The 57,671-nt window shown below is 43.5% G+C and carries 50 protein-coding genes (2 of these 50 cut by a window edge); 22 read left to right on the top strand and 28 right to left on the bottom strand.

The window, feature by feature from the left end; genetic code table 11:
- The 3 genes from VB073_RS10345 to pruA form a co-directional block, all read right to left on the bottom strand.
- On the bottom strand, positions 1 to 168 hold the beginning of the coding sequence (locus VB073_RS10345) for a hypothetical protein (RefSeq protein ID WP_323404092.1). 666 nt of this gene lie to the left of the window's left edge; 168 of the gene's 834 nt are visible here — the first part of the coding sequence; the start codon lies at positions 166 to 168; its stop codon lies off the left edge, out of view.
- A gap of 49 nt (positions 169 to 217) precedes the next feature.
- A complete protein-coding gene (locus VB073_RS10350; RefSeq protein ID WP_323404093.1) occupies positions 218 to 727 on the bottom strand; it encodes a GNAT family N-acetyltransferase in 510 nt (169 codons plus the stop codon).
- 279 nt (positions 728 to 1,006) lie between these two features.
- A complete protein-coding gene (gene pruA, locus VB073_RS10355; RefSeq protein ID WP_323404094.1) occupies positions 1,007 to 2,638 on the bottom strand; it encodes an L-glutamate gamma-semialdehyde dehydrogenase in 1,632 nt (543 codons plus the stop codon).
- A gap of 192 nt (positions 2,639 to 2,830) precedes the next feature.
- Here pruA and VB073_RS10360 point away from each other — a divergent pair, with 192 nt between their 5' ends.
- Entirely contained in the window at positions 2,831 to 4,012 is a 1,182-nt protein-coding gene (locus VB073_RS10360) for a proline dehydrogenase family protein (RefSeq protein ID WP_323404095.1), read from the top strand.
- A gap of 256 nt (positions 4,013 to 4,268) precedes the next feature.
- On the opposite strand, the gene VB073_RS10365 is transcribed toward VB073_RS10360, so the two are convergent.
- The 6 genes from VB073_RS10365 to VB073_RS10390 all read right to left on the bottom strand — a co-directional run bounded on the left by VB073_RS10365 (position 4,269) and on the right by VB073_RS10390 (position 11,865).
- Complete coding sequence (locus tag VB073_RS10365; RefSeq protein ID WP_323404096.1) at positions 4,269 to 5,318, bottom strand: 2-oxoacid:ferredoxin oxidoreductase subunit beta; 1,050 nt, start codon at positions 5,316 to 5,318, stop codon at positions 4,269 to 4,271.
- A 1-nt stretch (position 5,319) separates the two neighbouring features.
- A complete protein-coding gene (locus VB073_RS10370; RefSeq protein ID WP_323404097.1) occupies positions 5,320 to 7,185 on the bottom strand; it encodes a 2-oxoacid:acceptor oxidoreductase subunit alpha in 1,866 nt (621 codons plus the stop codon).
- Positions 7,186 to 7,319: 134 nt separating this feature from the next.
- A complete protein-coding gene (gene murA / locus VB073_RS10375) occupies positions 7,320 to 8,624 on the bottom strand; it encodes a UDP-N-acetylglucosamine 1-carboxyvinyltransferase (protein WP_323404098.1) in 1,305 nt (434 codons plus the stop codon).
- Positions 8,625 to 8,640: 16 nt separating this feature from the next.
- Entirely contained in the window at positions 8,641 to 9,639 is a 999-nt protein-coding gene (gene murB / locus VB073_RS10380) for a UDP-N-acetylmuramate dehydrogenase (protein WP_323404099.1), read from the bottom strand.
- Positions 9,640 to 9,820: 181 nt separating this feature from the next.
- The gene (locus tag VB073_RS10385; RefSeq protein ID WP_323404100.1) at positions 9,821 to 11,167 is read right to left on the bottom strand and encodes a retroviral-like aspartic protease family protein; all 1,347 of its coding nucleotides are present in this window, start codon (positions 11,165 to 11,167) and stop codon (positions 9,821 to 9,823) included.
- A gap of 110 nt (positions 11,168 to 11,277) precedes the next feature.
- The gene (locus tag VB073_RS10390) at positions 11,278 to 11,865 is read right to left on the bottom strand and encodes an RNA polymerase sigma factor (RefSeq protein WP_323404101.1); all 588 of its coding nucleotides are present in this window, start codon (positions 11,863 to 11,865) and stop codon (positions 11,278 to 11,280) included.
- Between the two features lie 124 nt (positions 11,866 to 11,989).
- Between VB073_RS10390 and VB073_RS10395 the strand changes: the two genes are divergently transcribed.
- From VB073_RS10395 to VB073_RS10410, 4 genes are all read left to right on the top strand, one after another.
- Positions 11,990 to 13,039, top strand: coding sequence for a FecR family protein (locus VB073_RS10395; protein ID WP_323404102.1), 1,050 nt, complete (start codon positions 11,990 to 11,992; stop codon positions 13,037 to 13,039).
- Positions 13,040 to 13,051: 12 nt separating this feature from the next.
- Positions 13,052 to 16,156, top strand: a complete 3,105-nt coding sequence (locus tag VB073_RS10400; protein ID WP_323404103.1) for a TonB-dependent receptor — start codon at positions 13,052 to 13,054, stop codon at positions 16,154 to 16,156.
- Between the two features lie 291 nt (positions 16,157 to 16,447).
- Entirely contained in the window at positions 16,448 to 17,188 is a 741-nt protein-coding gene (locus VB073_RS10405) for a glycosyltransferase family 2 protein (protein ID WP_323404104.1), read from the top strand.
- Positions 17,189 to 17,197: 9 nt separating this feature from the next.
- Positions 17,198 to 18,751: a hypothetical protein gene (locus VB073_RS10410; RefSeq protein ID WP_323404105.1), complete on the top strand. Its 1,554-nt coding sequence runs from the start codon at positions 17,198 to 17,200 to the stop codon at positions 18,749 to 18,751.
- A 39-nt stretch (positions 18,752 to 18,790) separates the two neighbouring features.
- Here the strand turns inward: VB073_RS10410 and VB073_RS10415 are convergent, their stop codons facing one another.
- Together VB073_RS10415 and VB073_RS10420 are read right to left on the bottom strand one after the other, a co-directional pair.
- A complete protein-coding gene (locus VB073_RS10415; RefSeq protein ID WP_323404106.1) occupies positions 18,791 to 19,447 on the bottom strand; it encodes a rhomboid family intramembrane serine protease in 657 nt (218 codons plus the stop codon).
- A 38-nt stretch (positions 19,448 to 19,485) separates the two neighbouring features.
- Positions 19,486 to 20,196, bottom strand: a complete 711-nt coding sequence (locus tag VB073_RS10420; protein ID WP_323404107.1) for an SAM-dependent methyltransferase — start codon at positions 20,194 to 20,196, stop codon at positions 19,486 to 19,488.
- A 151-nt stretch (positions 20,197 to 20,347) separates the two neighbouring features.
- Between VB073_RS10420 and VB073_RS10425 the strand changes: the two genes are divergently transcribed.
- Positions 20,348 to 21,877, top strand: a complete 1,530-nt coding sequence (locus tag VB073_RS10425; RefSeq protein ID WP_323404108.1) for a peptide MFS transporter — start codon at positions 20,348 to 20,350, stop codon at positions 21,875 to 21,877.
- A 16-nt stretch (positions 21,878 to 21,893) separates the two neighbouring features.
- On the opposite strand, the gene VB073_RS10430 is transcribed toward VB073_RS10425, so the two are convergent.
- The gene (locus VB073_RS10430) at positions 21,894 to 22,454 is read right to left on the bottom strand and encodes an NUDIX hydrolase (protein ID WP_323404109.1); all 561 of its coding nucleotides are present in this window, start codon (positions 22,452 to 22,454) and stop codon (positions 21,894 to 21,896) included.
- A gap of 130 nt (positions 22,455 to 22,584) precedes the next feature.
- The gene (locus VB073_RS10435; protein WP_323404110.1) at positions 22,585 to 23,415 is read right to left on the bottom strand and encodes a sugar phosphate isomerase/epimerase; all 831 of its coding nucleotides are present in this window, start codon (positions 23,413 to 23,415) and stop codon (positions 22,585 to 22,587) included.
- A gap of 367 nt (positions 23,416 to 23,782) precedes the next feature.
- On the opposite strand from VB073_RS10435, the gene VB073_RS10440 reads away from it, so the two are divergent.
- Positions 23,783 to 25,219: a methyltransferase RsmF C-terminal domain-like protein gene (locus VB073_RS10440; protein WP_323404111.1), complete on the top strand. Its 1,437-nt coding sequence runs from the start codon at positions 23,783 to 23,785 to the stop codon at positions 25,217 to 25,219.
- Between the two features lie 31 nt (positions 25,220 to 25,250).
- Entirely contained in the window at positions 25,251 to 26,381 is a 1,131-nt protein-coding gene (locus VB073_RS10445) for a sensor histidine kinase (protein ID WP_323404112.1), read from the top strand.
- A gap of 61 nt (positions 26,382 to 26,442) precedes the next feature.
- Here the strand turns inward: VB073_RS10445 and VB073_RS10450 are convergent, their stop codons facing one another.
- The 4 genes from VB073_RS10450 to VB073_RS10465 form a co-directional block, all read right to left on the bottom strand.
- Positions 26,443 to 27,210, bottom strand: coding sequence for a hypothetical protein (locus VB073_RS10450; RefSeq protein ID WP_323404113.1), 768 nt, complete (start codon positions 27,208 to 27,210; stop codon positions 26,443 to 26,445).
- Positions 27,211 to 27,564: 354 nt separating this feature from the next.
- Complete coding sequence (locus VB073_RS10455) at positions 27,565 to 28,218, bottom strand: murein L,D-transpeptidase catalytic domain family protein (protein WP_416349537.1); 654 nt, start codon at positions 28,216 to 28,218, stop codon at positions 27,565 to 27,567.
- Between the two features lie 100 nt (positions 28,219 to 28,318).
- Positions 28,319 to 29,350 (bottom strand): L,D-transpeptidase, encoded by a 1,032-nt coding sequence (locus tag VB073_RS10460; RefSeq protein WP_323404115.1) that lies wholly within the window; start codon positions 29,348 to 29,350, stop codon positions 28,319 to 28,321.
- Between the two features lie 154 nt (positions 29,351 to 29,504).
- A complete protein-coding gene (locus VB073_RS10465; protein ID WP_323404116.1) occupies positions 29,505 to 30,197 on the bottom strand; it encodes a B3/4 domain-containing protein in 693 nt (230 codons plus the stop codon).
- Positions 30,198 to 30,413: 216 nt separating this feature from the next.
- Here VB073_RS10465 and VB073_RS10470 point away from each other — a divergent pair, with 216 nt between their 5' ends.
- From VB073_RS10470 to rny, 3 genes are all read left to right on the top strand, one after another.
- Complete coding sequence (locus VB073_RS10470; protein WP_323404117.1) at positions 30,414 to 30,704, top strand: hypothetical protein; 291 nt, start codon at positions 30,414 to 30,416, stop codon at positions 30,702 to 30,704.
- Between the two features lie 21 nt (positions 30,705 to 30,725).
- A complete protein-coding gene (locus tag VB073_RS10475) occupies positions 30,726 to 31,028 on the top strand; it encodes a cell division protein ZapA (protein ID WP_323404118.1) in 303 nt (100 codons plus the stop codon).
- A gap of 173 nt (positions 31,029 to 31,201) precedes the next feature.
- Positions 31,202 to 32,731 carry a ribonuclease Y gene (rny, locus tag VB073_RS10480; protein ID WP_323404279.1) on the top strand — a complete coding sequence of 510 codons (1,530 nt, stop codon included), beginning with the start codon at positions 31,202 to 31,204 and terminating at the stop codon, positions 32,729 to 32,731.
- Between the two features lie 98 nt (positions 32,732 to 32,829).
- Here rny and VB073_RS10485 read toward each other — a convergent pair whose 3' ends face one another.
- The 3 genes from VB073_RS10485 to VB073_RS10495 form a co-directional block, all read right to left on the bottom strand.
- Entirely contained in the window at positions 32,830 to 34,167 is a 1,338-nt protein-coding gene (locus tag VB073_RS10485) for a glycoside hydrolase family 57 protein (RefSeq protein WP_323404119.1), read from the bottom strand.
- Positions 34,168 to 34,189: 22 nt separating this feature from the next.
- Positions 34,190 to 35,446 (bottom strand): glycosyltransferase family 4 protein, encoded by a 1,257-nt coding sequence (locus tag VB073_RS10490; protein WP_323404120.1) that lies wholly within the window; start codon positions 35,444 to 35,446, stop codon positions 34,190 to 34,192.
- Between the two features lie 142 nt (positions 35,447 to 35,588).
- Entirely contained in the window at positions 35,589 to 37,550 is a 1,962-nt protein-coding gene (locus VB073_RS10495) for a glycogen debranching enzyme N-terminal domain-containing protein (protein ID WP_323404121.1), read from the bottom strand.
- 192 nt (positions 37,551 to 37,742) lie between these two features.
- On the opposite strand from VB073_RS10495, the gene VB073_RS10500 reads away from it, so the two are divergent.
- Positions 37,743 to 38,408: a rhomboid family intramembrane serine protease gene (locus VB073_RS10500; RefSeq protein WP_323404122.1), complete on the top strand. Its 666-nt coding sequence runs from the start codon at positions 37,743 to 37,745 to the stop codon at positions 38,406 to 38,408.
- Between the two features lie 147 nt (positions 38,409 to 38,555).
- Here VB073_RS10500 and VB073_RS10505 read toward each other — a convergent pair whose 3' ends face one another.
- From VB073_RS10505 to VB073_RS10525, 5 genes are read right to left on the bottom strand one after another with little or no spacing between them, the layout of a single operon-like run.
- Positions 38,556 to 39,566: a GRP family sugar transporter gene (locus VB073_RS10505; protein WP_323404123.1), complete on the bottom strand. Its 1,011-nt coding sequence runs from the start codon at positions 39,564 to 39,566 to the stop codon at positions 38,556 to 38,558.
- Positions 39,567 to 39,582: 16 nt separating this feature from the next.
- A complete protein-coding gene (gene rbsK, locus VB073_RS10510) occupies positions 39,583 to 40,509 on the bottom strand; it encodes a ribokinase (RefSeq protein ID WP_323404124.1) in 927 nt (308 codons plus the stop codon).
- Between the two features lie 30 nt (positions 40,510 to 40,539).
- Positions 40,540 to 41,592 (bottom strand): hypothetical protein, encoded by a 1,053-nt coding sequence (locus VB073_RS10515; protein ID WP_323404125.1) that lies wholly within the window; start codon positions 41,590 to 41,592, stop codon positions 40,540 to 40,542.
- Between the two features lie 52 nt (positions 41,593 to 41,644).
- On the bottom strand, positions 41,645 to 42,688 hold the full coding sequence (locus VB073_RS10520) for a nucleoside hydrolase (protein ID WP_323404126.1): 1,044 nt from the start codon (positions 42,686 to 42,688) through the stop codon (positions 41,645 to 41,647).
- 38 nt (positions 42,689 to 42,726) lie between these two features.
- Positions 42,727 to 44,442, bottom strand: a complete 1,716-nt coding sequence (locus VB073_RS10525; protein WP_323404127.1) for an ADP-ribosylglycohydrolase family protein — start codon at positions 44,440 to 44,442, stop codon at positions 42,727 to 42,729.
- Positions 44,443 to 44,626: 184 nt separating this feature from the next.
- Here VB073_RS10525 and VB073_RS10530 point away from each other — a divergent pair, with 184 nt between their 5' ends.
- From VB073_RS10530 to VB073_RS10565, 8 genes are all read left to right on the top strand, one after another.
- Complete coding sequence (locus VB073_RS10530; protein ID WP_323404128.1) at positions 44,627 to 45,649, top strand: LacI family DNA-binding transcriptional regulator; 1,023 nt, start codon at positions 44,627 to 44,629, stop codon at positions 45,647 to 45,649.
- A gap of 163 nt (positions 45,650 to 45,812) precedes the next feature.
- Positions 45,813 to 46,712: a diaminopimelate dehydrogenase gene (locus tag VB073_RS10535; protein WP_323404129.1), complete on the top strand. Its 900-nt coding sequence runs from the start codon at positions 45,813 to 45,815 to the stop codon at positions 46,710 to 46,712.
- A gap of 173 nt (positions 46,713 to 46,885) precedes the next feature.
- Positions 46,886 to 47,377 carry a 3'-5' exonuclease gene (locus VB073_RS10540; RefSeq protein ID WP_323404130.1) on the top strand — a complete coding sequence of 164 codons (492 nt, stop codon included), beginning with the start codon at positions 46,886 to 46,888 and terminating at the stop codon, positions 47,375 to 47,377.
- Positions 47,378 to 47,611: 234 nt separating this feature from the next.
- Positions 47,612 to 48,502: a prolipoprotein diacylglyceryl transferase gene (gene lgt, locus VB073_RS10545; RefSeq protein ID WP_323404280.1), complete on the top strand. Its 891-nt coding sequence runs from the start codon at positions 47,612 to 47,614 to the stop codon at positions 48,500 to 48,502.
- Positions 48,503 to 48,620: 118 nt separating this feature from the next.
- Positions 48,621 to 49,853: an FprA family A-type flavoprotein gene (locus tag VB073_RS10550; protein WP_323404131.1), complete on the top strand. Its 1,233-nt coding sequence runs from the start codon at positions 48,621 to 48,623 to the stop codon at positions 49,851 to 49,853.
- A gap of 13 nt (positions 49,854 to 49,866) precedes the next feature.
- Positions 49,867 to 50,676 carry a glucosamine-6-phosphate deaminase gene (nagB, locus tag VB073_RS10555; protein ID WP_323404132.1) on the top strand — a complete coding sequence of 270 codons (810 nt, stop codon included), beginning with the start codon at positions 49,867 to 49,869 and terminating at the stop codon, positions 50,674 to 50,676.
- Positions 50,677 to 50,843: 167 nt separating this feature from the next.
- Positions 50,844 to 51,359, top strand: a complete 516-nt coding sequence (locus tag VB073_RS10560) for a TlpA disulfide reductase family protein (protein WP_323404281.1) — start codon at positions 50,844 to 50,846, stop codon at positions 51,357 to 51,359.
- Positions 51,360 to 51,369: 10 nt separating this feature from the next.
- Positions 51,370 to 51,975, top strand: a complete 606-nt coding sequence (locus VB073_RS10565; RefSeq protein ID WP_323404133.1) for a thioredoxin family protein — start codon at positions 51,370 to 51,372, stop codon at positions 51,973 to 51,975.
- Positions 51,976 to 52,084: 109 nt separating this feature from the next.
- On the opposite strand, the gene VB073_RS10570 is transcribed toward VB073_RS10565, so the two are convergent.
- Together VB073_RS10570 and VB073_RS10575 are read right to left on the bottom strand one after the other, a co-directional pair.
- Positions 52,085 to 52,663: a DUF4126 domain-containing protein gene (locus VB073_RS10570; protein ID WP_323404134.1), complete on the bottom strand. Its 579-nt coding sequence runs from the start codon at positions 52,661 to 52,663 to the stop codon at positions 52,085 to 52,087.
- A gap of 48 nt (positions 52,664 to 52,711) precedes the next feature.
- The gene (locus tag VB073_RS10575) at positions 52,712 to 53,047 is read right to left on the bottom strand and encodes a GNAT family N-acetyltransferase (RefSeq protein ID WP_323404135.1); all 336 of its coding nucleotides are present in this window, start codon (positions 53,045 to 53,047) and stop codon (positions 52,712 to 52,714) included.
- 380 nt (positions 53,048 to 53,427) lie between these two features.
- Here VB073_RS10575 and VB073_RS10580 point away from each other — a divergent pair, with 380 nt between their 5' ends.
- Both VB073_RS10580 and VB073_RS10585 read left to right on the top strand, forming a co-directional pair.
- Entirely contained in the window at positions 53,428 to 54,246 is an 819-nt protein-coding gene (locus tag VB073_RS10580; RefSeq protein ID WP_323404136.1) for an alpha/beta hydrolase family protein, read from the top strand.
- A gap of 26 nt (positions 54,247 to 54,272) precedes the next feature.
- Positions 54,273 to 56,132: a PQQ-binding-like beta-propeller repeat protein gene (locus VB073_RS10585; RefSeq protein WP_323404137.1), complete on the top strand. Its 1,860-nt coding sequence runs from the start codon at positions 54,273 to 54,275 to the stop codon at positions 56,130 to 56,132.
- A gap of 58 nt (positions 56,133 to 56,190) precedes the next feature.
- On the opposite strand, the gene VB073_RS10590 is transcribed toward VB073_RS10585, so the two are convergent.
- Positions 56,191 to 57,671 carry the 3' end of a UvrD-helicase domain-containing protein gene (locus VB073_RS10590; RefSeq protein WP_323404138.1) on the bottom strand. The gene runs 1,786 nt beyond the window's last position, so 1,481 of the gene's 3,267 nt are visible here — the last part of the coding sequence; its start codon lies beyond the right edge, outside the window; it ends in the stop codon at positions 56,191 to 56,193.

A 57,671-nucleotide genomic window follows, 5' to 3' on the forward strand; every position in this document is an offset into this window, starting at 1 on the left:
GGTATTATTTCCCTGGAGAGCGTTATGTGGCGTGGCTGCCGCATCTATCTGCTGCTCATTTTTTGTGTCACCTGGGATTCGGTCGTTATTATTACCAATCTTTTTATGTGTTCCATAACTGCAAGAGAGTAAAAATCCGGCAAGAATAAGATATAGTACTTTTTTCATTGTTTGTTATGTTTTTTGATACAATATTATAATTGAAGTTTAGAGGGTGTTATTCAATTCTTTTTCCTACAATTTTTAATGATCGTTCTTGCCCGTCAAGGATTGCAACATTGGGGAGTGTACCCCAATCTTCAAAGCCCAGATGCCGGAATAATTTCAGGCTGAGCTCATTGTGCGAAAAGATAAAACCAAGCAAGGTTTTAATCCCGAATTTCGGTGCATTGTTGATACAATGTTGAAGCACTTGTTTTCCTATCCCTTTTCCCCGTTGTGCCGGATCGAGGTATATACTTATCTCAGCCGTTGCTTCGTATGCCGGTCGTCCGTAAAATGACTGAAAACTTACCCAACCAATAATTTGATTTGAATGATCCTCAATAACCCAAAGAGGCCTTTGCTTCGGATTATGTTCATCAAACCATTTCTGCCTGCTTTCCACCGAAACTTCTTTGGTGTCCGCAGTAACTATCCTTGAAGATATGGTTGAGTTGTATATTTCAACAATTCGTGGCAGGTCTGAGATGTTGGCGTCTCTATATGTAATGTCTTTGGTTTGCATTGAATTGTTTTAGACTTATTTCATCTCTCATGTCTTTACTGTCAATTGTAGGATGCTTATTTGCAAAAAACATGCACCTCTTCTTTGATAATGGTTACACGTCAATTCAAGGTGGTAGCTTCAGTTCCCTACTTTAATCCGATTAGCGATTTATAATCAGACAAGGTCAGTGCCTTTAATGACTTCTTTACAGTTGTTTGTAGTACTTTCTTATCTCCTGATACTAAGGTATAAAATAAATCTATCCCGCCTTTTTCCGGCGGGATAGATTCTCATAAATTACTCTTCCAAGAAGTTAGGATACATATAATCTGTTGCCGGAACGAATGTTTCTTTGATACACTGCGGTGATACCCAACGTAGCAGGTTGAATACCGAGCCTGCCTTGTCGTTGGTACCCGAGCCACGTCCGCCGCCGAAGGGTTGCTGGTCGACGACCGCACCGGTGGGCTTGTCGTTGATATAGAAATTACCGGCGGTGTGTGTCAACCTTTCGGTCAAATTTTCGATGGTAGCTCTGTCGGCAGAGAAAATGGCGCCGGTTAGAGCGTAGTCGGTAGTGGTATCGAGGATATCCAATATCTTGTCGAGGTCTGCCGGATCATACAAATATACGGTGAGTATCGGGCCGAAGAGCTCCTCTTTCATCGTAATATAATCTGGCTTCTTGGCAAAAATGATAGTCGGTTTGATAAAATAACCTTCCGACTTGTCGTAAGTGCCACCAAAAACGATCTCGGCATCGGGTGATGCTTTGGCATCGTCGATTGCCTTTGCCAGTTTATCGAATGAATCTTCGTCGATCACAGCATTCACGAAATTGCTGAAATCCTCCACAATGCCAATTTTGATTTTAGCAAGATCTTCACCCACAAACGTCTTTACCTCTTCCCATAAAGTGGTAGGGATATAAGCACGGGATGCAGCCGAACATTTCTGACCCTGGTATTCGAAAGCACCACGGGTAAGTGCTGTCGCCACCTGTCTGGGATTGGCAGTTGCATCGGCAAAGACATAATCTTTTCCTCCCGTTTCACCCACGATGCGGGGGTAAGATTTATATTTCGACATATTGCCGGCAATTGTTTGCCACATTCCGTTGAATACGCCGGTGGATCCGGTAAAATGCAGGCCCGCAAATTCGCGGTGGTTGAAGATTACGTCGGCGGCGGCCCTTCCGTCGGCATAGACGAGATTGATTACGCCATCGGGTAGTCCGGCTTCCTGTAATACCTTCATGATAAGATGTGCGGAGTAGATCGCAGTTTTTGAAGGCTTCCAAACCACGCAATTTCCCATCAATGCCGGAGCGCCGGGCAGGTTTCCTGCAATAGAAGTGAAATTAAACGGTGTGAGTGCGAAAATGAATCCTTCGAGCGGACGCCATACCATCCGGTTCCAGATGCCCGGTGAAGAATTGGGTTGCATACGGTAAATAGTGTCCATATTCTTCACATTGTATCGGAAGAAATCGATTAATTCGCATACGGCATCTATTTCGGATTGGTAGGCATTCTTCGATTGGCCTATCATCGTGACGGCATTGAACTCGTAGCGATAGGGGCCTGCAATCAGTTCTGCGGCTTTCAGGAAGATAGCTGCACGGCTTTCCCAATGCATCGCTTCCCATGCAGGTTTCGCTTGTAATGCGGCATCGATGGCCATTTGTACATGTGTTTTGTCACCTTGATGGTAATGTCCCAGAAGATGGTGGTGATTGTGGGGAGGACGGACATCCTTCAGGTTGCCGGTACGCACCTCTTTTCCCCCAATAATCATCGGCAGGTCGAGACCTCCTTGGTTGAGTTCGGCCAGTTTCTGTTTCAACGCCGCTCTCTCGGGCGTTCCCGGAGCATAGCTCTTGACGGGTTCGTTCTTTATTTCGGGTAATTGAAAGACTCCTTTAGACATAAGTTAATCTGATTAATGAGTTTTTTTATTATTTGAATGAGACAAATTTACCAAAAAATGTTTGAAAAACTGCTTCATAGGGAAGTTTTCGTGAGAAAATTATTATTTTTTCGCAGATAAAAGAATGGAATCTTTTTGCTATTTTTGTAGAGCTTTTATTACTCTTATATAAAACACTCTTACAGAGAACGCATGCAATCAAAGGAAACACTGCCACTCAATTTTGAAAATACGGAAATCGCTTTTGGTGATCAATCCAATGCGAGTTTGAAACAAGCATATCAACTCTTCAGGGTTATGAATAGCCGCACGCTGGTGAATATAGGCAAAAATCTGGTTAACTTTTCATTTGCCGTTCATTTTCCAGTGGAAGGTATTATCCGCAATACTATTTACAAGCATTTCGTGGGAGGTATCTCTATTGAAGATTGTAGTAAGACGATTGACCGCCTTGCCCGGTGTAATGTCGATTCTATTCTCGATTATGCCCAGGAGGGAGAGGAGTCGGATGACGCTTTCGATGCTACCTGCAAAGAGGTAATACGTACCGTTGAGTTTGCCGGTAACCATAAGAACGTACCATTCAGCGTATTCAAGATCACCGGAATAGCACGTTTTGATCTGCTGGCTAAAGTGAGTGCCGAAGAGCCGCTGACCGATGAAGAGAAAAATGAATACCGTCGTGTGGAAGAGCGTGTGGATGCCATTTTTAAGAGAGGATATGAATTGGACGTACCTATATTGATAGACGCAGAAGAGACCTGGATTCAGCCTGTGCTCGATGAGATGGTGATGAATTTCATGGCCCTCTATAATAAAGAAAAAGCGATTGTGCAAAATACCTATCAGATGTATCGTCACGATAGTATCAACCGGATCAAACAACACCATCGTATGGCATTGGAGGGAGGATTTAAATTCGGATTGAAGATCGTTCGAGGGGCGTATATGGAGAAAGAACGCAACCGCGCTGCCGAACGGGGATACCCTTCGCCAATCCAACCCGATAAACCGGCCACCGACAGGGATTTTGATGATATTATCCGTTATTTCATCGAACATGTGGATAGTATCGACTTTATGGTCGCTACCCACAATGAAGAGAGTTCCCTGTTACTGGCCCGTCTGATTGATGAACATAATCTGCCGCGAAACCATAGGGGGATCTATTTTTCCCAGTTGTACGGCATGAGCGATCATATTACTTATAATTTAGCGAATCAGGGATATAATGTCGCAAAATATGTTCCTTACGGAGCAGTGAAGACAATGATGCCCTACCTGTTCCGTCGTGCGGAAGAGAATTCGTCGGTCAAAGGGCAAACTAGCCGCGAACTGAGGATGATCCGCACAGAAATTAAACGGAGAAAGTGATTCAATTGTTATTCGCACTTCGTACGTTGTTCAGTAGTTATTCATGCTTCGCATGTTATTCAGTAGTTATTCGTTCGCTTCGCTCACGTTATTCGATGGTTATTCACTCGCTACGCTTGCGTTATTAGTGCTTCGCACGTAATTCAATTGCGATTTACAACCAAACATCCACTAAAAATCCACCGCACAACAACTGAAAATCCACTGAATATCTAATTGAAAATCCACTGAATCACAACTGAGCATCAATCGAATTTTATTTCACTTCCCAGATATTGGGTGAGTTGAGCAGAAACTCGGTGAATGATCTTTTGGGTGTCCTCATCTGCACCTCTTCGATCTGCTTCTCATATTCTCTTTCGTAAGTGGGTTCTTTCACGCTACGAATCACACCTAGTGCAACGGGGAGAGCGTCGGCAGTGTCCATCAGTGCCAGCTTCATATGCAAGGTGTTATCTCTGGTGGTAGCATCATGTACAAGAATATCATCAAGTGTGTACCCATCTTCACCGATAGTTACAGCTTTGAGCTCCCATCCATCCATCACAATACCCCTGTTCTCCTCTTTACCAAAGATCATTTTCTCACCATGTTTGAGTACTATGGTATTATCGGCCTTCCAATTGCGGTCACTGATCCTGTCGTGGATACCGTCATTGAAAATCACACAGTTCTGTAATACTTCCACTATAGAAGTACCCTTATGTTTGGCAGCCTCTATCATCACATCCGTTTGGTTCTTGATGTCCACGTCGATGGCTCTTGCAATGAAAGTACCTCTTGCTCCGAAAGTTAATTCTGCCGGACGGAAAGGATCTTCCACTGTCCCGTAAGGTGATGATTTGGAGATGAATCCTCTGTCGGAGGTAGGAGAGTATTGACCTTTGGTAAGTCCGTATATCTTGTTGTTGAAGAGGAGGATATTGATATCCACATTCCGGCGGACAGTGTGGATAAAATGATTTCCCCCGATAGCGAGCGAATCGCCATCGCCGGTAGCTACCCATACACTCAGTTCGGGATTAGCTACTTTTACTCCTGTTGCGATTGCTGCCGCACGACCATGGATGCTGTGAAAACCGTAGGTGTTCATATAATAGGGCAGTCGTGACGAACAGCCGATTCCGGAAATAACTGCTATATTGTGAGGTTCGATATTTAACTCGGCCATTGCTTTCTGCAGGCTTGTTAAAATGGCATAATCGCCACAACCCGGGCACCAGCGAATAGCATTTTCACTTTTATAGTCTTTTGGCAGATGTTTCTGGTATTTTAAATCTTCTGCTTTTATTTCTATCACTTCCATATTACTTTTTCTCCATAATTTTCGTAAACTCTTCGACCAGCGTACTTACTTTGAATGGTTGGCCTTCCACCCTGTTGTATTTGTAGATATTATCCAGATCCTGGAATTTTCCACTCAGATAAGCGGCAAACTGTCCTTCGTTTTGTTCCGCTACGATCACTTTCTTGTATTTCTGTAGCAGTTTATGAGTGTTGCGGGGAAGGGGTGAGATATGCCTGAAATGAGTGTAAGCAACCCTTTTACCATTTGCATCGAGGCGTAATGATGCTTCCAGTAGATGGCCGTAGGTACCGCCCCATCCTACGATGAGCGTGTCGGCATTCTTATCACCGGTTACCTCCTGTTCAGGGATATAGTCGGCAATTTTTTCGATCTTTGCCTTACGGGTGTTCACCATTAGTTGGTGATTATCAGGGTTCGACGAGATGACACCGGTAAGCCGGTCTTTTTCCAATCCTCCGATACGGTGCATATAGCCCGGAGTACCCGGCACACCCCAATATCTGACGAGTGTATCTTCGTCGCGGAAATAGGGTCTCCATTCCTTTGCTTCCCCATTATATTTATTTTGTACGTAGGGCGGTTTGATGTCAGGATAATCCTTCATCTCGGGAATTCTCCATGCCGATGAACCGTTGGCGATATAACCGTCGGTTAGTAAGATGACAGGTGTCATATGCTCCAGGGCTATCTTTGATGCTTCGAAAGCGCTTTCAAAACAGTCGGTGGGCGATGCTGCCGCCATTACTACCAGCGGGCTTTCACCGTTACGTCCATAAAGAGCCTGATTGAGGTCACTTTGTTCGCTTTTAGTCGGCATTCCCGTAGAGGGACCACTCCGCTGTACGTCGATCACCACCAGTGGTAGTTCGGTCATCACAGCCAGTCCCAATGCTTCACTCTTGAGTGATAGTCCCGGTCCTGAGGTGGAGGTAGCTGCCAGGCGACCGGCAAAACTGGCTCCTATGGATGAGGCGATTCCTGCAATTTCATCTTCCATCTGGAGGGCTTTCACTCCGAAATCTTTTCTTTTGGAGAGTTCCTGTAAAATATCGGTCGCAGGGGTGATAGGATAGGACCCAAGAAAGAGCTCTACTCCGGCTTTTTCGGCTGCGGCAATCAATCCGTATGCCACAGCTGTGTTACCGTTGATATCGGTATAAAAACCTTTGGTCGATTCTATCGGGTCGATACGATAGGTAGAGGCCGTCATATCGGTATTGTTTCCGTAGTTATAACCGTCGGTGAGCGCTTTGATATTGGCTTTTACCAGTAAGGGTTTCTTTGAGAATTTCTGTTCGAGTAGCTTGTCTGCAATTTCCAGCGGCCGGTTGAAAAGCCAACATACAATACCCAATGCGAACATATTCTTACTACGGAGTATATCTTTATTCTCCAATCCCGAATCAGCCAGAGAGGCTTTTGTCAGGGTAGTGATATCTACGCCTATCGGTTGCACATAATCGAGATTGAGTTCGGCAAACGGATCCAGTGTCTGGAAGAGAGCCTTGTCGAGATCCCTCTTCTGGAATGAGTCGGTATCGAACAGAACAATAGATCCTTTTTTCAGGAATTGGGCATTTACCTTCAATGCTGCCGGATTCATGGCGACCAGTACGTCGGTCTTGTCCCCTGAATTGTACACATCTTTGGCACCGATCCGTACCTGGAATCCGGAAACACCATGTAATGAGCCTTGAGGCGCACGGATTTCAGCCGGAAAATCGGGGAATGTGGCAATCTCATTCCCGAAGATAGCCGATAGCGTGGAAAATATTGTTCCTGAGAGTTGCATTCCGTCCCCGGAATCACCTGAAAAACGAATGGTTACTTGTTTAATGTCGGTTACGACCAAATTCGATGGCATAATTTCTCCTTATAATATAAAATCGGATACAAAGTAATAAAAGAGTTATGGAATAAGCAAATATTTTCAAACTTTGGAAGAACCCCTTTTTGTCATATCAGACAAAAAGGGAAAGAATTATGGACAAAGGATGATTATCTTCGTTCGATACTGGCTCCCAAAGTATTTAATCTCTTGTCTATATCTTGATATCCCCTATCGATTTGATCGATATTATGGATGGTGCTTATTCCTTCGGCACTCATCGCTGCGATCAGTAGCGAGATACCTGCGCGTATATCGGGTGATGTCATTGTCATACCTCTAAGGCGGAAGCGGTTACCCATACCAATCACGGTCGCCCGGTGCGGGTCGCAGAGAATGATCTGCGCACCCATATCAATCAGCTTGTCGACGAAAAAGAGTCGGCTTTCAAACATCTTCTGGTGGATCAGTATGCATCCTTCGGCTTTGGTGGCGACCACCAGCAGCACGCTGAGGAGATCGGGTGTGAGTCCCGGCCACGGTGCATCGGCGATGGTGAGAATGGAGCCGTCGATAAATGATTCGATGGTGTAGTTATCCTGTTGCGGAATATAAAGATCATCCCCTCGTTGTTCCACAATGATCCCTAAGCGGCGGAAGCTTTCGGGGATAATGCCCAGATGGGTCACCGAAGTATCTTTGATTGTGATCTCCGAAGCGGTCATTGCTGCCATGCCTATGAAACTGCCGATCTCAATCATGTCGGGTAGTAAACGGTGACGACAGCCGGAGAGGGTGGTGACTCCGTTTACAATTAATCTGTTGGAGCCGATTCCTTCTATTCTTGCTCCCATTCTTACCAACATCCGGCTTAACTGTTCCACATAAGGTTCACAGGCAGCATTGTAAATGACGGTCTCTCCTTCGGCAAGGACGGCAGCCATCAACAGGTTGGCAGTACCGGTAACAGAGGCCTCGTCGAGAAGGATATACTGTCCCGTCAATTTTTGGGCAAAGAGTGTGAAGAGTTGCTTTTGCTCATTGAAGATCAGTTCGGCGCCCAGTTTCATGATCCCGTTGAAGTGGGTGTCTAACCGGCGACGGCCTATCTTGTCGCCTCCCGGCTTGGGAACGACCACTTCACCGAATCGTGCCAGAAGAGGTCCTACGATCATGATGGAACCCCGCATCGCGGCGCTCTTCTCCATGAAATCTTTCGACTGGGTGTAGGAGAGGTCAATCTTTTCCGCTTTGAACGAATAGCTTTGCCCGTCCAGCTTTTTCACCTCTACTCCCATATCGGCAAGCAGCGCGATGAGATTGTTTACATCCAGGATATCGGGCACATTCTCTATAATCAACTCCTCTTGCGTGAGTAGGGTGGCGCAAATAACCTGCAGGGCTTCGTTCTTGGCTCCCTGTGGTGTGATCTTCCCTTTCAGACTGCGTTTGCCTTCAATGATGAATGATGACATGTTGACCGTTTTTTAGTTAATAAATGCGTACTTCCGGTTCGAGCAATATGTCGAACTGTTTCTGTACCTCTTGTTGTACTTTATGCATAAAGTCGACTATCTCCTGTCCGTTCTCTGTGCCGTAGTTCACGATGATCAGCGAATGATGGGTATAGGTTCCTACCATCCCGTGCCGTTTTCCTTTGTAACCAGCCTTATCGATCAGGAAGGCGGCTGATGTTTTGAATTGTCCTTCTCCCGCATTATAGATCGGCACATCCGGTAATTTCTGTTGTAACTGATCTTTCTCTTCTTCCGTCAGGAACGGATTTTTGAAAAAGCTCCCCGCATTTGGCAATATCCTGTGATCGGGCAGTTTGCGGTTGCGGATACGGATAATCGCCTCCCGGACCTGGGTAAGGGTGGGAGTGGGAATTCCTTCCAACTCCCGGCTCAGATCGATATACTTCTCTTTGTATTGAAATGATTTTTCGAGCCTGAAAACGACTGAAGTGATTACATAATCGCCTGTTTGTTTGAAGATACTGTCGCGATAACCGAATTGGCATTCAGCGTTGGAGAACTCATGATAATCGCCTGTCTGAAGTGAAACCGTCTTGACTTTGGTAATCACATCCTTCGCTTCGGTGCCGTATGCGCCGATATTCTGCACCGGGCTTGCCCCGACCGAACTCGGGATCAGCGATAGGTTTTCGATACCGGCATAACCCTGTTCCACACAATAAGCCACGAATTGATCCCAGTCTTCGGCGGCTCCCGCTTCAATCTCCACGAATTGATCGGTCTCCCACAAGAGGTGCATACCCCGTATGGCAGGTTTGATGACCAATCCGTCGAACTCTTTGGTGAAAAACGAATTGAATCCACTCCCCAGTACCAGTTTCTTTTCATCCGGAAAAGCACGAACTATCTCCGAAAGTTCTTCTACCGATTGTGGTTCGCAGAATAGTTTCGCCAATGCTTTCGTGTGAAATGAGTTGTATGGTTGCAGTTGTACGTTATCCTTGACGGTCATTGTGAATGATAGTGTCCGATTTTCATACAAATATAACCTCAACTAAACGATTTTACCCAATCTTTGTTGAATAAATTTTCGACCGGATCGTACAAGATTAATAATTAATTAGTTAATAGTTTTGTTCATTCAAGCCATATTCTCTATTACTAATCGGACGCAAACACCCCCGTCTATCATGTCATTCAAAACTCATAAACATCTTATTCATATTGAGGATGATTTTCTTGCAACGATATACGAAATCCATTCCCAATAAACCCTCTATCAACGCATTATTGGTAGAAGAATCCGGATACACGGACACGTTCTCCATTGATGCTACCGAGTTCCCTATCTTTATCTGAAGAGAAGGTATCAGGTATTTTTCACCTTCTGTAAAGCCCAACCCGAACTCGGTATGGGATTCCTTTGCGTATTCCGATTTTATCTTTTCTTCCCACTTCGCATAATAAGGTTTCAGGAGTCGGGTAATATCGCTGCCTGTATCAATCTGTAGATGAACCGTTTCATTGTTTATTGAAGTTGACACAATCAATTTGTTGTTGAAATCAAAAAGGATATTTTTCCCGAAAGCGGGTTGTTTGTTTTCATTATAAGGCACAATTATTTTCTTCTCATTAGGGAGTATCTCTATTTCTCCTAACTTTTTTATCAGGTCAATGCCGATAACACCGCCTATTGCATTCAAATCCCCTTGCATATTGGGGAATGATTTTTTGAAATAATTGTCGCTTACATATACCGGGGTATTCATAAATTTGATGTTTCCCAATAACAGGCTGTCTTGAAGGATGGCCAAATGAGCAGTCTCACCTCCTCCGAATCCTTGAATAATATACTGGTTTTCAAATTTCTTGAGATTCATTGATCCTGTAATATGATTGAAAAGAATGCTCTTTTCTGCACCGGTGTCAAACATAAAGATATATTCCTGTCCTGCTATTTGAACTTTAATAATAGGAATAGGTGGATTGATTTTTGATAATCCGGTACTGTGATCAATGACAGTCATTTCAAATTTACCCAAAGGGATCTGACCTCCATTCACCGGCTTGGTAACTTCCGTTTTCTGTTCGTCTTTTAAAAGGAAGAGATGCTTTTCTAAAGAATGAAACACGGTTAAGATGTCATTGGACAGATGAGATGATGCACTCTTCAGGAAATTCTGCAGTATGTTATACGCTCTATTATACTCCTGGATTTCCTCCAATTGAGTAAGATAGGTGTAGATTAAATCAGTAACCATCACTATTGCCATCTCCGATTGATAGGTATTAGAAAGAGAGTCCATTGTAAGGAGGGCATCCTGCGGACGATTGAACTTTATTTCCAGTGTTGATTTTGCTACCAACTTGAGTGGCATGTCCTGCATTTCCTTTTCTAATGCCGGAAATTGCTGGTCAAGCGTGAAATAATCATGACGGTCTAACAATTGTAATACCTTCTTATCCGCTTCTTGTGAAAAAATTTGACAATTGAAGGATAGTAATAACAGTAATAATGAGAGAAGACTGATTTTATTCATATGTCGTAAATGTCTGTTTCACCACAAATATAGGCAAAAAGTTCTAAAGAAGAACTAATTTATTAGATAAAGAATTTCTTTGCGAAATTGTTAGGAAGACAGGATTGTAATTATCTCTTTTTAGGGTGCTTCTTTCCCATAACCGGTTCAGATGTTATCTCGGGGTAGTAAGTTTTTATATATTTTCTGATGGTTGCCAATGATTTCGAAAACTTGTTGTGGACCGTTTGGGTAGTTACCCCCAATTCGTTGGCGACTTCCTTGGCGGGAACACTGTCCACCCTCATCCAAAAACTATCTTTTGTGAGAGCGGAACTCTCTTTTAGCGCATCCCGCACGATCTCTTTTAGCTCCTCTTTTTCAATATTGTCGTATGCCGTGGTGTGGGACAGGATTTCGGTTTCGTCGATGGGAATCGTTTCCGGATCGGCAATACGGTACATATCGTAGATACGGAAACGGAGATATTGCAATAGGAAAACTTTCACAGATCCTTTTTCATTGGCGCGTAAGATCCGGGGATTCTCCCAGAAATTGACCCAGAAGTTCTGTACGATCTCTTTGGCGATTTCTTTATTGTGTACTTTGGACAATACAAAACAAAGAATGGTACTGCCGTACCTTTCGTAAAATTGGGAGAAAGCCTTTTCATCCTTTTCCTCAATTGCTTTTAGTAATATGTCGTCTGTCAGGTGCAAATCGAAACAAAATTAGGAAAAATCTTTGAATCTCGGGAGTCAGTTAACTTTTAACGCTATATATCCGGTGATTGATAAAAAAATTGTAATTTTATCCGGTAAAATGATTATCAGCGGTAAAAGGATGACAGAGAAGAGACAGAATTTACGGGATAGCTTGTCGGCTCGGGAAAAAGCCGCGATTACCCGCGATTTATTCGAAAGATACCGTAATGGTGAAACAACCCCGGAGGAAAACGCCATCATCGAATCTCTTGAGGAGGAGCTTATACCCGAAAGGGAGTTTGAGATTACCGACTCTCTGATGAAGGAACTTGATCGTGATACGAAAGATTTTATTTTCAAGGAGACAGGTGTGATGGTGGGAGATAATAGTCCGGTGAACATCTCCAAAAAATATATTCTTTCCCCTGCTTTTATCGGTTCAATCGCAGGTATTCTACTGCTGATTATCGGTCTGTTTTTTGTTTATCAGAAACGTACTCATCAGGAATCATTGCCGCCGGATCTTACGAACGCACCTATCTCCCGACAATATATTTCAAAAAAGGATATTGAAAATATCACTCTTCCCGATGGTTCTCAGGTTTCCCTGAATAGTGGTACTACACTCAGTTTACGGAAAGGTAACATGGATGTTACCCGCGAAATATGGCTGGAAGAGGGTGAAGTTTTCTTTAATATAAAAAAGGATGAAACGAAACCATTTATGGTACATCTCCGTGAAGGAGTGACGGTACAGGTGCTGGGCACAAGCTTCACGATACAGAGCTATAAAGAATTGCCGTTTCAGGAAATCAGCGTAGTGAGTGGCAAAGTGAAAGTGGAAACATCGGGAGGTGAGGTACTGGAACTTCTCCCTGATCAGAAAGCAACCTACCTTGAGTCGGAGAAAACCCTTACCCGTAGTAATGAGAACAGTGCCCTGAAATCGGCATGGCGCACAGGCACGATTGTGTTGGAAAATGCTTCTGTGGATGAACTCTGCTTCCGTGTGCGCCAATTCTATGGGAAGGTGTTGATCTTTGAACATCAGCCTGAAACAATGTCTGTTAATATCAGCTTCGACCGGAACACCTCTACCGAAGAAATTTCAACCGAAATAGCCGTACTTTATGGCTTGTCCTACAGGATCACGAACAACCAGATTATTTTCTCTCCAAAAGATTTATAAAGCAGGAGGAGCATGCGGATCTATATTCCAACCATAGAATATGTAGTCGTACTGATTATTCTTTTCATGGGAAACAGCTTTAGTTTGTCTGCCCAGACCGTTTCGTTTCCACAGGAATCGCTGCTTTCCCGGATAGAGAGAATTGCCGGAATAGGGAAAGAAAACGGGCAGTTCGTCACCTATGAGAGCCGGTTTCTCGACGGCATTACTGTCTCCGCCTTTACTTCCCAATCGACAGATGTAGAGGAGTGGATACGCCATTCCCTCAAAGGCACGACGTTCACTTACCGGAAAGTGAATGACCACCGTTTCGTTATTGTCCGCCAATCCGACGAGACTCCTTCCGGAGGTTCCATAGCAGGAAAAGTGACTGACGCATTTGGCGTGCCGTTGGCTGGAGCGACGGTACAGTTGCCATCCCTACAAAAAGGTACCATAACAGGTATGAACGGTGATTATTTTCTCATAGTGCCAATTGGTAAATATGATGTGAAGGTTGGTTTCCTGGGTTTTGAGTCGGTGCTGGTTCAGGAGGCAGAAGTAAAGAAGAACCGGACGACCCACCTTGATATAGCGCTGAAAGAGAACAATATTCAATTGGATGAAGTGGTCGTTACCTATATTCAACCCGAAAGCACTATTACCGGATCGTTACGTGCCCAACGAAACAGGCCTTATACCAGTGCTGTCCTTGGGAGTCAACAGATAAACCGCTATGGAGCTACTACTCTGCAGGATGCGATGACACTACTGCCGAGCATCAGCTTCGATGAAAACCGCTCCCAGATAATCAGAGGCACAGGGGGACGATGGAATGAAATACTTCTGGATGGAATTCCTTTACCCAATTACGACCCTTCCTATAAGATCTTTTCATTCGATTTAATTCCTGTCTCATTGGTTGATAATATCCGTCTCCTTAAGTCATCTACACCCGATATCCCGATCGGCTTCGCCGGAGGGGTTACCGAAATTGTGACCAAAGATATTCCTGTACAAAATTATTTGCAGGCAAATATCTCCTACCAATTCAACTCGCTGGCTACTTTCAAAAAACATCGAGGGCGACGGGACGGACGGTTTGACCTTATTGGATTGGATGACCGGAGCCGTGAAGTGCCTGAGGTCTTCCGGTCTGTCATTCCCGGAATCGCACAAAGAATGTCTGAGAACGCAACCCTGTTTCCTGATGGGCACTTTACCGTATCCGACAGAAAAGCTAACCCTTCGCCACAGTATAACCTGTCACTCGGCAGGACATATGCGGTAAGCGGGAGAGGCGACCGTTTCGGGTTCGTGCTGTCACTTTCCTACCAGCACAATACGTATCAGTCGGTAATAAACCATACGCAGCGGGGACGGTGGGATTACGAAAGCCAATATATGGGAGATGATATCGTGAGTGAATGGAATCACGGACGTATTTATTATTATAATGCGGTAATGGGCGGGATATTGAATGCCGGTTGGCAGTTTGGAAAAAACAGGATTAGTCTTAGAAACCTGTTTACGCGGAGTTTCGATAACGACCTGACCGAGGTAACGGCTCATTTGAAAGAGATACCCGGAAACGAGACCAACCTCAATAATCAGTTCTTTAATTATCCTACCTTCTCCGGCCTGTACCAGAATAAGCTGGAAGGACAACATGCCGTTTCGGACGAGGTACAGCTACAGTGGAATGCTTCGCACACACTCGTGGGGCGGGAACAGAAAGATGCAGCTTTCTCGGAGATGTACAAACCCTTGAGAGTTGACTCCCTTCTCTATTTTCTTCATCAGCATCCGGCATTGCGTGTCCTGTATCCTGCTTCGAGTGGCTGGTATATGAATCGGGAACGCAGTTTCCATGTGGGGCTATCAGCGACATACGCATTTCAGTGGGATAAGATACACAATAAGATGATGTTCGGTTACAATGCCAATTATAGATACCTTCGCTTTAGATCTAATGAGGCCCTTTATAGTTATGACAGTAATCCTATGCTTGATCCATCGTCACGTGTTTATCAACTCCTCGAGCGGAATCACTTTTCAGGAGAGGCTGTGCAGCATCATCCCTTTGTCATGTTCGAACACCGCTGGAATGAAAAGATGCGGTTTGTATGGGGTTTGCGTGGTGATTATGAAAGTAACCGGACCATTCAGATCAACGGAGAAGGCGGATCCGGTAAGCAAGGTAAATGGTATGCGGTCCCTTCAGCCAATCTCATCTATATGCCGATGGAGAAAATGAATCTGCGGTTGAGCTTTCAGCAGTCTGTAATCCGGCCGAAGTTGTCTGACCGTATTCCTTTTCCCGTGTACGATACCTATCTTCTCGGTACCTCTTTCAATCGGGATGTATCTCCATCGGAGGTACAGGCTGTCGATCTGGTTGTTGAAAAATATATGGATTCGGAGGATATTGTTTCTGCAGGACTGTTTTACAGAGATATCGATCAGCCCATTGAGCGGACGACCTATCTCTATCGTGATGATGAACGTATGTATGTGCTGCAAAATTCGGATAAGGCTTATAGTTATGGTGTGGAAGCGGAAATGAGAAAGCATCTCGGATTCATAGGCGATTCCGATTTTTTGAGTAAAGTACAGTTCTCGGCAGGCCTTGTCCTTACCCGGTCATCTGTAAAAGGAAAACGAGTGACCGTGATTATTCAGAAGGAGGGGGAAGATATTTTTATTGAGACTGAAAGTACACAAAACCGGCCTCTTTCAGGACAAACACCATATCAATGGATGACAGGGTTCAATTATTCCGATAAAAGTATGCATGCAAGCATATTGTTTAACCGTAGCGGCCGCCAACTATTCCTGTTGGGTGAAAACGCCTATCAGCATGAGTACCGTGCGCCATTGAATTCGGTAGAGGCGAGCATCAGTTATCGGTTTCCCAAAAGTGATATCTGGTTAAAAGTGAGCGGTCGAAATCTGATCAACACGACCCAAGTCTTTTACAGAAATACGAAAGATGATTATGTGCGCGACGAATATGATATCCCAACAGAAAAACTCCTTCCGGGCAAGAGTGAGAACTATGATAAAGACCGCGATCTTATTGTCCACGAAATCAAAAACGGACGCATTTTTATGATCTCCATAAGCCGTATTTTTTGATTTCCTGTTTAATCGTTTAATCGTTAAATTGTTGTTTGTCGTGGAATCGTTATGTCTCCCAATCACACTTCACGCCTTACCTAACCATCTGCCCACCTAGGCACTTGTCTATCCATTCACATGTTTTAACCAAAAATCCGGTTAGGTTTTTCCCGATTTCCACGTAATGTGCAAAACAACCCTGCTTTATATAGATAGCAAGGAACTGCACTTTCCGGGAATGATTGTTTGTCGACGGCGCAGTCGGATACCAATTCCGTGTATTTTGCAGGGGGCGAACGATGCTATATTATGATCAAAGATAAGAAAGTGGTTATTGTAATGCCGGCCTATAATGCTGCACAGACACTCGAAAAAACCTACAGCGAAATACCTTTCGATATCGTAGACGAAGTAATATTAACGGATGATAGCAGTAACGATAATACGATAAAGGTGGCCGAGAAATTAGGTATTCGTGGGATTCAGAAACACAGCAATAACAAAGGATATGGTGGTAATCAGAAAACCTGTTACAACCGGGCTTTGGAGTTGAATGCCGATATCATTATCATGCTTCATCCTGATTATCAGTATACGCCTAAACTCATTACTTCTATGGCCTATATCATTGCGAACGGAGTTTATCCGGTGGTTTTTGCTTCCCGTATTTTAGGCAAAGGTGCCCGAAAGGGAGGAATGCCACTGATAAAATATATTGCCAACCGTATACTGACTCTTTTCCAGAATATATTGCTGAACCAGAAATTGTCGGAATACCACACCGGTTATCGGGCTTTCTCGGCTGAAGTGCTGCGAAAAATTAACTTCAATACAAATTCCGATGATTTTATATTCGATAATGAGATAATCGCCCAGATTTTTTACCAGGGGTTTGAAATAGCGGAGATTACCTGCCCGACGAAATATTTTAAAGAAGCTTCATCTATCAACCTGAGACGTAGCTTTATCTATGGGTTAGGTGTATTAAGAGTTTCCATATTATATCCGTTTTGTAAATGGGGTTGGATAAAATCGAGATTATATAAATAGTTTTATCATATGAAGAAAAATCTGATTTATCTTTTGATATTGGGTCTATTGTTCACTATAATTTACTCGATGATATTCGATGTAAAGTTGGATCTAAACGGAGATAATGCGCAGTACCTCAATTTGGCAAAGAATATTTCCGAAGGATTGGGATATTCCGTTGTCACACCAAACGGTCCCCAGCCGGCAAGTCACTTCCCGCCGGGATATCCCGCTTTTTTATCCCTCTTTATGCTTTTGGGTATCCACAGCCTGGTTTTTTTCAAGATAATGAACGGGATACTTCTTTTCACAAGTCTGGTGGGTATATTTTATTTATTAATCCGAATCACATCTAACCCGAAATTGGCCTTTACCGCTACTTTACTCGCTATTTTTTCTCCTCAGGTACTACACTTTTCAAGTATCGTGATGTCTGAAATGCTATTTATGTTTTGCTCGATTGCCTGTTTTTTCGCCCTCTATAAGTATACTACCCTTGCAGAAGGAACAGACCGTTTTCGTGCATGGTTATGGTTGGGGGTGGTGATCCTTTTTGCCGCCTTTGCCTACTATGTGCGTGCGGCAGGAATGGCATTGTTTTTTGCTGTCATCCTATTCTTTTTGTTCCGTAAGGAATGGCTCCGGGCAATCTTCTCTTTTGGGGGAATCATATTATTGCTGTTGCCCTGGTGGATCAGGAATCATTCACTTGGTATCGACTCCCGCTATTTTGGTACGATGATGACGGTAAACCCCTGGCGTCCGGAGGAGGGAAGCATCTCATCTGTAAGTGAATTCATCCGGAAGATGATTGGGAACTTTGACGAGACGGTGATAAAAGGATTCAGGGAAATACTTTTCCCGTTTATTTCCGTGGACTATGATATGGCCTCCTCTGTTCCTGAAATTGTGGTGGGCATTGTTGTGCTGGCTCTTGTATTGTATGGAGCCTGGAATATGAAATCGCTGAAATGGGCATTCATCGCTTATTTATTGGGACAAATAGGTCTGTTTATGCTCTGGCATGGCGGAAATGAAAGCCGTTATGTGATTCCTGTCGCCCCTTTTATTGTGGTTTGTTTTTATGCGGGATTGTACCATTTGATTATAACCAGGGTGAAGATTAAGTCTAATGCTTATATTCCTTACGCCTTCCTTTTGATGATCTTTCTACTGTTCCCTCCCGTAAAGGCACTTTCGGTAAGAGCAAAACAACCTTATCCTCCTGCTTTTGCTAATTATTTTACCATCGCCCAGGAGATGCAGAGACAATTGCCAAAAAACACAGTCTGCTGTTCCCGGAAACCGGAGTTCTTCTCTTATTTCGCACCGGATTTGTTTGCTGTAAACTATCTATACAGTATAGAGCCGGAAGAGGTGATAAGAGACCTGATCAATAAAAATGTGGAATATGTAATATTGGAGCAATTGGGGTATGCCTCTACCGTTCGGTATCTATATCCCGCTATTACTTCCAATGATGACTTGTTTGATTTAGTCTGGCAACTCCCCAATCCGGATACCTATTTATTAAAATTCAATCGTGAGCGGGCCATCGAGAAACTCTCCGGAAGTGATTGATTTTCCGGGAGTGCTTCCTTCATCTTTGTCGAAAACTGTTTAAATACCGAAGTAAAAGAGGTCGGAAATCGAATCTATTTTTATACGGTCCAGAAATAATGCCGGTAGATTTATATCTTCGAGTACGAAAAATATGGCAATCATATAGAGTAAACCGTAAATTCCCCCGGAGATATGTGCCGAGTGGTTGATACGACCTGTTTGTTTCCTGTCGAGATAGAAGGAGACCAGCAGGAAAATTATGCCGAAAAGAAAGGCGGGAAGCATGACCGGGATAAACATGATTCCCATGAAATTCATGGGATTGATCAGCACATAGGCGAAAACTATGGCTGAAACTGTACCGGATGCACCGAGACCCCGGTAAGAGCTGTTGTTTTTCTGTTTGGAATAGGTTGGAAGGATGGATATGGCCAGTGAGGAGATGTACAGGACTATAAAAGTGATGGAGCCAATGTCGCTGCCGAGGGCAGACTTGCATATCCTTTCCACGTCCATCCCAAAGAAATAAAGGGTAAACATATTAAAAATGAGATGAGGGTAGTCGGCATGGATTGCTCCATAAGTGAAGAGTCTGAACCATTCTCCCTCCTTTACCTTTTGAGGGTTGAATATCAGTTTGTCCATCATATTGTTATCTTTAAAAGCTCTGATGGAGAGGAGGGTGGTGAGAATAATGATAGTGATGGTGATCATTGTATAATTTGACCTGTTAAATTAAATATATAGCACTGTCAACCCCTATACATCAAAAAAACCGTCGGTTTCTTATTCATGTCGGGCAGTTTTCCTTTCCATGCCTTTACACTTCGTGTCACAATGGATTCATCCTCACAGGAGATATTCATGGCGATGCATAGCCGGGTCTGTGGTTTGCAGTGCTGTAGTATATCTTCCGCCAGTTTCAGGTTGCGGTAGGGTGTTTCTATAAAAAGTTGGGTCTGATCCTCGTTGTAAGCTCTTGTCTCAAGTTGTTTCAGCTTTTTTATCCGTTCGCCTGCATCGATGGGTAGATAACCGTGAAAGGCAAAACTCTGGCCGTTGAATCCGGAGGCCATGACCGCCATCAGGATGGAAGAGGGGCCTACCAGTGGAATGACCTTATATCCCTCCTGTTGGGCAATGGCCACCACATCGGCACCGGGATCGGCGACGGCTGGACAGCCGGCATCGGAAATTACACCCATACTCTCTCCTAATTTCATAGGATGGAGGTAGCCGGCGATTTGTTTGGGATCGGTATGCTTGTTCAGTTCATAAAAAGTGAGAGCATCGATATCGATATCGGGATTGCTTTTTTTTAAAAAACGGCGTGCCGAACGTACGTTTTCTACTATAAAATATTTAAGATCGGATACTACCCCCGTGTTGAAAGAAGGAATAACCCTCTCAATGGTTGTATCACCTAATGTGACAGGAATCAAATAAAGTGCCGGATTCTTCATTGCTAGTTCGTGGGCATTTTTATTACAAAAATAGGGAAAATAGGGTAAAGAAGATATGCTTTTGGGTATATATCTCAAAAATGTTTGGTTTTAAAGGGAGGTTAATATAATCAAAATAACTACTTTTGCAGATTAATACACATTCAGGACTATGACTACAACAACCGCCAAACATCCCAAAGGACTTTATTTCGTATTTTCCATCTCCATAGCCGAACGTTTTGGTTATTATGGTATGCGTGCGCTCTTCGTTCTTTACATGATCAATGCGTTGATGATGGATAAGGAGCTTTCAGCGCTTATCTATGGTAACTATACCGGATTGGTTTATCTCACACCGTTGATTGGCGGATATGTAGCCGACAAATACTGGGGTATGCGTCGTTCTACCTTCTGGGGTATTGTCCTGATGGTGATCGGACAACTGCTGATGTTTTTCAGTGCCCTTAATTTTCAACATCCCGAGCCGGCACGATGGATGATGTATTCGGGATTGGGCTTTCTTATTTTCGGGAACGGCTTCTTTAAGCCCAATGTATCCACTTTTGTGGGTCAACTCTATGAACCGGGTGATAGAAGGCTCGACTCTGCCTATACCATCTTCTACATGGGTGTGAATCTCGGTGCATTTGCCGCCCCACTCATCTGCGGATTCCTGGGAGATACAGGCAATCCTGCCGATTTCAAATGGGGGTTCCTGGTAGCGGCACTGGTTTCCGTGTTGTGTCTTGTACTCTATGTACTGCGCAAAGACAAGTATCTGATTGATCCTGCCGGTAATCCTATTGGCGTGGAAGCTGCCGCGAAGAAAGAGATTGAGGTCACCAATACAATGCCGTCAGTAAAGTACACATTCAGAGAAATTGTATTATGGCTTGTGGCTGCCGGCGGTTTATTCGCACTGTTTATGTACCTCTTCAAGGGTGATTTGATCGGAGCTTTTATCTTCACCGCTACACTGATTGTCCCGGCTTTTGTGATATCGGACAAGTCGTTGACAAAAATCGAACGTCAACGTATCTGGGTAATCTATATCATTGCATTTTTCGTTATTTTCTTTTGGTCAGCTTTTGAGCAGGCAGGAATATCATTGACCTATTTCGCGGCCGAACAGACCAACCGTAATATTTTGGGATGGACCATGCCTACCAGTTGGTTCCAGTCGTTCAACGCAGTGTTTGTTATTCTTCTGGCACCCTTGTTCGCGCAGTTATGGATTGCTTTGGGAAATAAGAATCGGGAACCGTCGTCTCCTGTGAAACAGGCTATCGGACTGTTATTGCTGTCATTGGGTTATCTCCTGATCGCTATCGGTGTGCAAGGAGTAGAGCCGGGAGTGAAGGTGAGCATCCTATGGCTTGTAGGACTCTACTTTATCCATACCATGGGTGAACTTTGTCTTTCACCCATCGGCTTGTCAATGGTGAATAAGTTATCACCCATACGTTTTGCCTCCCTGTTGATGGGGGTATGGTATCTTTCTATGGCTACCGCCAATAAGCTGGCTGGCGCACTGAGTTCTCTCTATCCCGAAGAGGGGAAAGTGAAACAGCTTTTCGGTATTGAAATCGCCAATCTGTTTGATTTCTTTATGGTGTTTGTGGTGATGGCCGCTGTTGCCTCTCTGATCCTTTTCGTGTTGTCGAAAAGGCTACAGAAACTGATGCATGGTGTACGCTAAGATACCTGCGATAGTATTATTTATCACGTAATGCTATATATTTCCAAAGTGGAGCGGCCATGGTGGCCTGAATAACTTCGCCGCTTTTGAGCAATTCTTTCATTTCCTCGAAAGAGAGCAGATGTACTGTCAGTTCCTCCGATTCATCCAGAGACTGATTCCCCAGTTTTTCGACGTTCTCGGCGATAAAACAATAAGAATAATTGTTTGCCGCACTGGCATTAGGCGCTACACACATGAATTCGCTCCATGAGCCGCCGCCGTAACCGGTCTCTTCCATCAGTTCCCGTTGTGCCGAGGCAAGCGGTGATTCATCTTTTCCCTCACATACACCGGCGCATAATTCCATGCAAGTTCTTCTAATACCCGGACGATACTGTTCTACCATTATATATTTCCCTTCATTGGTAATGGCGATGATGTTCACCCAGTTAGGATATTCCAGCACATAGTATTCGGGGACAACCTTTCCGTTGGGCATTTCCAATGTCTCCTTACGTACTGTCAGCCAGGGACGCCGGTGAAGGTATTCGCTCTCAATTACTATCCAATGCATATCGTCGTTATTGTGATTCATATTGACCTCTTTTATGATGAAAACCTTTTTATGAGAGGGACAAAGGTACATTATCCCCGGAAATAAAAAAAGGAGGGGTTCTTATCCGAACATCCTCCCTTGATATGATAACTTCTTTACAGTTATACCTTTATTTTTTCTTTGTGGTGGCAATCACTCCACGGAAATAACCGATCGATTCGGCAATTCCAATGAATGGATCTTTCATATTGCGTTCATGTTCCAAGCTGCATACACCGTCATATCCTACTTTACGAAGCATGTTTACGAATGCAGGAATGTCAATAATTCCGCGACCAATCTCTACCGAATAACCTGCTTTGGTAGATCCTGTAACATCTTTGATATGAATATCGAATACCCGGGAGTGATATTTTTTCAGATCCTTGACGGGATCTTTGCCGTTACGGGTATCATGGCCGATATCAAGACACATGCCGATACGGGGATCCAGATCTTTTACGTTATTCCATACATCATCGGCATCAGGATATAACTTCATGTCAGGTCCATGTAAATGGATGGCATAACGGAAATCGTATTCCTTTACTTTCTTATCCACATAGGGCAACAGTTCGTAGTTAGGGACACCCACGATCAGTTTTACGCCTACGCGTTTTGCATACTCGAATGCATCGTCAACCTCTTTTTCCGAGCGCATGTAAATAGGACCTACTGCATAACCTGTGACACCCTTCGCTTTCAGTTTGGCATGAAAAGCTGCAATTTCTTTATCAGTACTTTTAAAAGGAAGATGAAAATCCTTGATGCAAAGATATTTTACATCACATTTTTCCAGGGTCTCCAACGTTTTGTCGAGATCGAAATTGACAAACGTGTAACCTGCCATACCTACATTGAACTTCTCGAACGTGTCGGGAGCCGGTTGCGGATCGGGCCGATCTTGCGCAACCATTGAAAGGGATAACAATAATCCCGCTAAAATCAGAATCTTGTTCATACAATTACTTTATTTGGTGTTAACTATCAATACTATTTAGGAATTTGGATCATACTTCATTGAGTCGTTAAATCCATTTATACACCTGTTTTATACGATATATATTGTCGTTCTTAAACTGTGTACGTACACTTTCTTATATAAAAGTAGTTCAATTCTTGAAAAGTAATACCAAATCTGCTAAATTTAACAGTATTTTGTATTCATTCTCTCAGACTTCGATCGGTTAAATGTACAGAGTACAAATTTGTAAATAATTAATTGGATGTTATCTTTGTAACCAGAACTAAACTGGCTGTTTTTGATAAGCAATACTAGGTTGCGAAAAAACGCCTAATGAGATTGAACTATTTCGCTGAGCAAATAAATGGACTTCCCCACAGATTTCATATTTTCCATCCGGGCGTTGCTTGGAGATGATACGATACCATTCTTGTCGTCATTAACGGATGATGCTTCGGTCGGTTTTCGGCTGAATCCATTCAAGGCGAAACGTAATCCGATGGAAGCGGTAGTTTCACTGGAGCCAGTACCATGGTCACGTTGGGGATTTTATCTGAATGAACGCCCCTCATTCACCTTCGATCCTCTTTTTCATGCCGGTTATTATTATGTACAGGAAGCCTCTTCCATGTTTATAGAGCATGTGGTCAATGAACTGGTGACGGAGCCCTCAGTATGTCTCGACCTGTGTGCCGCTCCGGGCGGAAAATCGGTATCTCTTCTCCCGGCACTTCCGTCCGGGAGTTTGCTGGTGAGTAATGAGTTGATTCGTCAGCGTGCCCATGTGTTGTCGGAAACAATGACAAAGTTCGGTCATCCTCACGTGATGGTTACCAATAATAGACCGTTGGATTTTATTCACTTTCCGCATTTTTTTGATCTGATATTGGTGGATGCACCCTGTTCGGGAGAGGGGATGTTCCGCAAGGATGAAACAGCCATAGAGGAGTGGTCACCTCAGAACGTGGAGATGTGTGCTGCAAGGCAGAGAGATATACTGAGTGATATCTGGCCGGCGTTGAAACCGGGTGGACTGCTTATTTACAGTACCTGTACCTATAATACTTCAGAGAATGAGGGAAATTCCCTTTGGATTGCCGATGAGTTGGGAGCTGAGTTTGTAAGCTTGAAAATCAATGAAGGGTGGGGAATCTCTCCTTCATTTGATAATCGGGTGACAGGATATCGTTTCTTTCCCCATCGTACCAAAGGGGAAGGGCTGTATGTGACCGTGCTGAGAAAAGGGGAAGGCGCTGCAGGAGAGTTTTCATCCGGTCGTTTACAGACAAAAAATAAAAAGAAATCGTCTCCGTTTGTGAAGGATCGTTCTGGCTATTCTAATCTATTGTTGCAGCCGGACCTTTTTGAGTTTATGGAGGAGGACAATCGTGTTATTGCTCTTCCTATGGCATATTCCGACAACCTTATCTCCTTGAATGAACATCTGAAAGCTGTTTCTATCGGGATAGAGATGGGTGAGTGGAAGGGAAAGGATTTTATTCCATCCCATTCTTTGGCGGTGAGCAGTAATATTAATCCGGAAGTGTTTATCCGGAGAGAGGTGGTTTATGAAGAGGCTGTCTCCTATTTAAGGCGTGAGGCAATTGTTCTTCCGGATGCTCCCAGGGGTTATCTACTACTCACATACAAAGGAGAGCCGTTGGGATTTGTAAAGAATCTTGGTAGCAGGGCAAATAATTTGTACCCCAACGAATGGCGCATTCGTAGTGGTTACTTATCCGATAAAGCGAGCGAAATTTTTCGACCTCATCTCCCACATTTCCAATCCTCCAATCCTTAATTCTTCACTATTCATTTTTAATTTATTTCCCATGCATCCCCGACAGTCACTCACCTACATCTTCGTAATTATGGCAATCATCGTTGCCTTGCTGTCGTTGTGGCTCTCCAACAGGTTGGTGAAAGAGTTGGCGTATGAAGAACGCCGGAAGATGGAAATATGGGCGGATGCCACCGAATCGTTGGAAATAGACGATGAAATGGATATGTCGTTGGTGTTACGGATTCTGGAAAGCAACACCACTATTCCTATTATATTGTATGATAAAGGTTCCGGTAAGTTGGCACCGCGTAATGTCAGGTTACCCGAAAATGGGGTAGAGACTTATTTACAGGCCAAGGTGGAGGAATTTGGACGGAAGCATGATCCGATTGTATTGCATGGGATGAACCAACTGCTCTATTATGATGATTCGTATACGCTGAAGATGTTACAACGCTATCCCTACCTGCAGTTATTGGTGATCTCCTTGTTGATAGGGCTTGCCTTCTTTGCGTTGAACCGTTCGCAGCGCGCGGAACGGGACAGGGTCTGGGTGGGCCTATCCAAGGAAACGGCGCACCAGTTGGGTACGCCTATCTCGTCGTTGATGGGATGGGTGGAGTACATGAGGTTGAAAGAGGTGGATCCGCAGCTGTTGGAAGAGATCGACAAGGATATCTCCCGCCTGCGAATGATCGCGGAGCGGTTTTCCAAGATCGGCTCGGTACCCGCTTTGCAAGCTGCCGATCTACGGCAAGTGGTGGTGCACTCATTGGCGTATCTCGAAAAGCGGGTCTCCTCGGAAGTCAAATTCCGCACGCAGTTTCCTGCACAGCCGGTGGTGGTCGGTTTAAACGAATCGCTTTTCGGGTGGGTGATTGAGAATGTGGTGAAGAATGGGGTCGATGCCATGCAGGGGCGGGGTATCATCACTTTTGAGATCTCTGAAAAGGAGAAACATGTTTGCCTTGATATTTCCGATACCGGCAAGGGTATACCCAAATCAAAATTCAAGACCGTCTTCTCGCCCGGTTACACCACGAAAGAGAGAGGGTGGGGGCTTGGCTTGACACTTATAAAGCGGATCGTGGAGGAGAATCACCAAGGTGAGATTTTTGTCAATCGATCGGAGCCGGGCAAAGGAACTACTTTCAGGATTGTACTGAAGAAGGAGAGATGAACCGGCGATTCTTCAGCCCGATGACGGTCAAAGCATCCCAGCAGATTTCAACATACTATGATTATTCAAATGATATTTGTATTTTTGGATAACATGCAAATCCGTCACTTAGTGATATCCTCACGGTCACTTCGTGCGTTTCAGCTATATCGGGAGCTTTCTCGAACATCAAAATCGCCATGGGAGAGCCCCCTTTATAATAGCGGTCGACCAACTCCATCAACACAAAGTCAGATGCAGTGGCTTCTGACAACCGTTTATTTACCGGGTACATTTCGGATGGATGATCTTTCTTGTAACTTTGAAAAGAATAAACCAGATCCCGATACGGCAACAATAAGCTGTCATTGCTGAATTCAGCGGGAAAGTCCCTTTTCCAGTTATAAAATTCTTTGTAGTTGCTGGCAATATGTTTATAGGGTGAAATTGACATGACTCTCACAATGTCATTAAGGCTGGCGTTGGCCGGATGTTGTGCATCGTAATTCTTGTTACTGAATACTTCGATGGATAGAATATCCCCTTTGAAATAAATTGGCCCCGGAGCACCCAAACCATATTCCAACTCTGTGTTATAGCTTATGTCATTGTGCAATACGCATAAACTATCGTATATTTGTTTCTGTTTTCCTTTGGATTTCCATTCACACATCCATCCTCGGCCGGTACCTATGATAACGATATTCCCGCTTTCTGTCGTTTCCAGTTCCAGTTGGTTAGTATTGTAATATGCTGTAACAAAAGAGGTGAAGATTCTGGTTTTTGCCACATCACATGATATAAAACCAAGCAACATAAGAATTACAATAAAAAAATGTTTTTTCATCATCGTCTGTTTTAATTCGGATTATTATACGTTATTGTATAGAATGTCCATGCGTAGCTGCTGTCTGATGTTTTACGCCATATTTCATGTTACGCCATGCCCCTATATTGGCTACAAGCTGGGCTACTGCTGCATGGTTATAACTTGTGCCTGTATTAAATTTTTATAAATTTTACAAATGTCTTTAATGCCTTTCCAGCTAATGAGACTTAATCCATACAAGACGTAAAATTAATTGATCCAAATATATGAAAAAAAAGAGGAAGTGAAAAATAAATAAAGTTAAAAATATGAATAAGTTGAGAGGTTAACAATTTGTGGTTTATAGATGATTTTCCAACTTCTCTGCTTTGATTATTATACATGAAAAGCTGGTGCGCCGTCTTTCAACACTTCACTGCTGGCTAAGTATCCGGGTTGGTCGGCATAGATGAACAGCAGAGAGCCTCCTTTGATGGTGTCGATGATGGGCTTGTTTAGTTCCCTGGGGAGGGCGGGGCAACCAAAACTGCGTCCGAGGCGTCCGGTGGATCTTATCACTTTCTCGCTGCAATAGTCGGCTCCGTGAATGACGATGGCGCGCTGTCTGGCTTTGTCGTTAATTCCTTTTTCTAAGCCGTCGAGCCGAAGAGAATAGCCGTTTCCTCCATTATAGGTGTCGGCTGTATGGTAGAATCCCAACGAACTCTGGTGGGAACCGTCACGGTTGGAGAACGAGGTGGCATAGTTTCCCCCGCTGTTACGGCCGTGGGATACATATGAAACAAAAAGAATTTTCTTCTTTACCAAATCCAACACGTACATTCTTTTCTTGGTGGAAGGCTGACTGAAGTCAATCAGGGTAAGTAAGGGGCTATTATCCTTGTTTAGCTTTTTATAACCTGTGTATGCCAGTTTGAACGCATCCGGCCGAACCAATCCGTCCAACCCCATCTCTTCAAATAGCGATTGACTTTCATCTTCAAGGAATGCTGTTCTTTCAGCTTCTGTTTTTCTCTCTTTCCCTCCCATTGGGTCAAAGAAGCTAAGGGAGAAGAGGATGAAAAAACAAATAATTATTTTGAGCATATCGTATATTCTGGAAATAATGCCCAAATATAATGACAATTTATTAATCAATTACAATGACCACAGATTGTTTAACAGTAGCCCAGTCGAAGACAAACTTGGAATGCGACGATGCATTCCTTACACACATATGGGAACGGGGGATTGTTCCGAGCGAGTTGCTGTATTCGATGATACTTTGATTGGGGTATTGTGTAGGAACACCGTGCACATAAGCTCCATTGGTAAATCGTGAAGCATAGGGAGCGAAACCGGCCAATTCGCTGGATCCGTCTTTCGTGTATAGCATTTTTGCTTTCTTTTCCTGTACTGCGAATATCCCCGTGGGTGTTTCCTGGGCGTATGGGGGGTTGTGCACACCGGTAGTGGCATGAGTCATGCTTAGTATCTGCCAGGTATCCCCCGTTTTTTCCAGTGTCGAGATATTCTGGTTGGTTACATCCACGGCCACCACTTTGTCGAATAGTATACTGTCGCCCCAGGATTTGATATAGCGCTTTGGTACCAGATATTCGCCTTCAAAAGAGATTCCATTTATCCTTACCATTTCGGTTGTGTCGCTATCGGGCAGTTTTACAAGCCATCCGTCCCTTCCGTAGCGGACTAGCGTGGTATCTCCATCAGCAGAGTAGAGTGGAGCCGATTGATAGCGTTCCACTCCAAATTGATCCGATACCCGTTTATATTCATTCCTGACAAAATCGGCAACGGTAGGAGCTTCTTTGTTCATATTCTTGTAATTACTCAAAACACCCCATTTGCCTCCTTCGGCCATCGCATTCTCGATCACAGCGATATGTTCCCGTATCTTATCCCATTGGAAATGACGGGTAGTATCTTTATAGGCATATTCATCATTGAGCAGATATTTGTCATACCGGATATCTTTCTCTAATCTGATATCTGTTCCGGTGAGTTCTTCTTTTATTTCTTCTGGTGAATCGACAAAAGTTGTGTCGGGGATGGAGTTAAGAGATTGGTCGTCATCACTGGATTGACTGGAGTTGCAACTGATAAAAAAGAGAGTTGTTGCGATGAAAAGGATAAAAGGAAGTAATTTACCTGTTCTTGTCATAGAGGTTTTGGTATTTATATTTTAAAAAGTATCTTTAGATTTTTTGTTCTTATTGCATGAACCTCCTATAGTTTATTTCTTATAGGCTATAACGGTTTTTCAGAAAGGATGTTCATTCTTGGGGATGGAAAAGAGCAGGAAATTGAATAAAATATCAATATGATGATGTGACACTATTTGTAGTATACCATTCGACCTTTATATTTCGGGCTTCCGCATATTTTTTTAGTAATTCCACCGAATAGTCTGTTGCCTCCTGTAGGCACTCTTTGCCGGAATAGCCGTTGATTAACATCAGTAGTTTTATTGTTTCGGAGGTGATTTTTGTACGCTCTTCATCACTGGTGGGCGTGCCGATGCCTCCCACTGCATCTCGATACACAGGTAATCCTTCAATATTGAGCAATCCCCGTCCAATGGCTTCGAATTGTTCTCCTGATTCGCCTACACCCAGCATCAGATTTCCCTGTATTTTCGCGAGGTCGAACCCACCGATGGAATATCCCGTGTGAAGTGAAACAAGATTGATGAGATCGACCAGGGCGTCTATCTGGTAGAGTTCCTGACCTTTCAATATCCTGCGGCATAATGCCTCTGCGGAGGGGCGGTAACGATTGGGATCTTTCCCCAGCTTTTTATAGGCTTGTCGTGTAGCATAAATGGCAGGTCGTTGATTGATATCTTCCATCTTGTATGTTGTGGAGAATTGGCTGCAAAAGGCATTTATCTCCTGCCATAATCCGCTGTTATGGGAGTTGTTCCTTACATCGCATGTTATTGCGGCTACATGGAACTCCGGACAGACTTCCCTGATCTTTTCACTGATTATTATCTTTCTGTTTTGCATCAATCTTGTTCAATTATCATAATTCTCATATCCTAAATCTTAAATCCTGCATTCCAAATCCAAAGATACAAAATCTTGGTTAGAAAGAATAAATTCGGATTAGGGGGCTAGAATGGGTGTTGAGATAAAAATATCCCGTTCGTATGCAAAATAAGAGACAATTAATTTGTTAGAATCCATTTCAATGTCTATATTTGCGTGAGTATTTGTTTGCATATGGCTGAAGAACATACTAAGCTTCTTGTTGATCTGGAGGTACGAATAAAACAGGTATTGTTTTTATGTGACTCTTTAAAGGAGGAGAATGCCCGGCTGAAGACTGAAATCAGGTCTGGCCGTACCCATCTTGACGAGACGGTGAAAGAGTTGGAGCAGTTAAAAGCAAAATATGACAGTTTGAAGATTGCAAGAACCATCACTGCCGCTTCGGTGGATGTGGATACAGCCAAGGCTAAACTGTCGAAATTGGTGCGAGAGGTAGATAAGTGCATAAATTTGTTGAAGTAATTTTCTGAAAAAATTTATGTGATGGGCGACGAAAAATTTTTATTGACATTAGAGATTGCCGGCAGAAAATATCCACTGAAAATAAAACGATCGGAGGAGCAGGCTTTCCGTGATGCTGCCAAAAAGATTAATAATAAGATAAACCAATATCGCGTTGTGTACGGGGGCGAGAACTCCAACATGACAACACAGGATTTTGTGGTGATGACAGCCATTCAGGCATTGGCTGAGAATTTTTCTCTTGGTGATAAGAATAATACGAAACCCTTTGAAGATAAGATAGATTCGTTAATAGGCGAGTTGGATGATTATCTCAGGAAATAATATATCCTATTGATATACGGTAGGATGGTCAAACGCACCATTTATATGCATCGGCGGTGATGTATGTAATTGAGTGTGTTTTTTTATTGAATAAAAAGTATAACTAAATGCCTTTCCGCGAGGAATTCATCCTGCCGGGAGGTGTAATGACAATCAATTTAATAATAGAAAATATGGAAATAGTGATGGGTTTTATCGGATTACTGGTCGGAGCTGTTGTAGCCTGGTACGTAACCGGTAAAATGGCCAATTCCCGTGCTCAGAATATCCTGAGTGATGCGGAGAAGGATGCAGAAGTAATAAAGAAGAAGATATTACTGGAAGCAAAAGAAGAGACGCTTTTGATGAAGACGGAAGCGGAAAAGCAGGCGAATGCGCGTACATCCAAGATTCAGATTACTGAAAACAGATTGAAGCAGCGTGAAATGACTCTCAATCAGAAGCAGGAAGAACTGAATAAGAGGATGGCCGAAGTAGATGAGGCAAAACAGAATTTAACGAACCAGCAGGAGTTCCTTGACAAGAAGGGAGCTGAGCTGGAACGTCTCCACAGGCAATCGGTGGAAAAACTGGAAACCATTTCAGGACTATCTGCGGAAGAAGCCAAAGAGCGTTTGGTGGAGTCCCTGAAAGAAGAGGCCAAGACGGGTGCCCAGTCCTATATCGGTGAGATCATGGAAGAGGCCAAAATGACGGCCAATAAAGAGGCGAAACGGATCGTTATCCAGAGTATCCAGCGGGTGGCAACCGAAACATCGATAGAAAATGCCATTACAGTATTCCATATCGACTCCGATGAGGTGAAAGGCCGTATCATTGGTCGTGAAGGACGTAATATCCGTGCATTGGAAGCGGCAACAGGTGTTGAGATCGTCGTGGACGACACGCCTGAAGCGATTGTCTTGTCCGGTTTCGATCCTGTCCGCCGTGAGATTGCCCGGCTTTCGCTGCATCAGTTAGTGGCAGATGGTCGTATCCATCCGGCCCGTATTGAGGAGGTGGTATCGAAAGTAAAGAACCAGATAGAAGATGAGATCGTTGAAACCGGTAAACGTACGGTGATCGATTTGGGTGTACATGGTTTACATCCCGAACTGGTCCGTATGGTGGGTAAGATGAAATACCGTTCTTCTTATGGACAGAACTTGCTGCAACACTCTCGGGAAGTGGCCAACCTCTGTGCTATTATGGCTTCGGAGTTGGGACTGAATCCCAAGAAGGCAAAACGTGCCGGTTTGCTGCATGATATCGGGAAGGTGCCCGATGATGAACCCGAATTGCCGCATGCAGTGCTGGGTATGAAGCTGGCAGAGAAATTCAAGGAAAAACCCGACATCTGCAACGCTATTGGTGCTCACCACGACGAAGTGGAGATGACCAGTCTTTTGGCGCCGATCGTACAGGTGTGCGACGCTATCTCAGGTGCTCGTCCCGGTGCCCGCCGCGAGATCGTGGAAGCATATATCAAACGGTTGAACGATCTGGAACAGTTGGCGCTCTCATATCCCGGCGTAGTGAAAACATACGCTATACAGGCCGGTCGTGAGTTGAGGGTGATTGTCGGTGCCGACAAGATCGACGATCAGGATACCGAAAAACTGTCATCTGAAATTGCACGTAAGATACAAACTGAGATGACTTATCCCGGCCAGGTGAAGATCACGGTAATCCGTGAAACCCGGGCGGTTAGTTTCGCAAAATAAATTTTCGGGAAGTTTTTCCTCTATACTATAGCAAGGAAAAGGGTGGATCACAAAATTTGTGAGTTCCACCCTTTTTTCAATTGTATATTGGTAGATATTTACTTCTCCGTTTTTTGTGTCTTTATACTCTTTTCCACTAACATCTCTTCATTGCTTCCAATTACTTTCTTCAACTCTGATTGAAGCCGTTTAATCTCCATCTCCTGATTATGAATGGTGGTAAGGAGGGCGTTCAGTTCCTCGTTATCGACCGTGTCGGGATACTGTGCCTTTACACGGCCGATAAAGTCGCTCAACACGTTCATATAGTTGTTGAAAGCATCATAGGGCGACATATAGGGGCTGAACTGGCTTTGCCCGCTACCAAAATGTTTGGTCGACATATAATGGAAATGATCGCTGGTCTGCAGGTAAAGCCAATCCTGTTTGAGACGGCGGTCGGTACATAAGCGAACCCTTTCACCAATTTCATACAACGATTGCAGTGCGCTCTTTTGCAGTTTATTTCCTATCCATGCACTCAGGTCACGTTCTTCATCAGTCCATGAGATAGGATTGGGTACGTTCATGATTCCGATAGGCTTGAGAGTATCCAAGGCTTCTCCGGGTGTAGCAAATTCGATCCCGTTCTCAAAGGCAAAGCGGGGTAATGCTTTAAAGAATTCGAAGATACCGGTGTATGCCGGTTGCAGGTTCCCCAGGGTTTCATAGTTCATAAAGAGATTGACCACTTCTTCCTCGGCATGAGCATTGGCTATCCATGAGATGAATTTTTCGGCAGTGAGAGGATATTCATTCCAACTGTAATTGGAAAAACGATAGGTGATATCATCGCTGAAACGGCTGTTCTTGAGCAACAGTTTCAGATTAGGTTGGGAGGCCGACTGATAGACATAATTCGGACTCTTCCATCCCAATATATGTTTTGCACCTTCAGTAATCATTTTGGAATATCCCATATCATATGCCATTTCGCCGATCTCGTCGGAGTAAATCAACTCCGTATTACGAAGAACAGTCGGCTTCTGATCAAAAAGCATCTCTATCCTGTCTGAATGTTGCTTCACCTGATTGCGAAACTCTTCCGGATCGTAAAGGCTGGCCAGTGAATGGGCATAGGTCTCAGTCAGAAATTCCACGTTACCGGTTTTAGCCAGTTCCCGGAATCCATCAATCACTTCCGGAGCATAAATTTCGAGTTGCTCTAATGCTACACCCGAAATTGAGAAAGCTACCTTGAACTTACCCTTATATTGATTCACCAGATCGAGTAACATGCGGTTGGCTGGGACGTAAGAACGACTGGCTATCTGCTGTAGGATGTCTTCGTTGGCATAGTCATCGAAGTAGTAGTGGTCTCTTCCTATATTGAAAAAGCGGTATCTCTTTAACCGGAACGGTTGATGGAGCTGGAAATAAATGCAAATTGTCTTCATATTTCTTGTTTGTTGCTTGATTTTACATAAGGCTGTCGTAGATCCGGCGGACTTTCAATCCGGCATCCTCCCATTTTATATTGTCTACTTCTGTTTTTCCTTCCACTTTGAGATGTTCTGCCATTGCCGGATAGCTGCATATTGAGTAGATGGCGTCTGCCATTGCATCCACATCCCAGTAGTCGGTTTTGATGACATTATTGAGGATTTCAGAGCAACCCGACTGATAAGAGATAATACTCGGTACACCGCATTGCATTGCCTCCAGCGGTGATATCCCGAAGGGTTCCGATACAGAAGGCATCACATAGACGTCGCTCGATTTCAGCATCTCATATACCTGCTTGCCACGGAGGAAGCCTGTGAAATGGAATTTATGCGCGATACCGCGGTCGGCTACCAGACGGATCATCTGGTCCATCATATCACCACTACCTGCCATCACGAAACGGATATGGTCGGTCTTCTTGATTACCTGCGTGGCCGCATCTACGAAGAACTCAGGCCCTTTCTGCATGGTGATACGTCCTAAGAAAGTAACAACTTTCTCCGACACGCCTGATATTCGTTCTATAGATTCTATTTCAAGACTCAGCGGTTCAACTGCATTATGGACAGTGGTAACTTTCCAGTGGGGCTGATGGTAGTTTTCAATGACTGTACGCTTTGTAAGATCACTTACGCAAATGATATGGTCACAATTGTCCATCCCATTCTTCTCCACATCATACACCACCGGATTGGGCTTTCCCCGGCTGCGGTCGAATTCGGTAGCGTGAACGTGAATCACCAGTGGTTTGCCGGTGACGGTCTTTGCATGGAGTCCCGCCGGGTAGGTAAGCCAATCGTGGGAATGAATGATGTCGTAGTCGTAGGTGCGGGCGATTACTCCTGCCACGATAGAGTAATTATTGATCTCTTCGAGGATATTGTTAGGGTACCTCCCCGAGAATTCGACACATCCCAGATCGTTTGTATTCATGTAGTTGAAATCGGCATAGATATGATCCCGCATCCGGTAATATTCCTGGGGATCCATGAATTTTTCCAGTCGTGGTTTTACCGTTTCCCATGGTACGTCGCGCCAAACAATGGGGGTATTGTTAGCTCCTACTATCTTCATAAAGCTTTGGTCCTCATCGCCCCAGGGTTTGGGGATCACAAAGATGGTCTCCAGATCTTCCTGTTTTGCCATCCCCTTTGTGAGCCCATAACTTGCGGTCCCAAGCCCTCCAAGGATATGCGGCGGAAACTCCCAGCCAAACATTAATGCTTTCATTCTTTTTTATTTGTTGAATCGTTTAATTGTTTAATTGTTGATTCGTTGTATCATTGTTTCGTTGAATTGTTGGTCTTACCTTTCCAGTTCAACAGTTGAACGATTCAACAGTTAAACAAATTGACAAATTGGCATATTATTCTTATTTTCCATTTTCCAACTCGTCACTATATTTTTTGATGATCCGTTGCGCCCTTAACAGCTCACCCACACTCATGGCAAAAGAATATCCACCATGGGCGATGAAGGGAGGATGTGAATCATAAAATTCCGAGATACTCCCGATACAGTCATTCTGCATTTGTCCTTCCATCTCTACCATTATTCGGTCTGCGAGTGATAAACCGCTCATCTGGAACAAGTTGAGGTATGCCTCAATATAGTGGCCGAATAACCAAGGGAAAGACATCCCATTGAAATAGGCGAATTTTTTCTCATTTTCAGTACCTGTATAATGTGGACGGAATTTATCACTTTTCGGGGTAAGTGAGCGTATGCCGCAAGAGGCAAATAGTTCTTTGGTTATAAAATCGATCACAGATTTCTTTTGTCCTCTTTCGAGGGGAGAGTAGGGAAGCGATACGGCAAAGAGCATATTGGGTCGCACATCCGGGTCTCTATAACTACCGTCCACGTAGTCGTAGAGATAACCGGCTTTATTCAGGAAGATCTCTTTGAAAGAATTTCCCGTTACGCGTGTATGCTCCTCAAAATTAGCTGCTGCCTTATCATTACCTGCTTCGCGAGATACCTCTTCCGCGAATTTCAACGAATTATACCAAAGAGCATTGAATTCCACCAGATATCCTGATCTGGGAACGGCCGGTTTAGCATCGAGGGTGGCATTCATCCAACTGACAGCTACCTCTCGGCCATATGTGGACAGTAATTCGTTCTCTTTATCGAGTATCAGGTTCGGATGTTTACCGGTGATAATATAATCGATAATTTCAAACAGAAAATTTCTGTATTTTTCTTTGAAAATATTCCTTTTTTCTTTCCAGAACTGCTGAAGCGCCCATATAACCCACAATAGTACATCGGGATCATCTATCTGCTTCAGATAACTCTTCTGAGGCTTGTCCTCCATAAAATCTCTCAGGTGGGGGATGGCTGTATCCATCATTTTTTCGAAATCCTGCGGTTTATCCACCGCAAGCGTACATCCTGGAAGCGCAATGAACAGGTCACGTGCACGTACTTTGAACCAGGGATATCCGGCAAGAAGATAGTGTTCATCTTTTTGGGGTGTATAGTAAAACTGATGGCTTGAATTCTTGAGACAATTATAGAAGTTAGAACGCGGAGTCCGCTTATTTATTTCAAAATCAAACTCTTCTGCCAGAGTAGATGTGTCCACCATAATATCTCCGGTAGAGAAGATAATCTCTTCACCTTTGGCGATAGACATTTCGAAATAGCCCGGAACATATAAATCTTCCTGGAAGGTGTCACCGCTTTGCAGATCTTGCAGATATTCTACATCACGATACCAGTCAGGATGATATACAAATTCCGGTTTTTTATTGAATTGCATGAACAGTTCGGGATAACCAAAATACATACAGGTGCTGATACCGTTTTCCACTTCACGGTATGATTTGTCTACCTGATCATTTTCCCGTGTAAGTTGAGATATCTTTCGGAAAGCCAGGAAAGGCTTAAATCGGATGGTGGTCGGGGAGTGGGCGTCCAGAAGTGTGTATCGGATCATTAACCGATTCTCTTTGGAGGAGAACATAATCTCTTTTGAAAGAATCACACCTCCCACCCGATAAATGGTTTTGGGTACGCTGTCGCAGTTAAATTCCCTAATATATTTGTGCCCCTTCGGGTTGTAATTATCACCTGCATAGCGGTGAATGCCAAGGTTGAATTCTGCCCCGTGTTGTATTACCGTTTCATCGAAAGATGAGAGGATGAGATGATTCTCATCGTCAAGGTATGGCACGGGCATCACAAGGAGGCCCTGGTATTTCGTCGTATTACAACCTGATATGGATGTGTTCTGATAAGCTCCTCTCCGGTTTGTTCTCAAGACGTTCCGGTAAAGAGAATACTCCAGGTTAATCATCAGGTCTTTATCAAATTTCAAGTAACTCATCGTTGTAAAATTTAGGGTAGTGTGTGCTTAATTCCTGCGAAAGATAATAAAATGTAATCATATCCACAAGCAGAGAATGAATAATTTTCAGAATTCATCTGTTCTTCGGTTTTGTTTGGTTATTAGTTGCGTTGATCATTAATAGTTTTACTACTTTTGTATATAGATGAGAAAAAAGCTATATTTCAGGAAATGAATATCGATGACTCTCCTTGGTATGCTATAGAAGTGAAACGGGCAAGACTCGCTTTGTTGCCTTCCATTGTGTTTGTAGTCATAGTCTGGTTAGTGTTTATCGTTGATTATGTCGGACTTTTTTCCTGGGATTTCTCGCGTATGGGAGTATTGCCGGGAGTAGCCCGCGGACTGGTTGGGATCGTCTTTTCTCCTTTTATACATGGTTCTTTTTCCCACTTGCTATCGAATACGCTTCCCTTACTGTTATTAATTTGGTTCCTGTTTTATTTTTATAGTGAGATCGCATTTCGTGCTTTTGTCTTTCTCTGGATCATAAGCGGGTTTCTGACCTGGATCATCGGGCGGGGTGCATATCATGTGGGAGCGAGCGGACTTGTCTTTGCTCTCCTCTTCTTCCTCTTTTTTAGTGGAATCTTCAGAAAATATATCCCTTTAGTCGCGGTTTCCCTGATTGTAGCGTTTATCTACGGTAGTACAGTTTGGAGCATTTTCCCTTTCGCTGAGTTGATAGATGCTTCTATTTCATGGGAAGGACATCTTTCGGGTGCCATAAGTGGATTTATTTTTGCGGTGGTATTCCGTAAGAAGGGTCCGCAAAAGCCTGAAGAGGAGTGGGAGGAGGAAGATGAGGATGAGACTAATATGCCAGTCGAAACGTAGTGAAGATCCCGGTTTGACGGAATGTGACTAATGGGGAAAGGTGCGGAATTAAACAATTTAGCAATATTGGGAATCAAAAAAGGGATGATGGCTACGACAGTTTGTGAACCACCATCCCCCAGACAGAATCAATCACTCAACTTGTGTTTAATTTCCGCCGGAAACCACAATCATGGCTAACCCCGCGATAAAGAGGATAAACATTAGAGTCAACAAAAGATTTACCGGTTTTGAAGCACCCTTGAACTCTTTCCATATGAATACGCCCCATAGAGCAGCGATCATGGGCGCTCCTTGTCCCAATGCATAAGAAATGGCGGGACCGGCTTTTCCCGCTGCGATATAACTTAAGACTGTGCCTACACCCCAGATAATACCGCCTAGAATTCCTACCGAATGTGTGCCTAAGCTTCCTTTAAAATATTGGGAATAACCCACCGGTTCTCCTACAAATGGTTTCTTCATGACAATAGTATTGAAGACGAAATTGCTACCTAAGATACCCAACGAGAAAATAAAAAATGCACCATAAGGGGTGAGCATTCCCGCTGTGGGATTCTCCAGGTTATTCAAATCCATTGCCGAAGCGACAAACCTGTAAAAGAAAGACATCAGTATACCGGCACAAATGGCAATGATGATCCCTTTCTTTTTATGTTTGCTTGCTTCCGTGCTCGAGTTTGTCTTTCCCGAAGCAAGCCCGTTCAGTACAATGGCGATTACGATAAGTGCCACACCCGCGAACAGGATAACCGGATCACCCTTGGGTGCACCGAAATAGTTGATAAATACACCTAATACCAGTGCTAATCCCACTCCTATGGGAAAAGCAACTGACATTCCTGCCAGCGAGATGGATGCCGACAATAATATATTCGCTGCATTGAAAATAATACCTCCCGCAAATGCACTCCAGAAATTATTGGAACTCACCTGTGCAATATCGTCAGTAAAACTGCGTCCCTGATCACCTATACTTCCTAACGTAAATCCAATGATAAGGGAAAGCAGCAAAATACCGATTACATAATCCCAATAGAATAATTCATACCGCCATGTTTTTGCGGCCAATTTTTGCGTATTACCCCATGATCCCCAACAAAGCATGGTAATAAGACAAAGTAATACTGCGAACGAATAATTCTGTACTATAAACATATACTATCGATTAAAATTAATAATTTGTTGACTTCTTCTCTAAGAAATTGCGCACTTCGGTTTCAGTCGGCACAGATGGTTGTGCTCCCATGCGGGTTACACAAATGGCTGCCGCGGCCGAAGCAAAAACTAAACATTCATTCCAGTTGTGCCCTTTACTCAATTCTGCTGCTAAAGCACCACAAAATGTATCACCTGCGGCAGTCGTATCTACTGCCTTAACAGAGAAAGCCGGTACTCGTAAATATAATTGATCGTTTTTCAATATACAGCCTTGTTTTCCCAATGTCAGGATTACTGTTTTTGCACCTAAAGCCAATAGTTTGTCAACAATTCCCTCTTCTCCGATATGTTCGATGATTTCTCCGGAAATTGTTTCGGCTTCGGTCTCATTCACCACCAGGATATCTATTTTCTGAATGATCCCCTGATCCAGCTTTCTCGCGGGAGCCACATTTAATAGTACTTGTTTGCCATTTTCATGGGCGATATCGCAAACTGTTTTGACTGTTTCATAAGGGATCTCCATTTGTAAAACGATCAAGTCGGCTTTCAGTATCTCTTTTTCAATTTGATGGATATATTCCGGAGAGAGTTTCTCATTGGCGCCGGCGATGATTACAATACTATTCTCTCCCTTTCGATCCACCCAGATCATCGCAACTCCGGAAGGAGTTTCATCGACAATCAACGACAAAGTGGCATCCAATCCTTCTTTCTTGTAATACTCCATGGCGTTCAGACCATTTGAGTCCTTTCCCAGGGAAGAGACAAATTTTACTTCTCCCCCCAACCGATGTGCGGCCAGAGCCTGATTGGCGCCCTTACCTCCCATCGCCTGAAAGTAGGAGACCCCTTTGATTGTTTCTCCTGCTTTGGGAAACGTCTCTATTTTCGCGATTAAATCCGTATTGGAACTACCGATGACTACTATCTTTTGCATAAGATTATTATTTTTATGTAAGGGTACAGTTTATTTGAAATAGTTTTTGAGGTTGAATGAGGCTGAATAGAGATCGTAAGACCATAGCCAGTTTTCTCCGGTCATCGCCGGGGTGAAATACATGACGAGCTCATCTTCATTCAGCATATATCCTTTTGTATCAGTCAGAATAGCGGGATTGTGATTTCTTGGAAATCCCGATTCTTCAGGCCCTACATGTCCGATCTCTGTCCAACGATTCTCTTCGGAGAAGATATCCTCTGTTCTGGGCATATAGGATAAACGGCTGACGTCGCCTACCCAATTAGGTATCTCCTCGAGAGCGCCGACACGGATTTCCGAAGCCATATAGATGTGTTTTTCGGACATCGCCGGATAGCTGTTAGGTCCTATGAAAGGAACCTTTTTTTCCTCTCCCAACACAATATTGTCAAGGTTGTTGAGCTTGATTTCACGCATATTAAGTCCTACCCCTTTGTCGGTGATGGATGTGTAGAATAATAGGATGGAGGTTGAATCCTTGACGATTGTCGTGCTTTGTCCGACTCCCCATCTGGTCCGGTCTTCATAAGGAACCAACGGATTGGCTTCGAATTTAATGTAAGGCCCTTCAATATTTTTTGAGATGGCCAGCCCAATCTGGTTATGTTTAGAATCCCACTGGTCGACACCCAGATAGGTCATAATCCAGTGATAGGTCTCACCCTTATAGATAGTTGTGAATTCCCTTACATCCGGATCGCAAATATGGCAGTTGTCCCATCCTGTTTCGGAAGGAGCGAGAATGGGTGTTCCCGGCTGCCATACATAACCGTTGGCTGTAGGGATACCCTTATAAAGGTAGACATAGTCCACAATTTGGAAAGGATCCCGGTTTTCACAGATGAATCCATATCTGATCCCATATGTGTCCTGAATGACGCTGGGAGCGTAATTATAGTGTCCCGCACCTTTGCTGAACTCGTATTTGACAAGTGGAGCAATGCCCGGAGTTTGGTTGTCCCGGCTTTTCTCCTGACATCCACCCAATAGCAACAGAATATTGCCAATCAGTAGTAGTCCTGTATTGAAACTTTTCATCATACGTGCCATAATAGACAGATCAAAAATAGGCATGCTTTCCCGGATCATTCATTCAATCCTGATATTTCTTCGGCCTTTGGGTGATCAGATCAATAAAATAATTTTTGATATCTTCTTTTTGCTGTTCATTGATGGTGAGATATTTATGTTTTCCATCTTCATGAGGCGTAAATCTTGTAACACCTTTGTCATCAATATTTATTGTTCCTGAGGGCGACTCATTGAAGAAGCCTTTATCTTTCTCTACAACGTAAAGCACAGAAGTCAGGTCCCAGGTCTGACGATCGTATGGCATTTCCAGATAGGCTTTATATCCTTCTGCCAGCGGATTAGGCTCTTTCCATTTGAAGTCGTTTTCGATGCTGGCGCCAGGATATAAGATTTTTTCGCCCAGTTCGAATGGAGAGACTACTATAGGTGTCGGCCATTCCTTGATAACTTTTTGTGCCGAGGGAATATCACAATGGACGTTGAATTCAGAAAAATTTTCGTTCTCAAAATTCCCCATCATTGCCGACAATAATTTCACTTTTCTTGCAACGAGTTCTTTCCCTGTGAGCTGCGAGAATTCATCTCCCTGGCTATCCAATAGTTGGGCAAGGTTGGTGGAAAATCCGACTGAAATAATATTGACCGAATGATCTTCCTGGGACGCGAGTAACTTGCGGTAGAGAGAAACGGATGTCGGAAGTGTCTCATAATTTTTTATGCTTCTTTCAAAGGCCGGTTTGCCATCCTTTTCCATTTGGCTTACTTTCCGGACAAAATTATCCTCATTGTCTTTCTCTGAACCGTTGACCACTATCCCTACAGGAATATCAGGATAGCCGTACCAATTGTTCATAATATCGATATATTCAACGCAATAAGGACTTCTCTTGTTAGTAGGGATTCCCAGAAGGTTTATCCGATCCTGATCCGTGTATTTATATAACATATCCAGGGCAAGTGCATCATCGACATCATTCCCCATGTCGGTATCGAAGATCACATTCATTCTTTTATGGTCAATCTTTCCCTTTGTTTTACCTTCGGTGCATGATAAAAGAGATACAATAACGATCGGGAAAAATAATAATTGCTTAATTCTATTCATGTTATATTGTTTATTAGTAAATTATGGATTTTTTCTGTTTAATTCTCAATTTTTATCTCTCCCCAATACCCGGCTTCCCACGCCCATCCATTTGCTTTGTTTTCAAGGTCAATTTTTACATTGTTATTTCCCGCGAATGGTGTCAAATCATATGTAACTTCAAGCCAGCCATCTTTTCCAATTCCGACTGTCTCTTCTCCCACCGTAATTTTCTTTTGTTCCGATCCATTTATCCGGACAATTAAATCCCAGTCTCCCTTGTTGTGATAACTGACGAGGAGTTTGAGTAAGCTCTTTTCGGACTTAGGTATATCTATTGTAGTTGTTAATACGCAAGGTGTTTCTTTGTCGAGGGGATGTGTCATGATAACATTTTGTTTCCCTCTAAAGGACTCGATAAAGCCGGGATTCATATCTGTTCCGCAATTTGAAATTGTCCAACCAGGGAATAAATTATCGAGGGCCGTCTGGATGTTGAGAAAATCTTTGTGTTTGATTTTAGCCATCTCTTCTTCTGTAAAACGACTGTTGGCGATCGGCTCCGGGTCCCAACTAAATACAAGTGGACTGGGTATCGGCTTTTTAATTGGAATGAGAAATATTTCTTCTCCGTTCGCATCTTTTTCTATACGTCCGCCTTCTCTTACAATATATTCACGTGCAAGTTTTTCACAGACATCTATTAATTTCGGGAAATTATATGTCGTGTGAGAAAAAACTGTTTCCTGATCGAGTTTTTCCGTATAACGTGGAGGTAGTTTTGAAGCACCGAGTGTGGTAAATAATATTCCCGCCGCATTTGAAGGATTACAGTCGGAATCCTGCCCACAGCGTGTTGAAATGATAATGGTCTGATCCAGGTCTTTTTTTCCGTAAAGCAGTCCAATTAGAATATATGCTCCATTGATTTTTACATCAATCCCTCCATTGGAACATTTCTGATATTCGGGGTCTTCTCTGTATTTCTTCTGGCATAGTTGCCAGGTGGCCTCCCAATCGTCGGGATTTGTCTTGTACCAGGCAACTACGTCGCGTATCATTTCAGCGTACTGGCATCCTTCAGGAATACATGAAAGTCCTGCATCTATAATTTTAAATAAATCATCTTCAAAAAAAGCTTCGGTATACATACCCCCAATAAATTGTCCGGCATACATGCCGTCGCTGTAGTTCATCAACCGTCCAAATTTCTCACCCAATTCTATTGGGATAGCAGGCATTCCCGGAGCAATCAAACCCGAAAAATCAGATTCTATTTGATAATCAATATCATTGGGGCATTTTGTGAATGCCGGATTACTACAATCCGGAGGGGCTATCCCTGCCCGAAGATTTTTACGCCCCGCATCATTGGCGCACCATAACGGGTATTCACTGTTTGCGAAATCGATACCCATTTGTCGGATAGAAGCGTCTAAGCCGTGTTCTTCCAAAGTACGGAGGAATGTCATTTCTACATAAATATCATCCTGGCCGAAAGCTTCGTTTATCATTTCGGGTGCCCATTGAGGCATATTTTCTTCAGGGATAATAGCATCTTTCCAACGAAATTCAGTGGGGCCACCCCATGAAACCCCAGCGATTTGTCCAAGCCATCCGGCTTTTAATTTATCACGATACTCCGTCACTGTTATTTTGCGGTACTCTGACGTTGTTTTGGGATTACATCCTCCCAGACTAATTAGATAGGCTGAGAGAAATAGAAATAGGATACTGTTCCTTCGCTTCGGTGATTGATTTGTAATAATTATCATGCTTGTATTACATAAAATGTGTCTATAACTTCATTTATTTTAGCCTTAAATATTGCAAATATATAAACAATAGTTATTAGAATAAACGTTTTCGCACCTACTGATAGTTAAATAAAGTTATAATTTAATTTAGTATAAGCTTATTCCTTTATTTCTGTTAGTTTTGTTTATAAAAAAAGATACGATGCAACACAAGTCAAATATCGTCGATATTGCTGAAAAATCAGGATTTTCCATTACAACCGTATCCCGGGTTTTAAATGGGAAAGCTGATAAATACAGGATAAGCAAGGAAACTCAGCAGAAAATAAAGTCTACTGCGGAAGAGTTGAATTATGTGCCGAATGAATTTGCAAGGAATTTACGGTCGGGGAAAAGTAAAACGATTGCGCTAATTGTCCCTTCGCTAAAAAATCCTTTCTTTGCGGAGATAGCGAGTGTCGTGAATACTGAAGTAAGAAAATATAACTATATCACACTGATTGGAGATAGTGATGACAATATAGAGAATGAGAAGACCGAAGTATTGCACCTGTCATCGAGGAACCTGGATGGAATGATTATCGTGCCTTGCGGAGATGAGTGGGGACATTTACTCAGGATTCAGGAAAAAGGACTACCGTTGGTCTGTGTCGACCGGTATTTCGAAGGATTAGATATCTCTTTTGTCTCTTCCGACAACTACGAAGGTGCTTATTCGGCTTCCAAATATCTGATTGACCATGGACATATCTCGATTGCCTGTATTCAGGGTGTGCGACATTCAATTCCTAATATTCAGCGGGTGAGGGGATTTGAAGATGCTATGAGTGATTCCGGTATTCACTCTTATACTGTGACAGGAGATGCTTTCAGTGAGCAGAATGGTTATCTGGAGACAAAATTATTGCTTCGACAGAAATTGAGGCCTACAGCCATATTCACATTCAGTAACACCATTGCAATGGGATGTATAAAAGCGCTTAAGGAGGAAAAGGTGAGAGTGCCCGAAGAGATATCGTTGATTACATTCGACGACAATCCATACCTTAACTATATTGAGCCGCCTCTTACTTGTATATCACAACCGGTGGAGGATATTTGCAAAATCGCTGTGAAAATTCTCTTTTCCAATATACTGGAGCACGATTCGTCGGCGAAACATGTCCTGTTAAAAACTCAACTGAAAGTGAAGGCATCGGTGAAAAATTTAACCCCTATAAGGTAATGAATAAGAACTATTCCGGTTGAATGATCTCTATATAGATTGCTATCTCGCCTAACCGAAGATATCCATTCTGCTGTTTTTCTTGAAAAAAAATGCCAGGTAGGTTTTATATATGGGTTGTTTTGTTTACTTTTGAAATATTTTAAGGAATAAATAAAGAATTATGTCAAAAAAAATAAGAGCAGCCGTAGTCGGCTATGGAAATATTGGAAAATATGTAGTGGAGGCGTTGCAAGCTGCCTCTGATTTTGAGATTGCCGGAGTTATCCGTCGTGATGCAACGAATATTCCTTCCGAATTAAAAGAATACAAGGTGGTAAGTTCCATCTCACAACTGGAAAGTGTGGATGTGGCTGTTCTTTGTACTCCTACTAGAAGTGTGGAGAAATTTGCATTAGAATGTCTGACAATGGGCATCAACACAGTGGATAGTTTCGATATCCATGGTCTGATCGTGCAATTGCGTGCATCACTCGATGAAGCAGCCAAAAAGTATAATGCCGTTTCCATTATCTCTGCCGGATGGGATCCGGGGAGCGACTCGGTGATCCGTACCCTGATGGAAGCAATGGCCCCGAGGGGTATTACCTATACCAACTTTGGGCCGGGCATGAGTATGGGGCATACCGTGGCTGTAAAAGCGATCGACGGAGTAAAAGCAGCACTCTCCATGACTATCCCTACCGGCACAGGTGTACATCGTCGAATGGTTTATATAGAATTGAAAGACGGATACGATTTTCAATCAGTTTCACAAGCTATTAAAGCCGATGATTACTTTGTCCACGATGAAACCCATGTTTTTCAGGTGGAAGATGTGGAGGCGTTAAAAGATATGGGACATGGTGTGCTGATGGAACGGAAAGGTGTGTCGGGAGATACCCAGAACCAACTGTTTAAGTTCGATATGCGCATCAATAACCCCGCACTCACAGCACAGGTATTGGTGGCAACTGCACGTGCTTCAATGAAACAACTGCCGGGTGCCTATACCATGATTGAGATTCCCGTCGTGGATCTTCTTCCCGGAGACAAAGAGGCATGGATCAAGAAACTGGTGTGAGTTTTTGATATAAGGGCTAATCCCTTTACAGGAGCAACTTGTCTGAATTTTATACATGTTGTTCCTGTTCCCATTTTACATTTTTGGAGTATTCTTTCTGATATTTTTAGGATCTGTCTAGATACTGATGTTTTTATATATCTTTGTGGACTTGGAATTCATACTAATGTTGCATGGAATCATTTATAGCCATAGATTTTGAGACTGCCAACCAGTCCCGTAGCAGTGTGTGTAGTGTGGGTATTGTTGTGGTTGAACATGGAATAATTGCTGACAGTTTTTATCACCTTATCAGACCGAATCCCAATTTTTATTGTCGTTGGGCAACAGATATTCATGGAATCAACTATTGGGATACGATCAACGAGCTATCCTTTCCCAAAGTATGGGAGAACATTGCCGGAAGAATCTCGGATTTACCGTTTGTCGCGCACAACAGCCCTTTCGATGAAAGTTGTTTGAAAGCGGTACATGCATTATATGATATGCCCTATCCCGATTATCAGTTTTATTGTACTTGTCGTGCCGCAAGAAGAGTATTTCCTAATCTGGTAAATCACCAACTGCATACCGTCTCGTCTCATATCGGTTTTGAATTGAAAAACCACCATAACGCCTTAACCGATGCCGAAGCATGCGCAAGGATTGCGATCAATATTTTGTGAGGCAGATGAAATATTGAATGTTTTTAGTTTAGGAGTAAAGTTTTTTCGTACATTGCGTTTTGCATTTTGCGAAATTATCACTATTTCTATCCTGGATTTTATTATATCGATAAGCGATTCAGCATACGACCGTATTCATGGGATTGTGGCTCAAAAATCCGGTTTTATAGTATAACTGAAGGAGGAAGACAAAAAAGTTCATTATCTTTGTCAAAAATATCAATTCAGATGGACATATTACTTTCTGTAACCTGGAATGTAGACCCTACGCTTTTTACCGTTTTCGGACGTGAGATCCGCTGGTACGGCCTGTTGTGGGTCATTGGACTGATTGTAGCCGTGTACGTGGTGCAACGTATCTTCAAACGTGAGGATCTTCCCGAAAAATGGTTCGATTCTCTCTTCTTTTATATGATCGTCGGTATTATCGTGGGTGCGCGCCTGGGTCACTGTCTTTTCTATGAACCGGCTCATTACCTCGCCAATCCCGTAGAAATACTCAAAGTATGGGAAGGTGGTTTAGCTAGTCATGGAGGTGTTATAGGAATTATTATCGCCGTATGGCTCTATTCTCGTAATGTGACTAAACTGAGCCCGTTGTGGACGTTCGACCGGGTGATGGTGCCGACGGGTTTCACGGCAGCAATGATCCGACTGGGCAACCTGATGAATCATGAGATCTACGGAGGTCCTACCGATCAACCATGGGGATTCCGCTTTGTAGATAACCTCCTTCAGTGGATGAAGGGTGCGGAGCCTATATATACCGCTCCGTCGCATCCCACACAGATATATGAAGCGCTGGCTTACCTGGTTATTTTTGCCATCACCATGCATATGTACTGGAAGACCGATGCCAAAGACCGGAAAGGATTGATTCTCGGAGTAGGTATCTTATTGATATTCCTTTTCCGGTTTTGTGTGGAGTTCGTCAAAAATGTACAGATTGAATCCGAAAATATTATGCGTGAGAATACCGGCTTGATATTGGGTCAATGGTTGAGTATCCCGTTTATCCTTTGGGGTATATGGCTTATCTGGAATGCCTTAAGGCATCCTGCCCAGGTAGCAGTTACCCCTAAACAGTCGCAAATGGCACAACCCAAACCGAAGAAGAAGAAATAATGATTCAATGTGCCAATATGCCAATGTGCCAATATGCCAATGTGCCAATATGCCAATGAGACTAATGTGCCAATGAGTAAGTGTGAGATACTTGGATTAATCAGAGAATATTATATATATGTACAAGCCGATTGAAATAACGAAAGATATTTTTTATGTGGGGGTGAACGACCGCACCAAAGAGTCTTTCGAGAGCCTTTGGCCTTTGCCGAAGGGTGTTTCTTATAATTCCTATATTATCCGGGATGAAAAAACAGTGCTGATCGATACAGTCGATATTTGTTATTCCGATCTTTTTATGCGTAAAATCCGTTCAGTATTGGGGGATAAGACTATCGACTATCTGGTGGTGAATCATATGGAGCCGGACCATTCCGGTTCTATAGAATTCCTTGTCTCCAAATATCCGAATATCCAGATTGTGGGGAACAAGCGAACCATAGAGATGTTGAAAGGATTTTACGGGATAACCGGTAATGTGATAGAGGTGAAGGATCTGGATGAAATGAGTGTCGGTGAATACACCCTTCAATTTTATATGACACCCATGGTGCATTGGCCGGAGACAATGATGACTTATGTGAAGGAAGCCAAAACCTTGTTTAGTGCAGATGCCTTCGGTACTTTTGGTACGCTCGACGGTGGTGTATTGGACAAACAAATATGTCCCGAACGATATAATGATGAAATGATCCGGTACTACTCCAATATTGTGGGAAAATTCGGTTCACCTGTACAAACAGCCCTTAAAAAACTGGCAAATGTAGGGGTGGATGCCCTCTGTTCCACGCATGGACCTGTATGGGTGATTCCGGAAAATATATCCAAAGTGTTCGCATTATATGATAGACTGAGCCGTTATGAAGCAGAAGAGGGATTGGTTATAGCATACGGAAGTATGTATGGCCATACCGAAGAGTTGGCGGAGATAATCGCGACTGAAGCTGCTGAAAACGGGGTGAAGAGTATTGTCATGCATAATGTGTCGAAAAGCCATGAATCAAATATCCTTCGTGATACGTTTAAATATAAAGGATTGATCATCGGATCACCTACCTATAACAATAAGTTGTATCCGGCAGTCGATAGTCTGGTTTCTGCCATCCAAAACCGCAACCTGAAGAATCGTTTCTTCGGCTATTTCGGTAGCTTTACCTGGGCCGATGCTACCGCCCGGCAATTTGAAGCGTTTGCCGGAGCAATGGAGTTCGAGACGGTCGCAGAACCAATCATCATGAAGCAGGCAATGCTCGGTGATGTGGTGGATAAGGCCCGAAATCTGGGTCGTATCATAGCGGAGAAACTGACCTCCGGTGCTGAAGTAGTACCCAATAATACATCTAACTGTTAATAAATAAAGGAACATGAGACTTATCATTCAACCCGATGCCGATCAGATGGCACAATGGGCAGCCAATTACATTGCGGCAAAGATCAATAAAGCAAACCCTTCGGTGGAAAAGCCTTTTAAATTGGGATTGCCAACCGGCTCATCACCTCTGAATACCTACAAGGCGTTGATTAAATTGTACGAAACGGGACGTGTATCGTTCGAGAACGTAATCACTTTCAATATGGACGAATATATCGGTTTGCCGGCCAATCATCCGCAGAGTTACCATACTTTTATGTGGGATAACTTCTTTCATCATATCGATATTAAAAAAGAGAATGTGCATATCCTCAATGGCATGGCAGAAGATCCGGAATCTGAATGTGCCGCTTATGAGCAAGCCATCAAGGATGCCGGTGGCATCGACCTCTTTCTCGGTGGAATTGGGCCGGACGGACATATTGCGTTCAATGAACCGGGTTCGTCGCTCGCTTCGCGTACACGGGTGAAAACTCTTACCACCGATACGGTAATCGCCAACTCCCGCTTTTTCGACAATGATGTGAACAAAGTCCCCAAAACGGCACTGACAGTAGGAGTGGGTACCGTCCTCGACGCCAGGGAAGTGCTTATCCTTGTCAACGGACACCACAAAGCCCGCGCACTCTATCATGCAGTAGAAGGATCTGTCAACCATATGTGGACTATCAGCGCAATGCAACTACATCAAAAAGGAATTATTGTTTGTGATTACGATGCCTGTGCCGAACTGAAAGTAGGTACATACAAATATTTCCTCGATATCGAGCATGATAATCTCAGTCCCGACTCATTGATATAGTCTGTCGGATTGATTTAATTACAAAAAAGTGTGGACTCTGGTCTGCACTTTTTTGTTTTTGTATTAACGTTTTTACTTGATATTTAACAGGTTCCATCTGGAGTTATATGAACAAGACCCCTTTATCGCGTGTTTACCGAGAAATAACAGTCGCTATGGTAGAAAAAATGAACAAGGTGAAAAAAATATTTCGTTTGATCCCGGGGCTGCTATTCCTGCTGACATCTTTTCTCGTTTTTTCAGAAAACGGAAAAAGTGAGACGGAGGTAAAAGTAGTAGACTTTAAGCAGCTTCAACCGCTGTTGGAAAAGAAGAACGACACCATCTATGTGGTGAACTTCTGGGCTACGTGGTGTGCCCCTTGTATCAAAGAAATACCCTATTTTGAACAGTTTGGTGAAAAATACCGAGAGAAGAAGGTTAAAGTGTTGATGGTAAGCCTGGATATGCGCAATCAGTTAGAAACGAAAGTAATCCCTTTTATTGAAAAAGAAAAGATGAAAAATGAGGTGATTCTATTGGATGACCCCAAGTTCAATGATTGGATACCTCTCGTGGAAAAGAGCTGGAACGGTGCTATCCCAGCTACCCTCATCTATGGGAACGGATTCAGAGAATTCTATCCCAAGGAACTCATATTCGCTGAACTGGAAGAGATTGTAGAACCTCTATTAACATTTTAAATTTACAGTTATGATGAAACAATTTTTAATTTTATTCGTTCTAGTAGTAAGCGCTTTATCGTTGAAAGCGCAACCTCTCGCAATCGGTTCCGTGGCACCCGATTTTTCGCTGAAGAATATCGACGGTACCACTGTTTCACTGTCCGATTACGCAAGTGAAAAAGGAGTAATGGTGATTTTTTCATGCAATCCTTGCCCATATGTCCAGGCTTATGAAGATCGTATGATTGCTTTACATAATGAGTTTGCTTCACAGGGCGTGCCGGTGGTATTGATCAACTCCAATGATCCGGTACAACAACCGGCCGACTCTTTTGAGGAGATGAAGAAGAGAGCTGCTGAGAAAAATTATCCTTTCCCTTATCTGGTGGATGAGGAGCAGAAAGTATATCCAGCTTATGGGGCTACCCGTACTCCGGAGATTTTCCTGTTGGAAAACAAAGGTGACGGAAAATTCGTAGTAGTATACACTGGAACTGTTGATGATAATTATCAGGATGCGGCGGCCGTAACAGTACCCTATGCTGCCAATGCTGTACGTGCTTTATTGTCTGGGAACAAACCCGATCCTGCTACGACAGTAGCTATAGGATGCGGGATAAAAGCAAAAAAATAAGGAGTTTTAGGTTTTTAGGTTATCACGCAGAATAAAAAATGCGAATTGTTATCCGCTGGAACCCATTTCCCTCCCGGGAACATGCTTGGGTCCCGGCGGATTTACTGTTTCAGATTCCTGTTTTATCTCTTTTTTTCTTTACCCACTTACGGTAGGTTAAGCGGAAGATCACAATCATGATGGTTATCAGTATGACTGCTATGAGGAGGGGAGTGAACAGGGACATGATGGAAAAGCCTGTCGCTGCAACACCTTCCCCGGTGGAAACAACAGGATTGCCTGTGCCGGCGGTAAAGCTTGATGATACCAGTCGGGTAAGCACACTTCCGCTTTGAATTGTGGCTGCTGCGCCACCACCTATTACAAACCCTATGATCCACTTGATCCACTCACTTTCAGCAGGAAATACCGAAGTCATCAGCAATGTGCCGGCACCGACTGAAAGAGGGGTGGCAATATTATCCAATAGGTTGTCTACGAAAGGTATATAATAGGCGAGCACCTCCACAACAGTAGCTATGCTAAAACTGATGAGCGCTGGGACAGACCCCATCCACGCAAAATTTTCTCCCAGCGGAAGCAATCCGAAATGAGAGGCAAGCCCCGCGACAAGCAGGGGGATGAAAACGCGGAATCCCGTGCTGGCACTTAAACCGATCCCAAGCGCAATTGCACTGATAGTCTCCATGTTTATTTCCATAATCAAAGTATAAATTGATTATCAGTTGGATGTTTGCTACCTCTTGTTGGGAATGCCACAGGCATCGCCGGTAGGTTCATCTTCGGAACGATACCAGATATCGATATAATCATCAGGTTTCCTGCGGAATCGGGCTAGAATATAGGAGCATGAGGGGATTACCTGGTAACCTTTTTCACGGGCATAGTTGACCATCTCATTGAATAATCTTCCGGCAATACCCTGTCCTTCCAGTTCGGGACGTACACCTGTATGATAGGCGTTCAGTAAATTATTTTTCACTTCAAAGTCGAGTTCTGCAACCTGTCGACCGTCTTGCTCAATATAAAAACTGCCCTTGTTATTGTCGTTTAGCTTGAATTGTATATCCATTCTGATTTAGTTTTTAGTATGTAACCTATGTTGTTGAACTATTCCTTAAAGTCTCACGCAGATTAAAACATCTTTCCTGCCTGATTTGTTGAGTTACGAAGTGAAACGAATTTAGATGTGATCTGAAATCCAAAATTTGATCGATCTTTTTGTGTTTTTTGTATCTTTGGAGAATTAATATGCTATTTGAGTCAATACGTTCATCCCGACCAGTCGGGATAAGTAGTGATTAATTGCATCAGTGTGATGATTTTTCACTTTGAGTTATTCACTTATAAGTCTTGGTTCTCTTAAGAAACAAAATGTTTCAACGCATTTTTTGAACGGAGAAAACGTTCTGGAATGCTTAGCTCTTGATTAGTTCTAATAAAAATGATACAATGAAAAGATTTTCGGTTTTATCCCTGTTATTAGTTTTGTTCGTCGTAAAAGTATCTCCCGCGACGGTTGATACGGTAAGTGTGTTCAGTGAAAAAATGGATAAGGAGATCAAGACGGTCATTATCAAGCCGCGATCCTACGAAGGGAAAGATGCTTTCCCCGTCCTTTATCTGTTGCATGGTTATAGTGATCGTTATGACGGATGGGTAAATAAAGCGCCTAAAATCAAGGAGCTCTCGGATCAATATGAGATGATGATTGTCTGTCCTGATGGTGCTTTCGGTAGCTGGTATTTCGATAGTCCTGTCGATTCTGTCTTTCAGTTTGAGACATTCGTGGCCAAAGAGTTGATAGCATGGGTTGATAGCAACTACAAAACGGTTGCTTCGAGGGAAGGACGTGCCATTACCGGATTGAGTATGGGTGGTCACGGAGGGTTATATCTCGGTTTCCGGAATCAGGATGTGTTCGGTGCATGCGGGAGTATGAGTGGTGGAGTAGATATCCGTCCGTTCCCCAATAATTGGGATATTGCCAAAAGAATCGGTGCACAACGTGATTTTCCCGAAAGATGGGAAGAAAACACCGTGATGGGATTATTACATTTGCTGACACCCAATACGTTGAAGATAATCATCGATTGTGGCACGGAAGACTTCTTTTTCGAGGTAAACGAACGGTTACATGAAGAGTTATTGTACCGGAACATACCGCATGATTATATTTCCCGCCCGGGAGTACATAACTGGGAGTATTGGGCCAATGCGGTGAAATACCAGGCTCTCTTTTTCAGTGATTATTTTAAATCCCGTAAATGAAAGTTCAATCATCAATAACAGGGAACATGAGAAAATGTGTTTTGTCTTTTCTTTCAGTAGCTATTAGCCTGTTGCTTTCGGCCCAACCTTCCATACCTTTCAGGTTTGCTCTGGTTACCGATATACATGTGAGTGGCCCGGACAGTAAAGAAGATCTCCAACGTACGGTAAAAGATATCAATTCGCTTACAGATATTGCTTTCGTGATTGTCTCGGGAGATGTGACCGAATTCGGTTCTTATGATGAATTGTATGCCGCTAAATCTTTGTTGGATGAATTGAAAGTTCCTTATTATACGATTCCCGGAAACCACGATTCGAACTGGTCGGAAAGCGGCACTAACGATTTTCTGCGCATATTCGGCAATGAGACATTCGGATTCGAGTATAACGGTTACAGGTTCATCGGACTTGCCTCCGGCCCCAATATGCGTATGGGACCGGGACAAATACCGCGGGAGAACCTGACATGGTTCTTTAAGGAACTCAAAAAAATGGATACCGACACCCCCATTATTTATGTGAACCATTATCCTATGGATAACGGCTTGAACAATTGGTTCGAGGTGATGGATGCGCTCCGGCCTTATAATGTGCAACTCATGCTGTGCGGGCACGGACATGCTAATCAGAAAATGAATTTCGAGGGTGTAAATGCAGCGATGTGTCGCTCCAACCTGAGAGCCTCCGATGAATATGGCGGATATACTATCATTACTGTAGATATTGGATCAATCTCATTACAGGAGCGAAAAGCTTCCGGTGAAACGCTCTCTCCCTGGCTTACTTATCCGGCAGGGGAGCATCCTCAATGGCAAAGTAATCCGCCCCGTCCCGATTATTCTTTTAACCGGGATCATCCTTATGTAACCGAAGTGTGGAGTGTGCAGGAGCAGAGCGATATGGGCAGCGGAATGACTCTCTATAATGATCGGTTGATCTATACCAATACAGCAGGAGAGGTGAAGGCCGTGAAGGTGAAGGATGGTACTCCCGCCTGGAAGTATATGACCGGCGGTAAGATCTATTCAACTCCCGTAGTACATCAAAAGCGGGTGTGGGTCGCCTCTTCCGATTCCTATCTGTATGGTCTGGATTTACGCGATGGAAAAAAACAGTTCCAATTCAAGAATGATAAAGCGGTAGTTTCTTCTCCCGCCTGCTTGGGTAATAAGGTGATGATTGCTGGTGGAGATGGCCACTGTAGGGCATGGAATGTGTCGACAGGAAAACTGCTTTGGCAGTTCGACAGTGTGAAGAATTTCGTGGTGACCCGTCCTCTTGTGAAAGAGGGGGTAATCTTTTTCGGAAGTTGGGGTAATCAGTTTTATGCCCTCGATATTAAGACCGGTAAACCGAAATGGATCTGGAGCAACGGCCATTCCAACCGGATGTTGTCTCCGGCACAGGTAGTGCCTGTGGCTACGCATGGACGGATCTATCTGGCTTCCCCCGACAGGTATATGACTGTTTTGGATGAGCAAACAGGAGAGTTGATATGGCGCTACAACGATCCCGAAAATAGGGTGCGTGAGTCAATCGGTATATCGGAAGATGGCCGTACTGTCTATGCCAAGACCATGGATGGAAATATTCTGGCTATCGATGCCACGGTTTCCGAAAGGAAAATAAAATGGATCTCATCGGGAGAGGATATGGGCTATGAACTGACGCCTACTCCGGTGGTGGAGAAAGACGGGGTAGTATATGTCCCTACCGATAAGGGGTTGATCTATGCCTATCGCGCTTCGGATGGTGCGTTTCTCTGGAAATACCGTATTTCAAACGGTTTAATCAATATGATCCTACCCACAGACAAGGGTGAGCTGTATGTTTCAGCGATGGATGGGAAACTTGTAAAACTGAAGGTCGATAAAACAGGTTAAAGGATGGATTACAAGGCAGTCAGACGGATGTTTAGTTGCAATTATATGGTTCGATGTGTCACGATACTTGGACCACTTTTCCGCTCTTTACGTAAAAAATGAATCCTTTTACATTTTGATAGCCTATTTCCTGAATGGATTTTACATACCGTTGTACCTGACGGAGATATTTCGATTCCTCTAATTCACCGAATTTATAATCAGCAACGATCACTTCATCGGAGCCGATCATTATCCGGTCGGGGCGACTGAATCCGGTAGACGGATGGAGTAACTGTGTTTCATTTAATACGGTGTACTTTCCTGAGTACCAATCTGATATCTTCGGGATGGATAAAATTTCGGTCAATAGATGCACCGTTTCATCTCTCTCTTCCTCTCCCAGCTCTCCTGCGGAAATCTTGTATGCTACCGCCTGAGGGACATCCGCCAGTGTTTTCACATTACTTACAATATCGTGCATCATCCGGCCATAATCACGACTACCATCCTCGCTGAAATAACCGATGGAGTTGAATCTCAGTTTCAGGCGGTCGCCAAAAGAGACTGATTTCCATGTGCCGGTTTTGTAAGTATTTGCTATAGCCTTTTCCTCCGATATCCTTACAACTGTTGGTGTACCATATTCAAAAACGGATTCAACTTCATCTTCTTCAAAATATTCATTTAGAAGAATATATTCTCTTGTAGGATATGGATTTTTGACATCAGTAACACTTCTCCATAACAGACCAGCTATGTCGGATATGTTTTCCGGTTTCCGGGGGATAGGAGCGAACACTATAAGCCGGTGCTTGGAACGGGTAAATGCCACGTAGAGCAGGTTCAGGTTGTCTATATAGGTAAACCGTTTTTCTTCCAGATAGCTATCCCTGAAGATGGTATCTTCGAGTCCTTTGCCGTATCTTAACGGAGCTACTCCCAAAGCGTTGAACGGTATCGTTTCAGGTTTACACCAAATAATATCGTTATGGCGTGCATTATGATCCATTCCCCAATCTGCAAAAGGCATAATCACCGCACCGAATCCCAACCCTTTTGATTTGTGGATGGTGATCAACCGGATGGCATCTTGATCCTCCGGTGAGAAAAGCGCTTTCCTGTGACCGGTTTCGCCCCACCAGTCCAAAAAGTCGTTGAGATCAGACGTAGCACTCTCTTTGAATTTGAGAACTATATCCAGAAATGCCTGTATATAAGTATTTTCTTTTGCTTCTAACGCATCGGCTGTGAGGGTGAAAAAATGCTCTGTCATCTCATAAAAAGGCATCGATACCAGTTCAGAGAGATGGTCCTTTATTTCAACGGGAAAATCACCGTTTGCTTCTTCGCGGTAGAGTCTCAAAGCCTCCTCGGGTGAACAACCGCGTTGATACCGATAAAATTCATAGATGGCCATCATTCGCCGGGCATTATCTTTGGGATTCCGGAAATGGTGCATCAGTGCGATGATGGCTTTCACACTCTGGGCGCTGCGGATAAGGAGCGCTTCATTGGAGATGATATCGTAGCGATAGGATGATTCCGGATGTTGGTCCC

This window comes from Proteiniphilum sp., assembly GCF_034927365.1.
Lineage (GTDB): Bacteria > Bacteroidota > Bacteroidia > Bacteroidales > Dysgonomonadaceae > Proteiniphilum.

Excerpts from the sequence above, each read along its gene's own strand:
- VB073_RS10350 (WP_323404093.1), bottom strand. The coding sequence starts at position 727 with ATGCAAACCAAAGACATTACATATAGAGACGCCAACATCTCAGACCTG.
- pruA (WP_323404094.1), bottom strand. The coding sequence starts at position 2,638 with ATGTCTAAAGGAGTCTTTCAATTACCCGAAATAAAGAACGAACCCGTC.
- VB073_RS10360 (WP_323404095.1), top strand. The coding sequence starts at position 2,831 with ATGCAATCAAAGGAAACACTGCCACTCAATTTTGAAAATACGGAAATC.
- VB073_RS10365 (WP_323404096.1), bottom strand. The coding sequence starts at position 5,318 with ATGGAAGTGATAGAAATAAAAGCAGAAGATTTAAAATACCAGAAACAT.
- VB073_RS10370 (WP_323404097.1), bottom strand. The coding sequence starts at position 7,185 with ATGCCATCGAATTTGGTCGTAACCGACATTAAACAAGTAACCATTCGT.
- murA (WP_323404098.1), bottom strand. The coding sequence starts at position 8,624 with ATGTCATCATTCATCATTGAAGGCAAACGCAGTCTGAAAGGGAAGATC.
- murB (WP_323404099.1), bottom strand. The coding sequence starts at position 9,639 with ATGACCGTCAAGGATAACGTACAACTGCAACCATACAACTCATTTCAC.
- VB073_RS10385 (WP_323404100.1), bottom strand. The coding sequence starts at position 11,167 with ATGAATAAAATCAGTCTTCTCTCATTATTACTGTTATTACTATCCTTC.
- VB073_RS10395 (WP_323404102.1), top strand. The coding sequence starts at position 11,990 with ATGACAGAGAAGAGACAGAATTTACGGGATAGCTTGTCGGCTCGGGAA.
- VB073_RS10400 (WP_323404103.1), top strand. The coding sequence starts at position 13,052 with ATGCGGATCTATATTCCAACCATAGAATATGTAGTCGTACTGATTATT.
- VB073_RS10405 (WP_323404104.1), top strand. The coding sequence starts at position 16,448 with ATGATCAAAGATAAGAAAGTGGTTATTGTAATGCCGGCCTATAATGCT.
- VB073_RS10410 (WP_323404105.1), top strand. The coding sequence starts at position 17,198 with ATGAAGAAAAATCTGATTTATCTTTTGATATTGGGTCTATTGTTCACT.
- VB073_RS10415 (WP_323404106.1), bottom strand. The coding sequence starts at position 19,447 with ATGATCACCATCACTATCATTATTCTCACCACCCTCCTCTCCATCAGA.
- VB073_RS10420 (WP_323404107.1), bottom strand. The coding sequence starts at position 20,196 with ATGAAGAATCCGGCACTTTATTTGATTCCTGTCACATTAGGTGATACA.
- VB073_RS10425 (WP_323404108.1), top strand. The coding sequence starts at position 20,348 with ATGACTACAACAACCGCCAAACATCCCAAAGGACTTTATTTCGTATTT.
- VB073_RS10430 (WP_323404109.1), bottom strand. The coding sequence starts at position 22,454 with ATGAATCACAATAACGACGATATGCATTGGATAGTAATTGAGAGCGAA.
- VB073_RS10435 (WP_323404110.1), bottom strand. The coding sequence starts at position 23,415 with ATGAACAAGATTCTGATTTTAGCGGGATTATTGTTATCCCTTTCAATG.
- VB073_RS10440 (WP_323404111.1), top strand. The coding sequence starts at position 23,783 with ATGGACTTCCCCACAGATTTCATATTTTCCATCCGGGCGTTGCTTGGA.
- VB073_RS10445 (WP_323404112.1), top strand. The coding sequence starts at position 25,251 with ATGCATCCCCGACAGTCACTCACCTACATCTTCGTAATTATGGCAATC.
- VB073_RS10450 (WP_323404113.1), bottom strand. The coding sequence starts at position 27,210 with ATGATGAAAAAACATTTTTTTATTGTAATTCTTATGTTGCTTGGTTTT.
- VB073_RS10455 (WP_416349537.1), bottom strand. The coding sequence starts at position 28,218 with ATGGGAGGGAAAGAGAGAAAAACAGAAGCTGAAAGAACAGCATTCCTT.
- VB073_RS10460 (WP_323404115.1), bottom strand. The coding sequence starts at position 29,350 with ATGACAAGAACAGGTAAATTACTTCCTTTTATCCTTTTCATCGCAACA.
- VB073_RS10465 (WP_323404116.1), bottom strand. The coding sequence starts at position 30,197 with ATGCAAAACAGAAAGATAATAATCAGTGAAAAGATCAGGGAAGTCTGT.
- VB073_RS10470 (WP_323404117.1), top strand. The coding sequence starts at position 30,414 with ATGGCTGAAGAACATACTAAGCTTCTTGTTGATCTGGAGGTACGAATA.
- VB073_RS10475 (WP_323404118.1), top strand. The coding sequence starts at position 30,726 with ATGGGCGACGAAAAATTTTTATTGACATTAGAGATTGCCGGCAGAAAA.
- rny (WP_323404279.1), top strand. The coding sequence starts at position 31,202 with ATGGAAATAGTGATGGGTTTTATCGGATTACTGGTCGGAGCTGTTGTA.
- VB073_RS10485 (WP_323404119.1), bottom strand. The coding sequence starts at position 34,167 with ATGAAGACAATTTGCATTTATTTCCAGCTCCATCAACCGTTCCGGTTA.
- VB073_RS10490 (WP_323404120.1), bottom strand. The coding sequence starts at position 35,446 with ATGAAAGCATTAATGTTTGGCTGGGAGTTTCCGCCGCATATCCTTGGA.
- VB073_RS10495 (WP_323404121.1), bottom strand. The coding sequence starts at position 37,550 with ATGAGTTACTTGAAATTTGATAAAGACCTGATGATTAACCTGGAGTAT.
- VB073_RS10500 (WP_323404122.1), top strand. The coding sequence starts at position 37,743 with ATGAATATCGATGACTCTCCTTGGTATGCTATAGAAGTGAAACGGGCA.
- VB073_RS10505 (WP_323404123.1), bottom strand. The coding sequence starts at position 39,566 with ATGTTTATAGTACAGAATTATTCGTTCGCAGTATTACTTTGTCTTATT.
- rbsK (WP_323404124.1), bottom strand. The coding sequence starts at position 40,509 with ATGCAAAAGATAGTAGTCATCGGTAGTTCCAATACGGATTTAATCGCG.
- VB073_RS10515 (WP_323404125.1), bottom strand. The coding sequence starts at position 41,592 with ATGATGAAAAGTTTCAATACAGGACTACTACTGATTGGCAATATTCTG.
- VB073_RS10520 (WP_323404126.1), bottom strand. The coding sequence starts at position 42,688 with ATGAATAGAATTAAGCAATTATTATTTTTCCCGATCGTTATTGTATCT.
- VB073_RS10525 (WP_323404127.1), bottom strand. The coding sequence starts at position 44,442 with ATGATAATTATTACAAATCAATCACCGAAGCGAAGGAACAGTATCCTA.
- VB073_RS10530 (WP_323404128.1), top strand. The coding sequence starts at position 44,627 with ATGCAACACAAGTCAAATATCGTCGATATTGCTGAAAAATCAGGATTT.
- VB073_RS10535 (WP_323404129.1), top strand. The coding sequence starts at position 45,813 with ATGTCAAAAAAAATAAGAGCAGCCGTAGTCGGCTATGGAAATATTGGA.
- VB073_RS10540 (WP_323404130.1), top strand. The coding sequence starts at position 46,886 with ATGGAATCATTTATAGCCATAGATTTTGAGACTGCCAACCAGTCCCGT.
- VB073_RS10550 (WP_323404131.1), top strand. The coding sequence starts at position 48,621 with ATGTACAAGCCGATTGAAATAACGAAAGATATTTTTTATGTGGGGGTG.
- nagB (WP_323404132.1), top strand. The coding sequence starts at position 49,867 with ATGAGACTTATCATTCAACCCGATGCCGATCAGATGGCACAATGGGCA.
- VB073_RS10560 (WP_323404281.1), top strand. The coding sequence starts at position 50,844 with ATGAACAAGGTGAAAAAAATATTTCGTTTGATCCCGGGGCTGCTATTC.
- VB073_RS10565 (WP_323404133.1), top strand. The coding sequence starts at position 51,370 with ATGATGAAACAATTTTTAATTTTATTCGTTCTAGTAGTAAGCGCTTTA.
- VB073_RS10570 (WP_323404134.1), bottom strand. The coding sequence starts at position 52,663 with ATGGAGACTATCAGTGCAATTGCGCTTGGGATCGGTTTAAGTGCCAGC.
- VB073_RS10575 (WP_323404135.1), bottom strand. The coding sequence starts at position 53,047 with ATGGATATACAATTCAAGCTAAACGACAATAACAAGGGCAGTTTTTAT.
- VB073_RS10580 (WP_323404136.1), top strand. The coding sequence starts at position 53,428 with ATGAAAAGATTTTCGGTTTTATCCCTGTTATTAGTTTTGTTCGTCGTA.
- VB073_RS10585 (WP_323404137.1), top strand. The coding sequence starts at position 54,273 with ATGAGAAAATGTGTTTTGTCTTTTCTTTCAGTAGCTATTAGCCTGTTG.